Below are 57671 nucleotides of genomic sequence, written 5' to 3'. Positions count from 1 at the left end.
AAATTAATTACGTTCACGATGTTCTTCGGTGGGGGTATGATTCCGACTTTTCTGCTGATTCAGAATCTGGGCATGGTGGATACCCGTTTTGCGCTTATTATTCCGGGTGCCATCAGCACGTTTTATTTCCTCATTATGAAAACAAACTTTGAGGGCATTCCGATCAGTCTGATCGAATCGGCGAAGCTTGATGGTGCCAATGACTTTCTGATTTTGTTCCGAATTGTACTGCCTTTGTCAAAACCGATCCTGGCGGTCATGATGCTGTATTATGCGGTTGACCATTGGAATGATTATGTCGGACCTATGCTCTACCTGCGCAGTCAGGAGTTATATCCAATACAGATTATTATGCGTGATATTCTGATCAGCAGCAGTACAGAGGCCATGGGCGCTGGCGCCGATACCGGCTTTGCCATTGGGGAGAACATCAAATATGCGACTATTATTATCTCCACACTGCCGATCATGCTGGTATATCCGTTCATCCAACGTTATTTTGTTCAGGGCGCTCTAATCGGTGCTGTGAAACAATAAAAAATGTATCCTATGGAGGCGAATTACGTGAAAAAAAGAATGGGGTCCATCCTGTTGTCATCGCTACTTACCATATCTTTACTGGCGGGCTGTACGGGTGATAATGAACCAGGTAACGCAGAGCCAGCAGAAGGAACAGAACCTGCGGTTCAGGCGTTGACCGAGATTCCGCTACCGATTACAAGTGAGCCATTTACCATTGACTATTGGCGCGCCAATGATGCCAAACTGACAGCTTCCTTGAACAATTTTGGCGATATGGCGGCTTATAAGGAAAAGGAGAAGCTGACAGGCATAAAAGTGAAGTTCACACATCCTCCGCTTGGACAACAGCGTGACCAGTTCAATCTGCTGATCTCCACGAAGGAGCTGCCGGATGTCATTTATTATAACTGGGCGGATGCCGTTGGCGGACCGGAAAAAATGATCAAGGACGGCCGGATCATCCGGTTGAATGAATTGATCGACAGTTATGCACCAAACTTAAAGCGGATTATTGAATCCGATCCGGATGTGAAAAAGCAGATTGCACTCGACGATGGAACGATCTATATGTTCCCGCTGCTGAAGCTGGATGCATTGAAGCTGAATGCCACTTCAGGTTTAATTATGCGCCAGGACTGGCTTGATAAATTAAATCTCAAAGTACCTACCAACATTGATGAGTGGTATACGGTGCTTAAGGCATTTAAGGAACAGGACCCTAACGGCAACGGCAAGCCAGATGAGCTACCATTCACCGGAAACTGGGGACCGGGTAACCTGACCAAGCTCCATGATTTTGCCGCGGCATTTGGCGTCATTGGTGGCTTCCAGATGAATGGAGACAAGGTGGAGTTTGGACCGATTCAGCCGGGCTACCGTGATTTCTTGGAGACCATGGCCAAGTGGTACAAAGAAGGGCTGATTGATCCCGAGATCATGACCAATGACGGTAAAGCTTTCGATTACAAGGTCACCAGCAATCTGGCAGGCGCATATCAGGGTGGTGTGTTCAGCGGCATGGGGAAATACTTCAATCTGATGAGAGATACGGATCCGAACTTTAACGTGACTGGTGTACCGTGGCCTGTATCTCCGGATGGAACTTCGTATGCAACATTTAATCTGGACGCTAAAGTGTTGACTTATGGTGAGGCTATTACAGCTTCCGCAGACGAAGACAAATTGAAATACATTGTACAGTGGATGGACTACAACTATAGCGAAGAGGGTAGTGATCTGTTCAACTTTGGTATCGAAAATGACAGCTATGTTCGTGACGGGGAAGGTGTCAAATTCACAGATACCATCATTGATAATCCGAACGGTCTGACGTATGATCAGGCACTGGCTTCCTATGCCTTATCCATTATGGACGGTCCGATCAATCAGGATAGCCGTTATCTGGATGCACTATTATTTGACGACGGACAGCGTGCGGCGAACGCGGAATGGATGAAAGCAAGCTCAGCATTAACGCTTCCTCCAATTCGTTTGTCAACAGATGAGGTGACCACAAGTACATCCATCATGAGTCAGGTGAATACGTATTTGAATGAAACGATGACTGCCATTATTAGCGGACAGAAGCCGATCACCGAATTTGACAAGATGGTCGAAACAATCAAGAGCATGGATATTGACCGGGCGATTGAGGTTCATCAGGCTGCGTATGATCGATATCAGTCTAAATAATACGTGAGAAATCGAGCGCTAAAACTTTGGGGAAACCTTCCTGTATGTGATATACCTAGTAGTATCACGTGGTTCAAAGGAGCGCTTTGGTCATGACAGCCTACCGCAAACTCAGCATCAAAATGAAAATGTTTCTGATGATTATGTTCATGATGGCGTTTGTCATCATCCTCGCGTTTGGGTCCTTGTATTATACGTACTCGGAGTATGACAAACAGCTGTTTGATAAGTCGTCCCGACTTCTGAACCTTTCTTCGTCTACAGTGGATGTTGAACTTCAGAAGTTGGAAGCGTTATCATTAAACATGATCTCCGATACGCAGATTCAAAGAGCCTTGAAGTCGTTGCTGGATGACGATAGCGCATATTCAAGCTTTATTGAACGAAAAAAGATCACGGATCGGCTATGGGAGCATATTAGTGGGGCTGCACGATATGTGCAGTCCGTTCATCTGATTGATTCCAGGGGAAGAGTCAATAAATATGGCGAGACACTAACCGTATCTCAGGAAAAATATGATCGGATGATTGCGGCTGCGGAGCAGGCCAATGGTGCAGTGCGCTGGTTATACCCGGATGACGATGACCCGATGCTGGTTATGGTGCGTCAAGTGCGAGCCTATGAACCGATGACCCTGGAACCGGTAGGCATACTGTTTCTGCGTATTAATATCGAGCGACTCGTCGAGGAGTATGCGGGCATCGATAGCCAGGACAGTGACATTATTTTAAAAGCAGGTAGTGATGTGGTGTATCCTTATCGCCAGCTTCCAGAAGCGGTGTCCGCCGGACTGAATCCACTTCCAGGCAGTGGGGGATATGAGATCAAGAATCTGGATGGGAGGGAGATATTTCTTTCCCAGAAGAAATCCGCATACACCGACTGGGTGTATTATAATATGGCCTCTTATGATGAAATTTTTGAACGCATTATATGGTTGAAAAATATACTGATCGTCGTTTATCTTATCGCCATTCTGGTTGTTCTCGCGCTTGGTATGGTGTTCGCACGAAGTCTGACAAGGCCGATCAGGCAGCTCATCAGTCAGATGAAGGAGGTTCAGTATGGGGATCTGGAGAATATAGACGCCAATCTGTCCATTCCAACGCACCAGCACATGGATGAACTGGGGTTACTACAGCGTACGTATCGACTGATGATTACACATATTAATACATTGATTAAAGAAAATTATGCAAGCCAGTTGGTCATTAAAGAAACGGAGTTCAAGGCGCTACAGGCGCAGATCAATCCCCACTTTCTGTATAATGCGCTGGATTCGATCCATTGGCTCGCCAAAAAGAACAGGCAGGAGCAAATCTCCAGTATGGTGCTATCACTCGGATATTTGCTGCGTTCCTCCATCAGCTTCAAACAAAATATCATTACCATTGCGGAAGAGCTGGAGATCGTCAATCATTACATCACCATTCAGACCTACCGTTTCCGGCAACGGCTGGATTTCCGTATGGATGTGCCCGCTCCTTATCTGGGGTGTGCCATTCCAAAGTTGACCCTACAGCCACTCCTGGAGAATGCCATTCAATACGGTTTGGAACCACAGGTTGGATCATGTCTGATTCGAGTGTATGCCGAGATATCAGGTGGCAAGCTGGCTCTTATCGTGGAGGATCACGGCCCCGGCATGGAACCCGAATATGTGGAACAGGTGCTACGCGGTGAAGTGAAGACCAGAGGCACAGGTATTGGTCTACTGAATATCAGGGAGCGGGTACGTCTGGCTTTTGGCGAAGAATATGATGTTCTGCTGGAAAGTAAGCCGGGGCTTGGAACGAGAGTAACAGTGCTGCTGCCACCCCCATCACCAGGTAAGGAGGAGAAGTTATGGGAAGATGGATGCGAATGATAGGCATGCTCTGCCTTATGCTGACTCTTCCTGGCTGCGTGAACCAGTTGGATCAAAGGCCAGGCATGATTGTGGAAGAAGAGCCGATAACGCTACGAATCGCTTGGTGGGGTGGAGAGTTCCGCAACAATGCAACGATTGCCGTTATCGACCTGTATGAGAAGTTGAATCCACATGTGAACATCGAATACGAATATAGCAGTTTCAATGAGTACTGGAGAAAACTTGCCCCACATGCAGCAGGCAATGCGTTGCCCGACATTATCCAGATGGACATCTCTTATCTGTCCCAGTACAGTTCGCTGCAACTATTGGAGGACATGACGCCGTACATGCAGAGCGGGCTGATTGACACGACAGATATTGAGAAGGAACAGCTGGAGAGTGGTAGCCTGAATGGAAAAACCTACGGTCTCAGCTTGGGGGTTAACGCCATGCTCAGCATCTATGATCCGGAAGTGTTAAAGGCCAATGACATTGAATTGCCAACGGATACGTGGACATGGGCGGATTTTGACCGGATGGGCGAACAATTGCTCGGGAAAGGCATCTATCTGGGAACCTATTTCACGCCGGAACAGTTTTTCGCGTATTACTTGAGACAGTATGGTTCCAAGCTATACGCCGAGGATGGCAAGAGATTGGGATATGAGGATGATGGGCTGTTTATTGAGTACTTTGGCAGGATGCAGAAGCTCGCGGAAAAGAAACTTATTTTTGCACCGGATATCTGGACATCAGACATTGGCCAGCCTGATAACGACCCGTTTTATCTGGGAGAGGCTTTGTTTAGCTGGGGGTATTCCAACCAATTTATCAGCACCGCTCAGCGTTATGGCAAACCCTTAACCATCTCCCCAATGCCTGGGCCAAACAGCCAGGATGGATTGTTCTTGAAGCCAGGCATGTTTTTCTCCATGGCGGGTAATTCCAGACATAAGGAGGAAGCTGCCAAGTTCATCAGCTTTTTTGTGAATGATTTGGATGCCAATCTGCTACTCAAAGGGGAGCGGGGTGTGCCCGTCTCATCCAGTGTCAAAGCGCGGATGAAGCTGGTGGTTGAACCGGAGCTGGCGCAGGTGTTTGATTATATCGATTGGGTTGCGGATAACAGCACTCAGATGGACCCGCCTGATCCCGTAGGTGCGCCAGAGGTCACTGCGGTATTACGTGAGTTGTATGATCTGCTGCTGTTTGGCAAAATTACGCCTGAGCAGGCGGCGAAGGATTTCCGTGAGCGGGCGAATGCCATTCTGGGTGGGAAGTTATAAGAATGGACTAGATCATATATGTATTTAATGGACTTGGGGCTGTTGTCGTTCACAAGCTCAACCTTCATTCTACTCGGGTGAGGGTTTTTGTTATGGAATGGTGTATATTTCCTCTAGTATAATGAAAATGGGTAGTTGTCCTATCTGTAGATTAGATAGATTCTATCCATATATTAATGGATGAGGAGTGTCAGGACATGTCCATACATCAGATAGGTCACAAGGTGTCTTTTGCCGATATGAAAACGAAGTTGCCTCAGGAGAGCTGGATGTACACTCAGAATGAAGCGCACAACGGTGAATTTGAAGCCGAGGAAGTATGGTTACATTCTGGTGATCTTCATATCAGTGAACTGTTGTTGGATGAAGGACCCTTTTTGATCTTGGTTGAAGGAAATCTGACAGTGGATCGTTATATTGGAAATACAAGTTCCGACGCTGCCAGTTCAAATCTGGTTGTACTTGGGAATCTCATAACGCCCTATATGATCGTGGGTGGGCAGGAAATATATATTACAGGTAATCTCTATGTGGAGGATATGTTCTGGGGGGATTATAACCATGGAGAATTGACAGTGAGAGGGAATGTAGAAGGTGGATTGCTGGTAAGTACCGATCAATATACGATTCAGGTTCAAGGACAGCGTAATGTGAAGCGTCAGCTTGAAGAATGGGAGGATCTCGGACCATGGCGGGGCTTTGACATGTTGGCGTTATTGGTTCCTGAATGTGTGATTGATGAAGATACAGAGCCGTTTCCTTGGCGAGAAGAAATGTTAAAGAGGCTGCAACAAGGACAACCTGTAATCAACCGAAAGTACATTCATGCTGATGAATCAGAGCCAGATGCGCCGGATTGGTTCGAAGATCATCGGATTACCGCTGAGAACGTAGAGCGTCTTACTCATCCATCTTTGTTACCTGTAAGAGAGGAGGATGAGTTACTGAACAGCTATGAATTTTGGTTGGACGAGCAATTTTGCCGAGTATCGGTCTATGGAGATGAGCATACGGAGGGATATTTCCGTAGTCTGTATTTTCAGGATGACCACAATTGTGCATTGTTGCTTAAGATGGAGCCATCAGATCAAGGTTCCAACTCTCCTGATAAACATATCGTACAACCGGGTGAACCTGTCTGGATGATCTCAGGAGCATATCGTTATCTAAACAATGAGAAGTCGGAATGGAACGTATTTTCGGAGAACTCACCTGCTGATATTCAGCAGTTAAGCGAGCAAGGATGGAGCACCTTGTTGCAGTCTGTATCGAATTATCAGTATGCCCGTTCCTTAATTTCGCACCAACTGATCCACGATTTATTAGCACTGCCTGTCGTGGAGCCATATGACGATTATTATGATGATGATCGGCACGGGCTGTGGATTGGAGAGTTATATTATGCATTTCGACAAGCAGGTCAGATGTCTGATGGTGTTCCCCAGCCAGCTATGCTACGTATTGGAAGAGAGTATGTGGATGCTCAAGGGGAGACGCAGGTGGAGAAATACTATTATACCCTGCACCAACATGCGGACGGCTCGGAAAGTGTGTTGATCGAATACTCGGCTCAGGATGACGAGGAAGAAGATCCATTGTTGCTTGAACTTCATTACATCGGCGGCTCTCAGTTACTGCATGCCGTTCACTTGCTGGAACATGGACGCAAAGTGCTCATTCAAGCGAATGAGGATTTACTGAATGGGGAGCTGCCTTACGCTGCTGAATCATTTGCAAAACGATTTTGGAAATCCAAAGGATACCTGAAATGAACAAAACAACCTTCACCTCTATTACAAGAGGGAGGGTTGTTCTGTCATTACATTTAACCAAACTGGGCTTGATGCAGTCGGCTGTACGAGCCTTGACGCGCGAGAAGTTCTTCATGACTTCCTTGTTCAGCAACGGTGCCGTTCTCCACGACTACGATGCGATCGGCGTGTCTGATGGTCGCCAGTCGATGGGCGATCACCAATGTCGTACGTCCCTGCGCCAGCTCGGATAAGGCCAGCTGAATGGCGGCTTCCGTCTCGGTATCGAGTGCGGATGTTGCTTCATCCAGAATGAGAATTGGCGGGTTTTTCAGGATCATTCTTGCGATGGATAAACGTTGCTTCTGTCCGCCGGACAATTTCACGCCACGTTCACCGATCATGGTGTCCAGTCCATCTGGCTGGGATTGTACCAGCTCTTCCAATTGGGCCCGGCGAATGGCTTGCCAGATTTCCTCATCGGAAGCATTCAGTTTGCCGTATGCAATATTTTCTCGAATCGTTCCATCAAACAGGAAAATATCCTGCTGCACAATCCCGATATGGGAGCGCAGTGATTCCAGCGTCATGTCCTTCACCGGAATGCCATCGATGGAGATATGTCCTGCATCCACATCGTAGAAACGTGGGATCAGACTGCATAACGTCGTTTTACCTCCGCCCGAAGGTCCAACCAGAGCAACCGTCTGGCCTGTCTGGATATCCAGATTGACCTGAGAAAGCGTAGGTTTGTGTTCTCCATAAGAAAAGGTAACGTTATGGAAAGCAATATCTCCTTTGACATCCGGAATCGGTTTCGCTTGTGGTGTATCTTCTACATCCGGTACAGCTTCAAGAAGCTCCAGGTAACGTCTGAATCCGGCGATGCCTTTGGGATACGTCTCGATGACAGAGTTAATCTTCTCGATCGGTCCGAGGAATACATTGGAGAGCATCACAAAAGCGATGAATTCCCCGTAGGTCATACTGCCTTGAATGACAAACCAGGTTCCACATACCAGTACAAACAGCGATACAAATTTCATCAGGATAAAACTGAGTGAAGAGTTCCAGGCCATAATACGGTAGGTGATTAGTTTTGTAAGCCGGAAACGTTCGTTATTCTCAACGAAACGTCCTACTTCATGTTTTTCATTGGCAAAAGCTTGTACCACACGGATGCCGCTCACATTGTTCTCAACCCGTGCATTATAATCGGCGATATCCGCAAACATGCGCTTGAACGCCTTGGACATTTTACGACTGAAGTACAGTGACAGGTAGATCATCAGCGGCACAATGATGAACGTCATCACAGCGAGCTGCCAGTTGATCCCCAGCATAATCCCGAAAGCTCCAGCGAGTGTCATGAGGGCAATGAATAGATCCTCGGGTCCATGATGCGCGATCTCACCAATATCCATCAGATCGTTGGTCATGCGGGAGACCAGATGCCCGGTCTTATTGTTATCGAAGAAGCGGAAGGACTGTTTCTGTACACGCTGGAACAGTTCACGCCGCATATCGGATTCGATGTTAATACCAAGCTTGTGGCCCCAATAGGTCACTGCATAATGGAAAAAGGAACTGAGCAGGTAGATGCCGAGCAACCCGACACACGCCGCTAAGATCATGGACCAATTGCCAGCCGGAAGCAGTTGATCGACAACCCTGTTAACGGCGAGTGGAAAGGCCAGCTCCAGCAGCGCGGCAGCGATGGCACAGGAGAAGTCCAAGATAAAGAGTCTTTTGTAAGGACGATAATAAGACATAAAACGGCGAAGCATATGTAAGTCCTCCTCAATATGACATAAATGCCCGAGCAGGATGATTAGCCTGTCCGGACACCTGTATTCATGCTTATGTTATTTACGGTTTTGCTCGGCACGTTCTACGATCATATTGGCGAATTCCTCAGCCTGACCTTGAATCGCAATTGGGTCGAAGTACCAGTAACGGTCTTCCAGCAACTCATACACCTGATTGTTTTTCACAGCCGGCAGGGATTGCCAGATGGAATCACCTTGGTAATTTTTGGTGTTCTCTCCAACGGTTAAGAAGATATGATCCCCTGCATAATCACCAACAACTTCACGCGAAATCTCTTTCCATTGGGTATCACCCATCAGTTCTTTTTTGGTGATTTCGAGTGGGGCAAGTTGCAAAGCACTGTAGACCGCTTGTCCTCCTCGACCAAAATTGTCTCCATATCCATAGTAACTTTTGTCGGATACTTCAAGGATGGAGAAGGTTTCCTCCGGTTTAATGACTGTTTTCACCTTGGCGCGAGCGGCTTCAATCCGTTCATCGTACGTTTTCAGCCAAGCTTCGGCTGCTTCGGATTTGTTCATCAGCTCTCCGAATCCCCGGATTTCGTCGTGTACATTGGTGAAAGTACCATACGGAATGACCACGGTCGGTGCGATTTTTTGATAACTCTCAATTTCGCTGGCCTGATCGGAGTAGGTAATGATCAGATCCGGGTTCATGGCAATAACCTTCTCCATGGATACCGCCGCCCGATCACCGATACTCTCTATGCCCGCTACCTGATCTGCATAGAACGGGTTTTCCAAATAATATTGAACAGCACCAACGGGTTTCACACCCAGTGCGAGCAGATCACTTACGTACATATCGGTAACGATTCGTTTCGGTTCAGCCGGAATTTCAACATCTCCGCTTAATGACTTGTAGATCCGTGTAGCATTTGAATTGTCTGAACCGGACGACGTGTCTGTGTTCGTCTCGGAAGAGGCTGTTGTTGTTTCGGTTCCCGCTGCCGAAGTCTGTTCAGTGGCAGTCGAGCCTGTTCCGCTACTACATGCAGCCAGAATCATAATGATGGCGAGCATAAGAAGCAAGCCGGAAAAGCGTTTTTTTGCAGCAAACATATTTTTGTTCCCCCTGTGTATAATCAATAATGATTATTATTCTCATTAATAACATAGAGGAAGATGTGATATTTGTACATGGACAACTATGATCACTACTGCATGGACAATTATGATGTGAGGTGACGCATGATATGTTGCAACTGCTCCATAACGGACAAGGGATCAAATCCATAGAACATGTCGGCATCAATCTCGTATACACGTCCTTCACGAACGGCGGATAGGGTGCCCCAGGATTCCAGACTCAGCAGGTTAGCCAGCATTTCTCGTTTGGCAGGTTCCTCAGGGAAGGCGACAAACATGTGATCTGCGGCATACAAGTGAATCTCGGACAACGGAACATGAACGTACCCCGTAAGTAACTGTCCATCCTGCTCCATACGTGAGGGTGGAGTGAAGCCCAGCGATTGATACAGCACATGAGAGGCTCTGCCCCAGCCATGACCGTAGATATAAGCCCCGTCTTCTCCAATCATAAACATGCAAACGGCGGACCCTCGTGTTCCTTCCATCTGTTGGTCTAACTTATGATTGGCTTCTTGCTCCAGTTGATGATATTGATCTAACAACGCTTGTGCATTGGACTCAAGCCCGGTAATTCTGCCCAAAAGAAGAAGCTGCTCCTGCCAATCGATTTCCTCAAAAGGCATCAGAATGGTCGGTGCAATCAGACGTAGTTCATCGGAAGCGGGATGCGGCGCATACCCGACAATGACATCGGGCTGAGCGTTTGCAATCAGATCCGTATGTTTAACCAGCTCATATTCGGAATGTCGCTCAAATTGCTCATGACCATCATGATCATGCGCACACATTTTTTCTTCCATCCAGCTTGCTACGGCGCCCATGTGGGGAGTGTGGCCCAGTGCCAGAAGTGAGGCCGTATAATTGTAAGTCAAAGATACAATCTTTTTGGGCATTTTCCGGTAGTGTGTTGGTGCTGATCCAACCATCTGTTTGAATTTGCGGCTCAGATAAAAGGTGTCCCTGTAGCCTGTCAGTTGTGCAATCTCCTGTAGCGTAGGGTTCGCGAACAACAGATGCTCCTGAGCCATCCGGATCCTGAGACGGGTCACATATTCAACAAACGTAAGACCTGTATGTTTCTTGAACTCCCGTGAAAAATGCTCAGGACTCACATTTGCATCCCTAGCCAATTGTTCGCGGGTCAGCGGATGGGTATACATCTGATGGATATGTCTAAGCACGGCATCAAGCCAAGAGTGATCTTCATGAGCAGAATGAGCCACATGATCCCGTAAAATATCCAGTAACTCATAGAAAAGCATATGTGGCCTGAAGGGGCTGGAATCACGGCCTGCCGTACTGGCTTGAACCAGCTCTACTGCCCTGTCGGTGAGAGTGCGACTCGCAATGGGAACTGGTATCCCGAACGGCCAGAACAGCTGTTCATTTTCAGTGGAATCAAAAGCAATAGCAATGCCCTGTACTGGCGACAGGGAGCCGCGCTTGTTCTCGTGCTGAAGCAGGTTTCCAGCTTGCCGAACGACTGCACAGCCTGCATTTAATGTCAGTTTCCCCTCTGTACTAATCAGCCTGGCCTGGCCAGCAGTAATGACGTATAGCACATGAAGAGTGCTCCACATTTCATCTATGCGGGAGAATGCCTCGCGGTCGTGAAGCTGCACCAGATGGCACGGCTTGAAGTGGGTAACAGGTACGGACTGAATCTTCTGCAAGGAAATGGGACGGGACAGCGATTTTTTATGATAAATAGGCTTGGAAATATTCATTAGATAACTGTCTCCTTACATAAGTCAGCAGGGACAGTATTCGTCTCATGCCCCTGGTGTACTGGCGTAATTCTCGGATCTCGACTATTATGCAGTATATACTATAAACGGAGTGACGTGGATGGACAGATTGAACAAATCAACTTTTTATTTGAAAAATAGATAAAGTGGTTGAAATCGCTATCAACACCGACTATAATGAAAATGTCGAAACGTTTCAATCTGGCGTTTACTGCCAGTTTCATTGTATTAGGCACGAACTGTTTATAGAGCGCCAGATTGAAAGACGTGTCATGACCATCACTAGTGGTATGGAGTGGAACGGGACGCATTCAACCGTGGCCCCATAAGGATGGGAACGAGGATTTTTTTTGAGAACACCTCGAAACGTTTCGATTGACATCCATCGCTATGATATGTATAAAGATTAATAAACGATAATGAAGGATTTAGTGGTTGTTCTAACCATGTACCGTATAAAATGTGGGTAACCTTGAATTTGTTTTAGTTTAGAAGGAGCGAACGTGGAATGGCAACGATTAAGGATGTGGCAAAGCTGGCAGGTGTAGCACTCTCGACTGCTTCCTATGCGCTGAGCGGGGATAGCAAGGTTAGTGCCAAGACCAAGGCTAAAGTGCTTGAGGCAGCACGAGAACTGAATTACCGCAAGAACGGCTTTGCCATGGACCTGAAACGGAGCCGGACAAACACGATCGCTTTGATCCTGACCGATCTGTCGGGCCCATATTACTCGGAATTGATCCGTAGTGTACAGGATGTAGCCCTCGCGAACGGGTATGACCTGATTGCTTGCAGCTCCATGGGTGGACGGGATTCAACGGCAGTGCGATTTTTGCGTGAAAAAAGAGTAGATGGAGCCATCATTCTGGCACATAACATTCATGATGATATTCTGGTAGAATCTGCCGGTCATCGTTTTCCCATCATTGTGATGGATCGTCAGCTGTCGAGTGACCATCTGGTCAACGTGCTGGTGGATGGAGAGCAGGGCGGTTACCTTGCTACCCGCCACCTCATCCAGGCTGGACATCAGAAGATTGCTTATATCAGCGGTCCATCCAACTCGTATGACAACGCGCTCCGTTACCAAGGGTATCTGCGAGCGATGCGGGAAGCGGGACTTGAAGAAAAGTCCAAATGGCGTCTGAGCGGTAATTTTGTACGTGAGGGCGGATACAGTGCAACCAAAATGATGATCATGCAGGGCGATCTTCCCTCAGCTGTATTTTACGGTAACGATGAGATGGCGATTGGTGGCCTGAAGGCATTGGAAGAGCGTGGTGTATCGGTGCCAAATGATATTTCAGTGATCGGTTTTGATGATATTCAGTTGTCCGAATATGTGCATCCACCGCTGACAACGATACGCCAGCCGAAGCATGAAGCCGGGTCGCTCGCCGGACATCTGTTATTCCAGATGCTCAATGGCGAAGCGGTTGACCCTTCATATACGTTAACGATTAATATGATCGAGCGCAGCTCTGTACGTTTGGTTTAGACCGAGTCTGAACAACAAAGAACTGCCTGCATGCTGAAGTAAAAGTTTAATGATGGGGTTATCGTCCGGACGGGCTGTAAAAAGCCGGTTTGAAGAGGCCCCTATTCTTTTTCAAATTTATCGAAACGTTTCGATTTTAACTAATTCAAGGAGTGAACCTTATGACAACGATGATTAATGAACCGATCCGGTTAAGTGCCGGAGAGTTATCCTTTACCTTTTTGAACAGTGGCGACCTATACCAGGCTACATCCGGTACAACGATGTTAAACCAGTTGCTCAGCAACCAGATTGATGGATCATTGAACAACCTGTACCTGCGTGTACATGAGGGAGAGCATATCAGCTCGTTCCCGTTGCTCGGTGTACGTTCGAACAGCAAGGTGATTACAAGCAAGGCACAATCCAGCAACCAGTTGATCTGGGAGGGCACAGTCCAGCTGGAAGGTAGCGAAAAAGGCATTGGCTATCAGGTCGTATTTACAGCTACACCTCAAGGTGTATGGTTCTGGGATGTGAAGCTCACAGGACAACAACATAACGTAGATGTGGTATACGGACAGGATGTTGGGCTTGCAGATCCAGGTGCGGTACGTAGTAATGAGGCTTATCTGTCACAATACATTGACCATACGGTGTTTGAAGATGAGGCGAAAGGTTATGTCGTTTGTTCCCGTCAAAACCAGCCTCAGGGCGGTGCATTTCCATATATGCAACAAGGTTCCCTGACCAAAGCAGTTGGTTACTCTACAGACGGATTCCAATTCTTCGGTCTGTCGTACAAGGATACGAATCAACCAGAGAGCTTGAATCGCCCAACGCTGGCAAATGAGACATATCAGTATGAATTTGCCTATACGGCATTGCAATCTGAACTGCTGAATCTGAACGGAGAAGCTCAGGTGGTCTTCTATGGACTGGCGAAGCCTAATCATGCCGAAGGAATCTCTGCACTGGAGTTCGGAGATGAAGTTACCGCAGCATGGAATGAAGTACAGGCTCTGACTGTGGAAAACGGCGATACGTTGGAACAGGTGAAACTGTCCTCCTTCCTGGGTGAACCGCTGGTAACACTCGATCTGACACAAGATGAGATTTATGATCTGTTCCCTGATCGTCATCAGGAAGAGCACAGCGGTGAGGAACTGTTGTCCTTCTTCACAGGCAGCTATGAGCATATCGTTCTGAAAGCAAAAGAATTGCTTGTAGAGCGTCCGCACGGTCACATTCTGATGAGTGGTGGCAACGTGCAACTTGGAGCACAGGTTATTACGACAACATCGTATATGTACGGTATTTTCAACTCACAACTCGTTATTGGTAACACCAATTTTAATAAAATGATCAGTAATGCTCGCAATGCATTAAACGTGCCGAAAACGGCGGGACAACGCATCTATGTGGAAATGGACGGACAATATCGTCTGCTGACGATGCCTTCCCTGTTCGAAATTGGCTTCAACTATGTACGTTGGATCTACAAAACGGCATCCGATACGATCATCGTAACGAACTATACAGGGGCACACACCACCGAAGTGAGCATGAACGTACGCTCCACAAGTGGCACAGCATACCGTTACCTGGTAACAAACCAGATTACGATGAATGTGAATGAATACGAGTATCCACTGCATATGACGCAGGACGGCGATACATTGATCTTCAAGGCTGATCCACAAGCGATTAGTGCAGGAACGTACCCAGATCTGCAATACCGCATGTCGGTGGATGGCGCAGCTGTGAATGTAGGGGACGAAACGTTGCTGGCAAGTGGTATCCGCAGTGGTTCCGCATCTCTGGTAACGCTTAGTCTGGAAGCGAGTGCTGAATGGACGCTGAAGGTACAAGGAGTATTGGAAGGTCAAGCGGATAGCGGAGTGGTAGCAGGCTCAAGCCTTACGTTTGAAGAGGAAGTGCAGGCATACCGCGAGTTCTTCGCAGGTGTGATGAACGGGTTCCGTTTGTCCCGTGGAGAAGGTCAGAGTGCTGAGGATTTGTTCAAAGTAAATGCGCTGGCTTGGTGGTACACCCACAACATGCTGGTTCACTACTCCGTGCCTCACGGTTTGGAGCAATACGGTGGTGCGGCTTGGGGTACACGAGATGTGTGCCAAGGTCCGGTGGAGTACTTTATGGCAACGCAAAAATATGAGCAAGTTCGCGATATCATCAAAATGGTTTATACCCACCAATATGAAGATGATGGCAACTGGCCGCAATGGTTCATGTTTGATAAATACTTTGCGATTCAACAGGAAGAGAGCCATGGCGATATCATCGTATGGCCGTTGAAAGTATTGGCGGACTACCTGACAGCGACTCGCGACTATGCAATCCTGGATGAGAAAGTACCTTATACCGTCAAGCATAGCTTCGGGTTCACGGAAGAGACGGCAACGGTACTGGATCACGCGAAAAAAGAGATTGAATATATCCGTTCGCACTTCCTGCACGATACGTTCCTGTCTTCCTACGGAGATGGCGACTGGGATGATACGCTCCAACCAGCCAATGCACAGCTGAAGCAATACATGGTAAGCAGTTGGACGGTGGCATTGACGTATCAGTCCGTGAATGTGCTCTCGCAAGCGCTGAAATTCAAGGATGCGGACTTTGCACAGGAGCTTGATGTGCTGGCTCAAGGCATTCGTGAGGACTTTAACCGTTACATGCTGGGCACAGATGTGATTCCAGGTTTTGTATACATGGAAGAAGCGGACCAAGCGAAGCTGATGCTTCATCCAACAGACACAGAGACAGGCATTCAATACCGCTTGTTGCCAATGACGCGCAGCATGATTGGTGAATTGCTGAATGCGGAGCAAGCAGAATCACATTATGCCTTGATCCGTGAGCAGTTCCTATGCCCGGATGGCGTGCGTCTGATGAATCGTCCGGCTCAATATGCTGGTGGTGTAAGCACACACTTCAAACGTGCAGAGCAAGCGTCCAACTTCGGACGTGAGATTGGTTTGCAATATGTACACGCCCATATCCGTTACGTGGAAGCGATGGCGAAGCTGGGTAAGACAGATCAGGTGTGGAATGGTCTTGCGATGATCAACCCGGTTGGTATCGGCGAGGTTGTACCTAACGCGGAGATTCGCCAAGCGAACTCATACTTCAGTAGTTCGGACGGCAAGTTTAATACGCGTTACGAGGCACAGGAGCATTTTGACCAGCTTCGTAAGGGGACTGTACAAGTGAAAGGCGGATGGAGAATCTACTCCAGCGGCCCTGGAATCTACATGAACCAGCTGATCTCCAATGCACTTGGCATTCGTCAAGAGGGCGGCGATCTGGTCATTGACCCGGTATTGCCAGCTGAGCTGAACGGCATGCAATTCGAATTTGAGTATGCGGGTGAGCCGGTGACGTTTATCTATCACTTGAACGAAGGTGCTGTGAGCCGTGTAGCGGTGAATGGCAAAGACATTCGTACTGAGCGTACAGCGAACCGTTACCGTCAAGGCGGAGTAAGCATCTCACTGGATGAGTTCAGACAAGCACGCAGTGCAACTGAGCGTACGGTTGTTGATATCTATATGTAATTTCATAACATGATGTACACCAAGGTCATCCTCCTTTAATCAAGGCGGGATGGCCTTTTTGGCATATGCTCATAATCCACTAGCGCAGCGGGACCGCCAGCAACGTGTACAACAGCTCATTATGCCGCACATGTTTTGTTACGTAGCCCTGTTGCTCCAGCCAGCCGCATAGCTCATCCAGCAGAGGGAAGTGACGCTCGCGTAAGGCGCGTAGTTGTTCCTCGTGTCCTGTGGTTTCTGCCTGCCGAATATAGGAATCACGGTGAGTCGCATCAACAAACATCAGATCCGTTAGACCGATACGTCCACGCGAGGTTAATACTCGCTGCATCTCCTGTAAAGCCAATAGTTGCTGATCTGGACTTAGATGATGGAAAGCAAAGCTGGATACAACAAAGTCGAAGGAATGATCGGTAAAAGGCAACGCCAGAAAATTACCAAGTTTCACATGCATCTCAGGATATTTGGTACGACATCTGCGTAGCATCTCCCGGGATTGGTCGATTGCAGTCATGTCTGCGCCGTGCTGTAGCAGTTTCCCAGCCAGATTACCTGTGCCTGTACCAATATCAAGTCCTTTCTCACCAAGGGCGGGAGAGATCCAATGAGCTGTCTGTTCGAGCGCTTCGTCATAGTTGTGATACAGATAAAAGGAAGACTGTACCGTATCATTGGAGTCGCTCTGCGTGGAATGATCTGCATCCTGGTTTGGATGTGAAACTTCATTCTCATCGCTTATAGGCGAGGCGTTGGCCGAATGATGCCTGTCCTCTGAATTGGGGTGTTCAGTACTGACTCTGCCTTCTGCCTGCACTCGCTGATCATGGATGGCTGCCTGCATGTCATAATTCCACCGATCATGCCAGTTCTGCCGTGCTTCACGCAGGCGACGGGCACTGTCTGCGAGATCGTGCAGATGGCTGACATCCAGCGGACCGTCCTGACGATTCAGGTCAATCATGCGCTGGGTTGTATCCATCATACGTTTGAGCTCAATCCACTGGGCATACATGACGGCCTGTTGCAGTTCCAGATATTCTTCCAGCCGTTGCTGATTCCCTTGATCAATCTCTCCGAGCGCATGTGTAATATCCTGTAGCGACATGCCAATCTCACGCAGCGCAGCAATGGTCTGAAGCCGCCAGATATCATTCTCCGTATAGGTACGATACCCGTTACTGGACTGTTTGGCGGGGAGAATTAATCCTTTTTCCTCATAAAAACGAATGGCTCTCGCCGATATACCAAGCCTGCTTGTTGCCTCTTTGATGTTCATCATGCATCCCCCTCCTTATCGAATCAGTATAAACCATGACGTTACGGCAAGGTTAAGTGTTTATTTCATTTTGCGAAAAGGTTCAATACCGAGTGGAATTTTAGTCAAAGCTGAGGCTATGCTACAATATATAGAACAAAAAACTTAAATAGTGGAGTAAACGAACAATGTCTTCCTATTCCTAAGTTTCTCAACGTTCTTAACTCTCTTAACTTTCCCGACGTTGTAACGCACAGCGTTGTCGACTATAGCACGAAAGGTTGAATCATTATGCTTACCAGCCATACATTTACGATTCGTCCATCCGAGATTAAAGATGCAGCCCAGCTAATGGAGTTGGATGCCCTGGTATGGGACAAATACACCTCTCCTGCACCGATGCAATGGCGTTCCAGACAACAATATTTGCAACATTGCCCGCCAGGCAGTCAATTGATTGCGGTGCAGGGAGAGCGGGTATGTGGTTATGTGGGCTTTAATCCAGCCACAGGTATGCCCGTCAACCGTCATGTCTACGAGATTCATATTGCGGTTCATCCTCATGATCGGCGTTGTGGCATTGCCACAGCTTTGATGGATGCCATTAAGCAGCATGCGGCCCAACAAGGCGTTCGCAAGCTCAGGTTGCGCGTACTTTCCAGCAATCCGGGAGCCATCACGTTTTATACACAGTGTGGATTTGTGACGGAAGGCAGGTTGGTTTCCGAGTTTTATATCGGAGGCAAATATGTGGACGATATTCTTATGGGTTATTTTATCCAGACCAAATAGAAACATAGCTGAGGAGGAGGAACAACGATGGATATGGGACTTAGGGGTAAAAAAGCATTGGTGCTGGCTTCCAGTCGCGGGCTAGGCAAAGCGGTGGCTGCTCAATTGGCAGCAGAAGGTGCTGACGTCATGCTTGCCAGCCGGAGCGAAGAAAAGCTCGCAGCAGTGAAGCAGGAGCTTCTGGCGCTTGGTGGTGGCGGACGTGTGGAATATTGTGCAACCGATGTGACACGCAAGGAAGATATTGAGGCTCTGATTCACAAGACAGCAGAAATGTTTGGACAGATTGATATTCTGGTGAACAATTCGGGTGGCCCGCCATCGGGTTCATTTGAGTCACTGACGGATGAAGATTGGGAACGTGCATTTGAATTAAATGTGCTCAGTTATGTAAGGCTGATTCGTGGCGCTCTTCCTTATATGAAAGAAAGCGGAGGACACATTGTCAATATCGCTTCAACTTCGGTGAAACAGCCGATTCCGGGTCTGGTGCTGTCCAATACGTTCCGTACTGGCGTGTTTGGATTGGCGAAGACGTTATCCCAGGAGCTGGCTCCATACGGAATATTGATCAACACGGTGGCGCCGGGACGTATTGCAACAGACCGTATACGTGAGCTTGATGCAGCACGGGCTGAGCAGAACGGAATCAGTGAGGAAGAGGTATCTGACCAATTCCGTAAAGAGATTCCACTGGGCCGTTATGGTCAACCAGAGGAGTTTGCCAAAGCGGTGGTATTCCTGTTATCCGGAGCCAATACGTACATTACCGGAACCTCATTGATCGTGGATGGTGGTATGGTCCGAGCACTATAAAAGTCATGGATACAATAAAATACCCTCTGTCACCACATTACGTGGAGATCGAGGGTATTCGTGTTGATCCATTATGTTGGGAGAGATCACTTCGATTTATTATGTAGGCGAATTAGCGCAAGAGTTCCCATTCATGCTGAAGCATGCCGTACACCGCATGGTTCACGTAACCTTTAGGCAGTTTCTCTGCCTGACGAATGACACCCTCGAGAACAAATCCAAGTCTTTCAGGGATAGCGCGACTCCGTTTGTTATTCGTTGCCGAGCGAATCTCGACGCGATTCAGGTCCAGGGTCACCAGAGCATAATCAACCAGAACGCGACAAGCGCTTGTCATCAAGCCTTGACCCTCAAAGCCTTTGCCAAGCCAATATCCGATGCTTACCGAGCGATTGGTCCAGTTAATTTCGTGGAATCCAATGACGCCGGCTAGATCCCCTTTTGACCATACTCCGGCGGTGAATCCGCCATTCTCGGCACCTTGTTTTAACGCGTTGGTAATAAAGTTCGAGGTGTGTTCCACTTCTGTCACATGATCCACCCACGGCAACCAATGTCTCAGTTGATCCCGCGAGCGATCCGTCAGTTCGAACAGTGGTTTGGTATGTTCCATGGCCAGTGGCCGGAGTTCGGTATATTCATCCAATGAATAGGTAAACATGAATGCAACCTTCTTTCTTTGTATAGTGTTGTTCAAAAAAGTCCACTTTTGATTACGAATTATGCCTAATGGCATTATCAGCATCGAATATGAAAACCAGATTTTTTGAACACGTATTTGTAGTGGACTAACGTGAGGTCTTGGGCAACTTTTGCTCCAGTGCAAACAGGTCTTCTTCCATTGAGGCCATGCGTTGATTAACCGTTGTGCGTGCGTCACGGAGTGCCTGATTATATATGTAGGGAGCGAGCTGTGTCATGAACAGGTCGAGGACACCCCAAGCGGCCAGATCGCCGAGTTCTTCGCCACGTTCCTCTTCGAAATACGACTGGATGGTGCGAATGGCTTCATCCTGCTGTTCTTTGGTCAGTTTAAGCGAGTTCGATGGAATGGGAAACCCTCCCTTTAATTTGTTTTTACTATCATGCTACATGATTCGAGCGAACCCGTCAAAATGGTTTAGGGCCTATTTATGCACGGCTAATCCTGACTTTGGTGCCGTTCTTTATTGAACTCCTCCCCCGTTAAAGGTATATTTAAATGAAACGCGTACGAAACTTTCCAAGAAAATAGTTTTTTTCAGGAAATGACTTCGTTATTAAGGAATTATAGCCGGAATTGCTGCAATTCCCTAAGGCTCCAATCCATTCATGAAAGGTTTGATACCTGTGGACAATCGTACAACCCCACCTAACTTTATCAAAAATATTATTACCGAAGATCTCCGGTCTGGGAAAGTCCAGGAAGTTATTACCCGTTTTCCTCCGGAACCGAACGGTTATCTGCATATCGGCCATGCCAAGGCGATCTGGATTAACTTTACGCTGGGCGGCGAATTTGGCGGCAAAACGAATCTGCGCTTTGATGACACGAATCCGGTCAAGGAAGATGTAGAGTACGTTCAATCGATTCAGGAAGACGTGAAATGGCTCGGATACGAGTGGAATGAGAAACGTTTTGCCTCGGATTATTTTGACGAGATGTACAACCGTGCTGTCTTGTTGATTAAAAAAGGTAAAGCTTACATCGACGACCAAAGCGCCGACGAAATCCGTGAAATGCGCGGAACGCTGACGGAGCCGGGTAAGAACAGCCCGTACCGTGATCGTTCGGTGGAAGAGAATCTCGACCTGTTCACACGTATGCGTGCAGGCGAATTCAAGAACGGAGAGAAAGTGCTGCGTGCCAAGATCGATATGTCTGCACCAAATATCAATCTGCGCGATCCGGTTATTTACCGGATTTCTCATGCACATCATCATAACACGGGCGACAAATGGTGTATCTATCCAATGTACGCCTTTGCTCACCCGCTCGAAGATGCAATTGAAGGTGTAACGCATTCCCTCTGTTCCCTGGAGTTCGAGGATCAACGTCCATTCTACGATTGGGTTATTGCCGAGTGTGAGATGGAGAACCAACCACGTCAATATGAATTTGGTCGGCTGAATCTGTCCCAGATGGTGACAAGTAAGCGGAAGCTGAAACTGCTCGTAGATGAAGGACATGTGGATGGATGGGATGATCCACGTATGCCAACGATTTCGGGTCTGCGCCGCCGGGGTTATACACCGGAAGCTATTCGTGATTTTGTATATGAGACAGGCATTTCCAAAAACTATGGAGTTATCGACCTGCAAACGCTGGAGCACTTTGTACGTGAAGACTTGAAACTGAAAGCTCCGCGCACGATGGCTGTGCTGCATCCGCTCAAAGTGGTCATCACTAACTATCCTGAAGGACAAGTGGAATGGCTTGAAGCAGAGAACAATGTGGAGAACCCAGAGATGGGTAATCGCCAAATTCCGTTCTCCCGTGAGATTTATATCGAACAAGACGATTTCATGGAAAATCCGCCGAACAAATATTTCCGTTTGTTCCCTGGCAACGAAGTTCGTCTGAAACATGCATACTTCATCAAATGTAACGATGTGATCAAAGATGCAGAAGGTAATGTAACCGAGATTCATTGTACCTATGATGTGGAGACAAAGAGCGGCAGTGGATTCACTGGCCGTAAAGTCAAAGGAACAATCCACTGGGTAGAAGCGACTCAAGCGGTACCTGCTGAATTCCGTCTGTACGAGCCGTTGATCCTGGATGAAGCACCGGAAGCAGAGGTGGAAGTGGCAGTAGCTGGGGCTGAAGCTGAGGTTGTGGAAGAGCAACCGGAGAAAACGTTCCTGGATCAATTGAACCCGAACTCCCTTGAGATTGTTAATGGGTATGTGGAACAAGAGATGAAAGAAGCGAATGCTCAGGATAAATTCCAATTCTTCCGTCACGGTTACTTTAGTGTAGATCCGAAACATTCCGAACCAGGACGTCCGGTATTTAACCGGGTCGTATCCCTGAAGAGCTCATTCCAACTGCCAAAGGCATAATGCCGTTGAGAGAACTTAAGGTCTGTTCATCAGAGTGCTGGTAAGCAGCCAATTTATAAGTAAAAGTAAGGGCATCCTTCGTCATAATCATGGCGAAGGGTGCCCTTTTTGTTTTTCTGGATCTAGCCAGATCCAGTTTTAGAATGAGCATACAATTCGGCATGAACATGAACATGAACATGAACATGAACATGAACATGAACATGAACATGAACTAAGGCCATAGATGTGCGTATGAGGCAAGAATCTAACGAACCGAAGACACGTTATTTAAGTGTATTTGGACATTCCAGCAACGTAATGAATCGTAGACACCTTATTTCCTCGTTCGGTCTGTCTTTTTTGGATTTTTAACATCTTTTATGCAAAATAAGGTGGCTGAGATTCCTTAGCTTTAGAATTTCGTGAAATTTCTGCAAATAAGGCGTCTAAGGTTCGTTAGGAGCAACAAACCTTAGACGCCTTCCTCTTTACTGCACCTATTCTTAATCTTTTGTTTCGGTTTTTTGTACGCTGATGTTACACCCTAACGTAGAGGACAGAAATAACCTGAAGAAGCGGAGCGTTCGCCTTTATCTCCGGATTTTACCCTTTAAAAAGGGAATTAAGAAAATCCGGGGATAACAGCGATCAGAAGGTTGTTCTGGCATCGGAGTGCTCAAGTAGTAACTTTAATCGTGCAAATATCCCCCTGCAACAAAAGATTATCTGTCCTCATCCATATTGCCCATCTCCGTCAACACAACCGGCTGATAGCCGTTACGTCGATTCGATAACCACATGATGCTAAATCCAACAGCGCCGATGAGCGAGAAGAATACGCCAATGCTATACATGATTTCTGCACCGAAGCTCTGGAACAACCAGCCGCCGAACAGACCGGCAATCACGCCGGAGAGACCTCCCCAGGCCATCGTATAGACCGCTTGACCGGAAGAACGATAAGGTCTTGGAATGAACAGCATGGTCAGTTGCGTACCCACATAGAAGTACCCACCAAACGTAATGGAGTGCATCAACTGAATGAATACAATCTCCAGTGGGTTGTTAGCCATTGCCATGAGCTGCCAGCGAAGTGCAAACAGCACACTGATCAGAATGAGAGATGCCAGGAGCATGCTCATTTTGCGTTTGAGTAAACGGTCGAGCAGCAGGAATACGCCGACTTCGAGAATGGATGAGGTGAAGATGGCCCAGCCGACCATCTGTTTATCGCCACCCATCTCTACTATGTATAGTGACATAAAAGTACTGTTCATGGCATTAGGCACCGATACGAGTACACCCAGGCCGATAAATGCCATAAAATACGGATTGAACATGACTTTGCCAAACCGCCGAAAAGTAACCACCGGTGTATCCGAAGCGATCGGCTGTCTGGGTAGAAATACGGATAATACAAAGGCGGTGGCAATCATGCACGCAAATATAATAGATACACTGCCGATGCCAAAACGGTCAATGAGCGGTCCGGCTGCGACGGCAGTCAGCGCCCAACCGAGTGAACCCCAGAGCCGGAATGATCCGAATTTTTGGGTTGTACCATCGATATATCCGAGAATCAGACTGTTCGTTTGAGCAAATAATGGGCTTTGAAAAAAATAAAAGAAAATCATGGCTACATAGATCCACGTATACGTGGGCGCATAGAATACACCTTGGGCGAGCACAAATGTGCCTCCCATCATAATCATCAGAATGATGCGAATGTTGCGAGATTTATCGCTCCAGAAACCCCAGAACGGGTTGGCAAACAAGGATACAAAGGGTCCAATCGCCATCAGACTGCCAATCTCCAGTTTGGTCATACCAATCTCTTGCAGGTAAAGCTGCAGGAATCCGGCGAAGATGGAGATGGCTCCATATATGAAAAAGTTATATAGTTTCAGAGAAACCAATGAGGGATTGCCTCTTGAAGGTGCAGGTCTGTCCAATTAAGCCATTCCTTTCAAATGCATATTGTTCAATGTATCATTTGTTGAAAGGGGATTCAATGCATAGCGAACGTTTTGAAATTGATGCAGTCAAACACATATCGTTACCAGGAGGGAGGATAACAACATGAACACGCGTGAATGGACAGGCATCATATTGGCAGGAGGATTATCCAGTCGCATGGGGACCAACAAGGCCATGCTGGAACTGAACGGTTCCGTTGTACTGCAACATGTCACAAAGGCCATGAGACCCGCCGTATCCCGTATCATCGTGGCTGCCGGACCCAATGTGACAACCTACGGTGCAATAGGCTACGACTGCGTTCAGGATCACTATCCGGGGAAGGGGCCACTCGCCGGTCTTCACGCGGCGCTGGAAGCTTCCGATACAGACTGGAATCTGGTATGCGCCTGCGATATGCCGCTCCTGCAAACGTCCTTTTTTGATGGGATAAAAAAGCTGGCCGAGTCGCATGACTCTTATTCTGCTATCGTTCCACGCGTGGATGGACATGTCCACCCTCTTGCAGGGGCTTACCACATACGAGTGCTCCCTGATCTGGAGCAGCGTCTGATACAGGATCATCTTCGAGTCATGCGATGGCTTGAAGAGATCGGATGCTGTTATGTCGAAGCGGAAGAGCTTGAGAGAGCTGGCGTTCATCAAGTAGCGATGCAAATGAGTAATATGAACACGCCGGAAGAGTACGAGCGTATCCGTAATCAAGATTCTGGACTCGATTCCGATCTGTAGGATACAGGATCACCTGATGCTTCTGCATGATGATTGCGATATTGAAGCGGGCTTTGGCCTGTCCAACGTTTGAATTGTCTGCTGAAATGGGACAGATGGGTGTAACCGAGCTTCCATGCAATTTCCCCGAGCGACAGCTCTGGTTGTTCGATCAGTACTTTGGCCTCCTGCAACTTCAAGCTGGACAAGTAAGCCCTGGGCGATCGCCCGTACACCTTGCGAAAGACCTGTAGACCATATCCCGAGCTGATGCCAAACGAGGATATAATCTGCTCTACTTTGACCGTGGATACACTGCTTTCCTTGGTTCGAAGCTGGGCATGGAATGCCTGCTTGATTGCCTCCGCTATAGCTCCCGCATAATGCATGGCTGTTGGAGCTGGTGCATGTGAAGCAGCAACGGAAGTGGTGGACTCCGGTTCATTGTCAGCGGCTTGGGACAACAGGGCAAACAATTCAAACATGCGGGCCTGCATGATCATTTTGTCAGTGGACGTGTAGGCTTCAGATACGTTAATCATCCCCATCCAACTCTCCAGCACAACGCGCATTTTCCTATTATCAGCCGTACCTGCTGCGTAGATTCGGCTGTGCTGTGACATCAGCTTCAGGGTGAAGACCGGATCATCCACATTAAAGTGAGCGCTAAAATAAGTCATGCCTTCCGAGGATACACATTGATTTGTATGTTTGAACCCGGGAGGAATGAGAAGAATGGAACCTTCCTCCACGGTATAGGTATACCCGTGAATCACACTCTCCTGCGTACCTTCGATGATCAACATAATCTCAAAGCCCGGATGTGATTCCTCCGGCATCGCCCATCCACAGGGTACTTGTTGGCTGTGAGCACCATAGAATTTGATGTTACTGTCGATAATAGGCAGCCAGTGGGCCAGCGTATGGTGAGGCATTTCTCGGAGCTGTGATCGGATATCCATAACATTCACCTCGGAAAAGGGTAAAAACAACTTGCCTTATACAATCGGCACCCGTAGTATACTTCATTATAATCAGTTTAACGTGGGCATGGTTAATCCATGGAACGCATCAACGTTTGAAGTGGTTGCTGAACAATCCAAGTTCTTCAACCGACATTAATGTAAACGCTACCATTATAGATTGGAATATGTCAACTCTTGCACACGTCAAGATCATTATATTTTCCACCTAAAAAGGAGATTAAATCATGGACAAATTATTATATGGCGTAGCTTACTATGATGAATATATGCCTTACGAAAGATTGGACAAAGACATTCAGATGATGAAGGATGCAGGGATCAACGTGGTCCGCATTGCAGAATCAACCTGGAGTACCCATGAACCACAAAATGGCGTATTTGACTTCTCTTCCGTAGACCGTGTGCTGGATGCCATGCATGAGGCGGGGATTCAGGTTATCGTAGGAACACCAACGTATGCAGTTCCTACATGGATGGTCAAGGAACATCCGGACGTGCTGGCTACCACCTCACAGGGGCCTGGTAAATACGGCGCAAGACAGATCATGGACATTACACATCCAACCTATCTATTCTATGCCGAGCGGATCATCCGCAAGCTGATCTCTCGGGTAAGCACACATCCAGCAGTAATCGGTTATCAGACAGATAACGAGACGAAGCATTACAATACGGCCGGAGATAATGTACAACTGCAATTCGTCAAATATATGCGGAACAAGTTCAGTTCCCTGGATGAGCTCAACAAGGAATTTGGCCTCGACTACTGGAGCAATCGAATCAATAGCTGGGAAGACTTCCCGTCTGTTGTAGGAACGATCAACGGCAGTCTGGGTGCTGAGTTTGCCAAGTTCCAGCGTCTGCTGGTAACCAACTTTTTGGCTTGGCAAGTGGGAATCGTGAATGAATACAAACAGGAAGGACAGTTTGTTACCCAGAACTTTGACTTCGATTGGCGTGGATATTCTTACGGCATTCAAGGGGATGTGGACCATTTTGCCGCATCGAAACCTTTTGACATCACCAGTGTGGACATCTACCATCCTTCCCAGGATGATCTGACCGGCATTGAGATTTCATTCGGCGGGGATGTGGCGCGTTCGACCAAACAATCGAATTATCTGGTACTGGAGACCGAAGCGCAGGCGTTCTGGCATTGGGTTCCTTATCCGGGACAGCTGCGTTTGCAGGCATTCAGTCATCTGGCTTCAGGGGCGAACATGGTCGCTTACTGGCACTGGCATTCGTTGCACAATTCCTTTGAGACGTATTGGAAAGGATTGCTCAGTCATGATTTCGAACCGAATCCGGTGTACAACGAAGCGAAGACCATTGGTAGGGATTTTGCAAGACTGAGTCCTAAGCTTGTGAATCTGAAGAAAAAGAATCGGGTGGCCGTGCTGTTCAGCAATGAGGCCCTGACTTCCATCAAGTGGTTTGGGTTTAACTTCACCAGTGACAAGAACTACAATGACGTGGTGCGCTGGATGTACGATGAATTGTACAAGATGAACATTGGCTGTGACCTGATCGATCCATCGGTTGAGAGTTATGCGGAATATGATGTGCTCGTTGTACCTGCTCTGTATGCTGCTTCGGATGCATTGCTGGAAAAATTGAATCAATTCGTAGAGGATGGCGGACATATCGTCTACTCGTTCAAAAGTGGATTTGCAAATGAGCATATCAAGGTACGCTCTACCCGCCAGCCCGGGCTAATTAGTGAGGCATGCGGGATCAGTTATAACCTTTTTGTAGAGCCAAAACATGTTTCGCTGCGCGATGATCCATTTGTAGTTGGTGAGGAGCAGAACCGAGTTCACACCTGGATGGAACTGATTACACCAACAACGGCTGAAGTACTCGCTTGGTATGATCATCCACATTGGGGTGAATATGCGGCAATTACCCAGAATGCCTATGGAAAAGGCAAAGCAACCTATGTCGGCTGTTACACCAGTTCTGCGGTGATCCGTAAGGTGTTGGAACGTGTCATGAAGGAAGCGGGCGTATGGGGAGCTGATCAGGAGCTGGCTTTTCCGATCATTGTGAAGACAGGTGTGAACGATCAAGGGAACACGATTCGCTATTATTTCAATTATGCAGATGAGGCAACATCCTTCGTGAATGCTTATGGAGAAGGGACTGAACTTCTGGCAGGAACCCCGATTGCTGCGGGAGAGAAGATCGAACTGGAGCCATGGGGCATACGGATTATCGAACAATAATAGAAAATAATAAATATAGGTATATAAGTTGAATTCAACAAGTACACGTTAACGGAGAGGGCAGAAGAAACCTGAGGAAGCGGAGCGTTCGCCTTTATCAACGGATTTTCCCCTTAGAAAAGGGAATCAAAAAAATCCGGTGATAACAGCGATCAGAGGGTTGTTCTGACCACGTAGTGATCTCGTGTAACCATTCATTCTATTGTATAACGTGATATTTTAACATTTCCAAACGAATATAAAGACCAAAGCGCCCTCAGCTTCCATGCTGGGGCGTTTGTCTATTTTAGCTCAGGAGTGGATGCGCTGTGTTTACCGAATGTTATCGGAAGCTGATAGATCCTTTCAAACGCAGCATTCGCAATAAATTGATTCTTACCATGACGCTTCTGGCTGTTCTGCCCGTCATTGCCATGACCGCTATGGCAGCCGAGAATACCCGCTTTTCCATGGAAAAGGAGATTATGGAGACCAACCGAGCCAATATGAACTGGGCCTCCATCTATCTGGGTGAACAGTTCGCGCGCATGAACAATATTATTTATTCCATTCAGATCAGTGACGAATTGCATCAATATCTGGCGTTGAACGAGGAAGCGCCGGCAGCCAGTCGGTTCGATGAACAGAAGGCCATGTTCAATATGCTGAACAGTGTATACTATTCGGCTGGCAATTATGTATTTGGCGTTGAACTCTATCTGAAGGAATTGGACACCCTGTTCACCTTTAACTCGATGGATTCTCGCATCAAGGCGGTATCGGAAATACCGGAAGGATATCATGAGCTTTTTGCACAACATAAAGATTTTACGATTATCAATGATCCGGACGATCCGCAAAAGTTTCACATGACCCGCAGCATGAACCGCTTCGAGGATCAGGCACAGATCGGGGCCATCAGTCTGGAGGTCAAGTGGGCTGAGTTCAACCAGACCCTGGAGCTGCTGGATAGCCGGGGAGACTATGCGGTATACATTGCTGATAGCGCGGGCAGTCCGGTCTATCAGCCAAACCAAGAGATTCAGCCGTCTGCGGAAGCACTGGAGAAATTGGCAGGCACAAAAGAAAGCTCGGGTTTCATTCGTACAGCCAAGGAATACGTATTTTTTCATTCCATTGAGCCGTCAGGACTGCGTGTGATCAAGATTGTACCTGCCCACGTCATTAACGAAAGTGCCTTGGAAACGATGAAATACGGATTGGTTGTGGGTGGCCTGGCAACCGTCATTTCTGTAGGACTAGCTGCGCTCGTAGCCTGGCGTACATCGAAACCCATTGTCAGACTGGCGAATTCCATGAAGGGTATTCAACTGATCAAGGACAGGGAAGTGGTGCGAAGTGGCCGGGTAGATGAGATTGGTCTGCTGGAGAAAAATCTGCACGGCATGGCTAGTCGTATCCGGGAACATATTCGCGACAACTATCTAATGAATCTGGAGAAGCAGACGGCCGAGCTCAAAGCACTGCAATCCCAGATCCATCCGCATTTCCTGCAAAACACACTGCAGATGATTGGCGGCATGGTCTACTCGCAAAAACCGGCAGACAGTTACAAGGTCATTCGAGCCTTAAGCGAGATGTTTCGTTATATTGTGCGAGCGCCGGATGGACTGGTGCCCCTGCAGTCTGAACTCGATCAGTTGGAGCATTATATGCTGATTCAGAAGCAACGTTTTGCCGGCAGGCTTGAATATACACTGGAGATTACGGGAGAATTTCGGGCGTGTTATATCCCCAAGTTGTCTTTGCAACCCATTGTGGAGAATGCATTTTTGCATGGTCTGGAGAAGAAACAGGGCGAATGGAAGCTGGGCATTGAGGTCGTCTATGAACCTAAAGATGTAACCATTCGAATTTGTGATAACGGTGTGGGTATGGATGCTGAGAAACTAACGGAGATGAAATCCAGACTGGAGCGGCTTACCCGGCAGGCAGATCGGGTGTGGAGTTCAGGTACAAGTATTGGACTGGTCAATGCGGCCTCACGAATTGTAATGCATTTTGGACCTGAATACGGGATGAGCATGGAAAGTGAATATGGACAGGGGACGAGCGTTACGGTACGAATCCCCTGCAATACAGGAGGCGAAGCCTTGTGACAAAGGAACTGTACAGAGTGCTACTGGTGGACGATGAACCGTGGAACCGGGATATTTTGCGCAATCTCGGAGATTGGAATGAACTCGGCATGACCGTTGCAGGTGAGGCAGAGGATGGCGAGCAGGCCATACAACTGGTCAAGCAGCATCAGCCTCACATTATCATTACGGACATGCGCATGCCCGGTACAGACGGTGTGGAACTGTTACAGACGCTGAGCGGACAGTACCCACAGATCAAGGTGATCGTGGTGAGCGGGTATGATGACTTCAATTATGCAAAACATGCGCTCCGCCATCGGGCTGCTGATTATCTGCTCAAACCGGTGAATCCGGATGAACTGAATGGTGTACTTGCTAAATGTGCAAGGGAGTTGGAAAAGGTTGAATCAGCACCTGAATCGTGGGAATCGTACCCATCTTCGTTCGCAGGTGAGTTCTCCCTGTTTCAGCAGCAGGCCCGCCTGCGGTTTAATGACCTAAACGTTCAGAGTCTGCGGGAGTGGTTCCAGCAATTACAGCAGAAGCTGGAACGATGTGAGATTAACAGACCTCGGCAGCTTGGAAGGGTGGCTCATGAATTACAGGCTTTGCTGGACGAACTGTGCGTCTCCAATGGCTTGTACGAGCGGCCCGAAGCAACGGCGCTACCTCCTGCGTCTGCGCTGGCTTCCATCGAATCCACGATCACATGGATTTCGACTCCGTACTATCAGGCTTTGGAGCAACTGATTGCGCAGCGTAAGTTCAAGAATAAGCTGAACCTGGACGAGGTGAAACAATACATTGAGCAGCACTGTATGGAGATGATTACGCTGGAGCAGCTCGCCCAGATCTTTTTTGTCAGCAAGGAATATCTCAGCAAGGTATTCAAGAAAGAGTATGAGGTGAATGTGACCGACTATGTTGTCCAATTACGTATGACGAGAGCGAAAGAATGGGTGATGGATGAACAGATTCCGTTCAAGCATATTGCCGAGATGGCGGGTTATGAGGATGTGTCCTACTTCTATCGAGTGTTTAAGAAGCATTTCGGAATATCTCCAGGGGAGATGCGGAAGGGACAGGCTCGTATATCAGGTAAATCAGGCAATAGTACGGAATGAGACATTCGAGAGAGCATTTGCGGCAGGATTAAGGTTTAAAATAATCCAATACACAAGTCTAATTTTGTCCAATGAAGCGCTTTCATTTACTGATATATAATGATCCTATGAAAGACAAACCAGTTACACACCGGGAGGTCATAAGAGATGAAAGTATGGAAAAGCGTAGCAAGTGCGGTACTGGTCAGTGTTCTGCTCGCAGGTTGCGGTTCCAATGCAGGAACGGACAATGGGCAGGAGGAATCCGCATCAGGCAGCACGGTATCACTCAAAGTATTCGTTGCACAACCTCGGCTGAAAGAACATTACGACAAATATATAGAACAGTTCAAAGCTAAGGAGAAAGCAGAGAAAAACATTGAAGTGAACGTGCAACTGGAGATGCCGCCTGCGGACAATGCACCTCAGATTCTGAAGACTCGTCTCGCCTCCAATGATGCACCGGATGTGTTCGCCCTGCATGCAGTCAATGAGATTCCACCATTCAGCAAAGCTGGTTATCTGGAAGACCTGTCGGGCCAACCTTTTGTCGATAAGCTACTGGATTCGGTTAAACCTTCCATAACGGATGCGGAGGGTAAAATCGTAGCTATTCCATTGGAAACAGTATCATGGGGCTATCTGTACAATAAAGATATTTTTGAAGAGCAAGGGCTGGAAGTGCCAACGACGTTAACAGAAATGAAAGCGGTCGTGGAGAAACTCAAAGCAGCCAACATTACACCGTTTGAACTGTCCTACAAAGAAGCCTGGATTCCGCAATTATTCCTGCCACTTACCGTGGGTGCATTAACTCAGTCTGAGCACAAAGACTTCGTGGAGAAGATGAATCAGGATCAGGGCTCCTTCTCCGATATGAAAGCATTGTTTGATATCTTCGATCTCGTCAATGCCAATGGAACGGACAAAGCGCTGGAAGTGGGCGGAGATGATGGTTCAGCAGCCTTCGCATCAGGAAGCGCCGCGATGTGGATTCAGGGACCCTGGTTTGCCGAAACCATTCTGAAGTCCAACCCGGACTTGAACTTTGGTGTAGCACCAATGCCGATCAATGACAATCCGGATGATACCAAAATCAATCTGAGCACCTCCACTTCGCTGGCAGTATCGTCATCTAGCAAAAACAAAGAAGTGGCACTCGATTTCGTGAACTACATTCTCGATGACAAGGATTCAAGTGCATTCTTCGAAGCACTCAAGTTCAATCCGATTGCCAAGATCCATGACTTCAAGAGCTTCCCGTGGGTAGACGATGCCCAGAAATATGTGAGTGAAGGTAAAGCTTATGAGGACCCATCTCTTCCTCAAGCGGTGAAAGACGAGTCAGGCAAAGCGTTGCAAGGCTACTACTCTGGGCAATTAAATCAACAGCAGGTTATCGATGCGCTCGACAAGGCGTGGAAATCCTACAACAAAGTCAACAAGTAAGGAGCTGTGAGGAATGGAGTATCCGCTTTTGTTGGCAAATCTCTACGGTTTGAGAGTTTTGTCAACAAATGAGCGGTACTTTGTTTCGTCAGAGTCTCCAAGCAGATGATACGGCAGGCAGAACGTTCTTCGTTCCCTCGTTTACAATCATCCGCTTCGAGTGAAAAGGGGGAGAACCAATGGCTACGAATGTGTTCAAGAAGTATCTGTCACTGCTCGCGTTCACTGCGCCTGCCTTTGTCATCTATGCGATTTTCCTGCTGTATCCCACGTTTAGTGGCATGTTCTATAGTCTGACGGATTGGAACGGACTCAATCAGGATTACAGCTTTATCGGTCTGGGCAACTTCGTGGAATTGTTCAAAGAAGATCCAGACTTTCTGAACTCTCTGTGGTTCACGATGAAATATGTAATATTTATGCTGATTCTGCAAAATGGAATTGCCTTGCTGCTCGCTGTGTTGATTGAGTCACGAACGCGCAGCAAAGGGCTTTTCCGGACGTTGTTCTTCATGCCTAACATGATCAGTACAATCATCAGTGCTTTCATGTGGACCTTCATCTTCTCTCAGGTGCTGCCACAGCTCGCAGAGAAACTGGCTTTTTCGTTCCTCGACCAGCAATGGTTGGGTGATCCGAAGTTTTCATTTTACTCCATTCTGATCGTATCGCTCTGGAACGGTGTAGGGTATATGATGATCATCTATCTGGCTGCTCTCCAGGGTGTGCCGAAAAGTCTCAAAGAAGCGGCTGTTATTGATGGGGCCAACGCATTCCAGGTACTGCGTAATGTAGTGTTGCCGATGATAACTCATGCCGTGACCATCTGTTTCTTCCTGACGCTGAACGGAGCATTCAAAGTGTTTGAAGTGGTATATGGACTGACTGGTGGCGGACCGGGTCGGGCCACGCAGGTGATCACGATGAACATCTATGAAGAAGCATTCTCCAACAACTTCAGATACGGCTATGCGAGTGCCAAATCGGTTGTGCTGTTCATCATCGTACTCATCTTTACACTCATCCAGATCACCGTCATGAAGAAGAAAGAGGTGGAAGCATGAGGATGCAACGACTGAACAGTTATCTGATTCGACTGCTGCTGATTCTGGGCTCTCTCGTCGCCATGCTGCCGATCTACATGGCGGTTGTGAACTCTTTCAAAACACAGGGTGAGATGTTCCAATCTTTTCTCGCGCTGCCAACAACGTTGCACTGGGAGAATTATTCGGACGCGTTTAACAAAATCAATCTGTTGGGCAGTTCCATGAACTCGGCAATTGTATCCTTTCTGGGGATCGGGGGAATCGTCTTCTGTGCCTCACTTGCGGGATACAAGTTGTCACGTACCTCCGGCCGTTTGAGTAACCTGATCTTCTTCCTGTTTGTTGCATCCATGCTGGTGCCGTTCCACTCGATCATGATTCCGCTGACACGGGTAGCCAAAGGCATGGGGGTGCAAGGAAGCACGTACGGATTGGCCCTGATCTATATCGGACTTGGCGTGAACATGGCAATCTTCCTCTATCACGGGTTTGTGAAGTCCATTCCGCGTGAATTGGAAGAATCAGCTCAGATGGACGGATGTAATGAGTTCCAGACATTCTTCCAGATTATCTTCCCACTCTTGCTGCCGATCACAGTCACCATCGCGATTCTGGACTTCCTGTGGATCTGGAATGACTTCTTGTTGCCACTGCTCATGCTGACCGATGTGAATCGTTATACGCTGATTCTGTCCACAAACATGCTGTTTGGTGAATATAATAAGGAATGGCCATTGATTCTGTCCTCCCTGGTACTGACTGCGATTCCGGTTATTCTGATCTATGCGTTCTTCCAGAAGTTCATCATGGAGGGTATTGCAGAGGGTGCGGTCAAAGGATAGAACGTTCAAAGGAATCCCGCAGCGCATCTGGTGTTTGCCCGTTCTGTTATTCGGCCAAACTTTCGAAACTTACGCAAATAGCCTTGATCTGAAGGACGTGGTCCTTCAAGGTCAAGGCTGTTTTTTTTTGATTGTGAAATCAGGAAAAAGCATTCGTCGAAGTCAGGAGCCAGAATCCATAAGCCTGTGGACAGCCTCTGCCAGGCATTGTAATCCACGCTCCATCTCATCGGGGGATGCATAAGCGTAAGACAGCCGAATATGACTCGCATCTAACCGGTCATACAGATAACCCGGGTGGATAAGTACATTTTGCTCCAGACAGGTATGGAACAATTGGCGGATAGAGAGCGGAGAGACAGTGAATTGCAGCCAGATGTAAAACCCGCCAGCGGGTATTTCCCACTCCGCAATCCCATGGAAGCGACGTTGAAGCAGCTCCAGCATGAAGTCTCTGCGTCTGCGTAGTTCAGGGCGAAGGCGTTCCATATGTCCAGCGTGATGTCCTTCGGCGAACCATAGGGCAGCAGCTTCTTGGGCGAGTGAACTGGTGCCGTAATCGGTCTGCATCTTGATATCTGCGAGACGGCGAATGACCGGCTCTGGCCCAACCAGCCATCCGAGGCGCAGTCCAGGACTGACTGCCTTTGACAGGGTGCCCATATGCAGCACCCGTCCTTCCTGGTCACGCGCCTTCAGCGATGAGGGAGGAGGAGTATCCATCCACAGATCACTGTAGGCGGCATCCTCCAGTATGGAGATGCCTAGTGTTCGAGCCGTGGTCATCAGTTCTTCCCGGCGGTGATCACTCATGACATAGCCGGTGGGATTGTGAAAGCTCGGGATCGTGTAGAGAAGCGAGATGTGGTCTTGATCTTTGACATGCTGCGCAGCATCCTCCAGACGTGCAATATGCAATCCTTCGTCATCCATAGGGATGCCACTCATTTTCAACCCTGCCGATTGAAAGGCGTGAATCGAATAGAGATACGACGGTTTTTCCAGGAGAACCGCTGATCCGCGAGGGAGCAGTCCGACCGAAATCAAATGCAGTGCCTGAAGAGAGCCCGATACGATCAGTATGGAATCTGGAGAGGCTTGAATGCCATTCGTCTGCAAATGGACGGATAAAGCCTCACGAAGCGCCAGGCTTCCTTGAGGTTCCAGGTAGTTGAGTGTACGAGAACGATGGGACAGGGAGTGCAGAATGTCGTTAAAAGCATCCTGAGGCATCAGTTCCGGGGCAAGCTCCCCTGTACCAAGACGTATGATGCCAGGCCGGAATTCAGCCTGATTAATCTGCTGGATCTCGGGCAGGTTGGGATAATACCAGCCCTCCTCGATGGCTTCGTTCCAGTTGGGCATCGCTCCGTGAGCCATGCCATGCCAACCGGAGCCGGAAATATATGTTCCACCGCCATGCCTGCCTTCAATCAGACCAGCGGCGGCCAGATTATCCAGGGCGGTGACCAATGTACTGCGGTTTACGCCCATGGACTTAGCCCATAATCGCTGTGAGGGGAGACGATATCCTGCGGACCATTCGCCCGTTGTGATTTTCTGCCGGATATAGGCTTCAATCTGGCGATATAAGGGCAAGTCGAGAGAAGGGTTCGGCTTCCACCCCATGCTTAGCCGAGAATCAGAACGTTCCATAACTGGCAGAATCACCTCCGGTTTTCTTTGTAACAAACAATATATCATTTGGTTGGGTCTGATGCCATCCAAGTGGTTGGTTACGTCAGCCATCATCTGCCCTACTATGGAATACAGAGATAAGGGGGAAGCGCGATGGAGGTTGTTATTCACGCAGTGGTTCTGGCGTTTGGCCTGATCTTGCCACTGGGTGTGCAGAATGTATTTATTTTTAACCAAGGCATGAGCCAGAGGCGTTATATACATGCCCTGCCTGCTGTAATAACGGCAGGGGTCAGTGATACGTTGTTGATCGGGGCAGCCGTTGGAGGGGTGTCGCTCATTTTGTTGCAATGGCCATTGCTAGCGAATGTGATGTATGCAGTAGGAAGCTTGTTTCTGCTATATATGGCATGGAGTATTTGGAGGTCGTCCGAATCTGTGGAAGGTTCGCAAACGGTAATGTCAGCAGGGCGACAGATTGCGTTCGCAACATCGGTATCTTTACTCAATCCCCATGCTCTGCTGGACACGGTTGCCGTGATTGGCACCAGTTCACTTCAGTATGAAGGGGTGGAGCGCATTTATTTTGCCCTAACAGCCGCGGCTGTATCGTGGATATGGTTCTTGGGACTTGCAGGCGCAGGCAGGGTGATTGGCAGAACGGATCGAACTGGACTCATCAGTCTGGTGTTTAATCGGTTGTCCGCTGTGGTCATGGTTGGTTTGGCGGTTATGATGCTGTGGAAGCTCATCTATTCCTAAAAAGGACCGTGATGTGGCTCGTCTTGTTTAAAATAAAAAAACTCCCCGTGACGTTAATCGCACGGAGAGTTCAATGTGGATGCTGAATGTGATTATCAGCATGCCTGGTGATCAAGTTATTGAGTTGGAACTGTAGTGCTCGATAACGCTTTGGTGTTGTGTCTCTTATATATGGTTGGTCATTTGAATTAGGGTCATCGTAATCGGATCTATTCTGCCTTCAGCAGCATGGATTCAATAAACACTTTCAGATCACGGCTTACACTGTTCAACTGATCAATGACCTCGCTGAACTCGGTTACCAGCACCGCTTGTTGGTTGCTAGACTGTGAGATGGATGTGATCTCCTGCTCCATCTGCTGAATGGAATGCTGAACATCTTTCAAGGAACGTTCGATATTCACCGTAGCTTCTTTGGTACCTGTAGAAAGTTTACGCACTTCAGATGCAACGACGCTGAATCCGGCGCCTGCTTCACCTGCTCGGGCCGCTTCGATGGCTGCATTCAGGCCTAGTAGATTGGTTTGTTCTGAGATTTCACGGATGAATGCGGCGACCTTGTTCACTTCACCTGAGTTCTGCACAGCCATGCGGGTATTATCCAAAATCTGCGTGGAAGATGCCGTCAATTGCTCGGATTGGGCGGCTACCGTCTGCACCATATCTGTTAATTTTCCGCTGATACCGCCGATCAATTCAGTGAAGTACTCCAGTTTTTCCTCGTTCTGAAGAGAGAAACCAATGGCAAGTGTGCCCACGATATTTCCTTGTTCATCCCGAAGTGGGGTGGCCGCCGAGTTGATTGATGTGCCATAGAATTTCGCATCAATACGGTTCGCTGAAGTTTCCCCATGTATAAGTGCCCGGCGTAGTGTAGGGTCATCGAGGGAAACGGGGTCTCCAGCCTTGATGCCCAGATCGAGTTCATTGCTCGGTACATAATACCAGAACTTCTCGGTATCGGTTACTGCAATCATGATATCGTGTTCTTTCAGCATAATTTTAAAATATGGACTTGCTGCAACGAGTGCTTTAACGATGTTCAATAAGGTTCAGCTCCTATAATGTATGTGTATCATCTAGATGTATTGTATACATCGTCAGAATGAGGTTGATCTTGAAGGCCTGATAAGGGCATAACGTATATTAATTAAATTTTCAACAAATGAAACAGGAGAATTGATGATTTTCAGAAATTTATGAAAATATAACGAAAAAGCAGACAAGAACATCATGTTCTTGTCTGCTTTGGGTATTCGCCTATTCCTTGTGACACGCTCCACTTCACGTTATGAATGCTGATTCACGTAAGGGGTCACCGCGCCAGCGTTACCTCATCCGTTGCGTGAAGAGGTCATCCTGACGGTAAAGATATATATCCATATGCAGGAATACGCGGTTGAGTTATATTGCGTACTGTTGTTATCCGCCAATCTGGGACATGCGGCGTACCGTCGGCGTGTGCGATTGCATTTTTTGTTCCAAAGCCAGAGCCATCTCATGATTCTTTGGTTTCGTACCCAGCGCTTTGAGGAAAAGTGCCGCCATGGCATTCGGATCATCCACGAAGCGGCGAACATTATACTCATCTGACCAGTAGAGGCAAGCTTTGATATGTCCATCAGCGGTCAACCGAAGTCGGTTGCAATTGTCACAGAAATGATCGCTCACGGGATGAATCAATCCAAATGTGCCTTCGGAGCCCGCAATTTTCATATTGCGTGATGGGCCATTGCCCGCAGGGCCTGTTGTATTCTCTACCGTCCAGCCTGCTTCAGCACATACATCTGTCACGGCTTCCAGCGGCAAATAAGATTTGCGCCATGAATCCGAAGCCTGTCCAATCGGCATATATTCAATAAAACGCACATGAAGAGGTTGATCAATCGTCATAGCAATAAAATCCTTGATCTCATCATCGTTGATACCCTTCATCAGCACAACATTCAGCTTGATTGGAGCAAGGCCAGCGGCAGTTGCAGCTTCAATGCCTTTCAGCACCTTGTTCACATCTCCGCCGCGGGTAATCATGGAGAAGCGATCAGCGCGCAGGGAATCCAGACTGATGTTAATCCGGTTCAACCCAGCATCTTTCAACGCCTGGGCTTGTTTGTCCAGCAGAAGAGCGTTGGTAGTCAGGGCAATATCGTCAATCCCGTCAATTGCCGAGATCATGCTGACGAGCTTATGCAGATCCTTGCGTACCAACGGTTCGCCCCCGGTGAGTCGGACTTTGCGCATGCCCATCGGGGCAAGTACCTTCAGCACCTGTGCTATTTCTTCGTAGCTCATAATCTCATCATGTGGAGCAAACTCCATACCCTCTGCGGGCATGCAATACACACAGCGTAAATTACAGCGGTCCGTAACAGAAATACGGATGTAGTCATGTATCCGGCCAAATGAATCCTGAAGCAGTTCCATGCAGACCACCCTTTCATCGGTTCAGATTGGAAATCTTCTATTATAAATGATACGACAATTTCAAAAGGAACAGTTGCATCAAATTTTAGCTATTTCTCCAATCCGCGTCAACGATGACGTCAGATGACAGCATTTTTGGCGGGGTGATTCAGATGGAATTGTCCCACGAGTTGTTGCAGAAAAACCGTAATGGCTTCCACATTATGCGAAGAATGCTGAACCTGCAACATATCACGGATCAGCTCCATCATTTCTGCTTCTACCTCGGCAGAAGTCGCCCGATTTTGATGGCTGATTGCAGCAATATTCTCCATCAGCATGACCACTTGATCCACGACTTGAGTGCGCTCAGGTTCTTCAGCAGTAGCATTTTGCAGAAGTTGCGAAGCGGCCTGAACCAGTGTTGTTCCTTCAGCCAGTACCTGATCACCCTCTGTGATCAATTGAGATGTAGCTCCTGCTGCCGTTGAGATTCGGTCCAGAATCTGATGAATATTTTCAGTTGAAGAGCGGGATAACTCGGCTAGCTTGCGGATTTCCCCTGCCACGACCGAGAACCCTTGGCCATGTTCGCCCACGCGTGCGGCTTCAATTGTAGCATTCAGAGCCAGCAGGTTGGTCTGAGCTGAAATTTCATCAATGACAGCCAGTGCACGGTAAATCTCTTTCATGGTATCCATGAAGGACAGGATGGTACGGTTAGTATCGGATACCGCTCCTGAGATTTGGGTCATTTTATCGCCGATTCGTTCCACTTCCTGCTGGGCCACGCTGATCTGTTCGGTAGCAGAGGTCTCCAGTTGTTGCAGCGTTATGCGCATGTGATCAGCAGCGATCTTGGCCTGGTCGAGATCTTCCAGTTGGGTGCGAATGGCCTGAATCATCGAACCAAGCTTGTGGTTCACACGTTCAGTCGTGCCTTGGGTTGTCTCTGTTGAGGTTCGCATCTGATACTGGTTGTCCATAACGTCTACCGTGGCAAGTTGTACCTTCAGCATAATGCCTTCGAGAGAATCAATCATGTTGTTGATCCACTTCGCCAGTTCACCTGATTCATCTTGGGCAAAAGCAGACGTGTTCAGGCGCTGGGTCAGATCACCTCTGCCTTCGGCGTTAATTCGAATAAATCGGCTGATGCGACGCAAGTCTTCATGAACTCGTTGATATTGGCTACGATGCAGCTGTAGTGCAGTGAAGAATCCAAATAACACGTTAAAAGCGGCCATTGCTGCCGCGCTCCAACCACTACCAGTGAAGGTATAGACAAGAGCTGCTCCTGCAACGCCTGACAAAAGCGTGAAGAGACTGTGTTGCTTGAACTGGCGCCAGCCGATGCTTCGTATCCGATACACTTCCTCCAGATCCCCTTCACACATCATGCCCCAGCGATCAGGACAGTGTGGCAGCTGGAAGGTGATGCCTTTGCCGATCACAGAAATATGGCGGTAATCCGAGTAGCCGGGAAAGGCTACGAACAGATTGGAACCATTCTGAATGGTGTTTGCTACTCCGGGGTGTAGTTCTCCGGTCGATGGATCAGTGAACATGAGTTCCAGCTCGGTATGCTCCTTAACGGAAACGATACCCCATTCGGTGGTGACACCATCTTTGAGATTTTCCCCATGTGTAAAGGTACGGTCTTCGAATCGACTTCGGGATAAGGCGGTGCCGGGTTGCAGATGGGGCCGTAATATCGACTCAGCCATAAAGAGGTAATTGTCACCGGAATCGGGATAGATATGACCTGATTCTCGTTGGATCAGGTCACCGAGTACATCCCCGGGAACACGGCTGCATAATGAACCGACATATCGACCTTCCTGCAGGATTGGGGAGATAAACAGCAAGGTGACATCATCGTGAAAAGCGGACGAACGGGGACCAATATCCAACGTCAGTGGATCAGAATATGGACCATACAAGCATTTTTTGCCATGACGATCTGCTCTGGAGTATTTCAATCCTGGTCCAATTAAAGCTTCGTAATCTTCATAGATCTGTCCAATATGTTTCTTATATGTAGAGAATACCACCTGATTCTGTTCGTTCAGCATAAATAGCTCCGTACTGTCTACGGCTCGAATATAACTGGATTGAAACCATGTATCTAGTTTACTTCGTTGCTGTGAACCTTGTAATACATCTTGTAATCGGACCGACTGTATCTGTTGAAGCAAACGATCCAGGTGATTCCATTGTTCATCTGCCCAGTCCATCATAAGCTGTCGTCTCGTTTCGGCAATCCCCTCAAAAATCTGTTCCACATCTTCCTTTATATGTGCGTTCAACCGATAGGATCGCCACAGCGGCAATCCTTTTCTCCATCCCAGCCAATCAAACATCATGACCACCCCGATTTCTGGATTCTATATTCAATCTTTATACAAGAAAACGAACAAGAATACGAGGGGATATGTCATATTTTCCGAATATTTAATCAATAAATACAAATGATTGTGCGCTTGTTGTTAGGTGAAATGAATGTTAGCTATCTACGAAGAAAACTCACATGTATGTATCTGAGAATCCGTCTCATTTTACATTGTGTAACATGAACAGGTCCATACTCAAAACACACTGTATAATGTAATCCCCGCCCAAAGCGATATAGTATTATCTAACAAGCAAAACCTGTTACGTTTGTGTATATAAACCTCCCATTCAGCCTTGGTGTGTAATGAAAACAACTTCCCACAAAGGAGAATGCCCATGTCCTCCATATCCTCAGCCACAGTCCCCGAAGCCTGCCATATTGATGTAGATCATGTGTCCGTTGTTTTTGGTACAGGTACACAACAAGTGACTGCCTTGTCGGATGTTACATTCCAGATCCAGTCTAATGAGTTTGTCTCTCTGCTGGGCCCTTCCGGCTGTGGCAAGTCGACCTTGCTCCGGCTGGTGGGTGATCTACTTCAACCTACCTCAGGCACCGTTCGCATCGCAGGTCAGGAGCCTGAGCGGGCTCGACTACAGCGACAGTTCGGCATTGTCTTTCAGACACCCGCCTTGTTCGATTGGCGCACCGTTCGACACAATGTGGAATTGCCCTTGGAACTGCTGGGTACCCGCCGTAAGGAGTGCCGCCGCATTAGCAGTGAACTGCTTGAAATGGTAGGGTTAACCCGCTTCGCAGACCATTATCCATGGCAGCTCAGTGGCGGAATGCAGCAACGTGTATCCATTGCACGTGCGCTTGCACTTGATCCACCATTGCTGCTCATGGATGAACCCTTCTCTGCCTTGGACGAATTCACGAAAGAAAAACTTCAATTGGAGCTGCTTGAGATCAAGCGCTCAACAGGCAAGACCTTCCTCTTTGTCACACACAGCATCCCCGAAGCCGTATTTCTGTCCGACCGGATCATCGTGCTCTCGGCACATCCGGGGCAAGTACATTCCATTCATTCCGTCAATCTGCCTTCCGAACGTCATAGTGAACTGAGAGAAACGGAAGCCTTCTACCACATGATCACAACCATTCGCAACTGCTTCTACGAGGAGCGTGATGAATCTCATGTCCCTGCGGTTCTTTAAACCGGGATATCGATCCTGGGTTGTCATCTGGATTATGACCATATTGGTGCTATGGGAAGGAATCGCCTGGATACTCCAACTGTTCTTGTCACCCCAGCAGGCGGCGTCTCGCCTTCCTTATCTGCACGAAGTCCTTGCAGCCTTGTTTCGTTACTCGAGTACGCTCGCAGAGCAGGGGGCTGTCACGTTTGGCAATGCAGCCATTGGTTTTGGAGGGGGAACGTTGCTTGGTCTGGGTCTGGCTCTACTCATGAGCGGGGCTGTCTGGCTAGAGCGCACGTTATCTCCATATGTTGTCTCCTCACAGATGGTTCCGGTTATTGGTCTCGCACCAATTGTGTACGGGATCATCCACAATGCGGAGTGGGCCCGAATTGTTATGGCCGCGTATGTCACTTTCTTCCCGATCATCATCCATACATTAAAAGGATTGAAAAGTGCAGCACCAGAGCACCTGGAACTGATGCGTTCCTGTGGAGCTTCACTGACTGCACGATATATCAAATGCCTGCTGCCCTCAGCACTGCCGGGACTATTTTCCGGTATGAAAATAGCTGCTCCGCTCGCGGTGACTTCCTCCATCGTTGTGGAATTGATGGGCGCTCCCGATGGACTCGGCGTCCTGATGGTCAGTTCGTTATATTACGGTCATGCCCAAGTTGGCATGTTCTGGGCCACCATCATGCTTAGCATTGGCATTGGCCTGATCTCGTATCTGGCCATCAGTCTGGCTGAACGTTGGCTAACCCCTTGGCAGCCTGAATTCAGGGCCAAAGGAGGCGATGCCACATGAGTGAAGGTAGAGTTTTGCAACGGAAGCGTGATGAAGGTGTGGCTATTGCTGCTGTAACTGGCGCGGCTACGCCCCTCACGGGTTCACAGATAACATCTGCTCCAGGATCAGAAATTCACGGACAACAGGGACAAGCCGAAAAGGCCAGATTGGGTACCAGCGTTCGCAGGCGCTCAATTGTACTGAGCATGCTTCCTTGGGGTGCGGGTGTGTTGTTTCTCACCCTCTGGCAGCTCAGGTTGTTTCATTGGATATTCTCGCTGGAAAGCTACCAACTGCCTGTGCCTTCCGCGATTGCGGCATCCATTCAGGAAAATGCCAATATGCTCTTTCGATACGCGATGTATAGCGGAACCGAAATGCTGGGAGGTTTTTTGCTCGGTTCATTGTTGGGTGCTCTGGCAGCGGCAGGTGCATCGTTCTTTCCAACAAGCGGCAGGGCGGCGGTTACGGTTTTGTCGGCACTGAACGCAGTTCCGATTGTGGCCCTTGCCCCGATTATGAACAATTGGTTCGGAGACGGGATCTGGTCGCGTATTGCTGTCGTCACGGTGATTACGATGGCAGCGATGGCTGTTAGCCTGTTCAAAGGGCTGACTTCCATTCAGCCGCAGTACAGTGATCTGCTGAGTGGCCTTGCCGCGAGCAGGATGCAGTTTTTTTGGAAGCTGAGACTGCCTCATGCGCTGCCTTCCCTCTTCGCCGGTCTGAAGATCAACATGTCGACCAGTATTATCGGGGCCATTGTGGGTGAATTTTTCATCGCCTCCCAGGGGCTGGGGTACTTGCTCTCGGATCAGATTCGACTGGCAAACATGCCCTTGGCCTGGTCCTGCATTGTCATCGCCGCCGCGCTCGGCATTGTGTTGTATGAAGCGGTTGTCCTGGCAGAAAAACGACTCATTCCGTGGAATCGTGCACGCACAGATCACTAACATACATCAGGGTATCAACCATCCATAGATCGTAATACCTGATAGAGGTTGTTCAAAAAGTCCACGGTACTGAAAAGTAGACTTTTTGAACACGGACTGATGCTTGATAAATCGTATATAAACAGGGGGTTGTTCTGTACATGTACAAAACGTTGAAGCCGGGTTTGCTGGTATTGGTCCTGTTGGTTGTTACGATGCTGGGTGCATGTTCTACGAAGTCCGAGCCGGCTATTGAGCCTGTCGTTGCAAGTTCAGGAGGGTCAGGAGAGGCGGATCAACCGTTAACCAAAGTGAAAATTCAGCTGAAATGGGTGCCGCAGGCACAATTTGCCGGGATCTATGCAGCGAAGGAAAAAGGTTTTTTTGCAGATGAAGGCATTGATGCCGAGATTATTCCGGGTGGTCCGGATATCGTGATAGAGCAGCAGGTGGTCAATGGTGCGGCCGATGTGGGCATTACGGGTGTAGACAGTTTGCTGGTCAGCCGGGATAACGGTCTGCCACTCGTCTCACTCGCCCAGATCTCACAGAAGAGTAGCTATCGCTTGATTGCCAAGAAGTCCCTAGGTATTACTGATCCGGCTCAGATGAAAGGCAAGAAGGTCAGTACCTGGTTTGGCAGTCAGCAGTTTCAGGTGCTCGCGTTCATGGAGAAGAATGGTCTGGATCCGAAGAAGGATATTGAACTGGTGAAGCAGGGGTTCACGATGGATCAGTTTTTCAACGATCAGGTAGATGTGGCGACGGCAACGATCTATAACGAATTTCACGTGGTGCTGGAAAGTGGGATGAAAGAATCCGATCTGGATGTATTCAATATTGAAGATGCCGGTGTTGGGATGCTGGAGGATACGCTGATTGCCAAAAAGGATTGGGTAGACAGCAACCGTGAGCTTGCGGTCAAAGTGACCCGTGCCATTTTGAAAGGCTGGAACTACGCCATTGATCAACAGGATGAAACGGTGGATATCGTGATGAGTAATGTGACGGATGGTAGTACCACTCGTGAGCATCAGGTAACAATGCTGGAAGAGATTGCAAAGCTAATTCGCCCGGAAGGGTTTACGGAGCAGCAAGTCGGCAGCTTTGTAGATGAGTCGTTTACCCGAACTGCGGATATTGCACTGAACTATGGTTTGATCAAAAAAGCCGCCAACCTGGATGAAGCGCTGGAGAAGAGTATCTATGAAGAAGCTGTGAAATAAGCGCGTGGAGGAGGATGACGAATGAGTTCTGTAGATCAGCAGCCCCAGCCGCTTGGCGGTACGAAGGAAGAATGGCTGGAGAAGGATCGCAAATACGTATGGCATCACATCTCGCCTCATAACGATCATCCAATGATTGCAGTAAGCGGGGAGGGCAGTTGGATCACCGATCAGGATGGTACGCGTTATTTGGATGCGATGTCTGGACTGTGGTGTGTGAATGTGGGGCATGGCCGTGAGGAGATTGCGAGAAGTGCCTATGAACAGATGAAAGCAATTGCTTATGTACCGATGACACAGAGTCACGAACCAGCGATTTTGCTGGCGGAGAAGCTGAATGAATGGCTGGAGGGGGAGTATCGAATATTCTTCTCCAACTCAGGTTCAGATGCAAATGAGGTGGCTTTCAAAATAGCCCGTCAGTATCACCATCAGAATGGTGAGCCTACACGGCATAAATTCATCTCCCGTCACCGTGCGTATCACGGCAACTCCATGGGCGCACTGGGCGCCACCGGGCAAGCCGCTCGCAAGATCAAATACGAGCCACTCGGCGTAGGTTTCTCTCATGTTCCACCACCGTATTGTTACCGCTGTCCGTTTGGACGAAACAAGGATGGATGCGGACTCGAATGTGCAACCATCTATGAAGAGGTGATTCGTTGGGAAGGTCCTGAGACGGTTGCCGCAGTAATTATGGAGCCAGTGATTACAGGAGGCGGCATGATTGTGCCCCCGCCGGATTATATGCGTACCGTGCAAGAGATCTGTCAGCGCTATGGCGTGCTGCTCATTGTGGATGAGGTAATCTGCGGTTTTGGTCGCTCTGGGCAGAAGTTTGGTCATCAGAACTATGGTGTACAGCCAGATATTGTGACGATGGCAAAAGGCATGACCAGTGCCTATTCGCCGCTATCGGCAACGGCCGTGCGAGCCGATCTGTATGACACGTTCCGCGAACCCGGACCGGATGCCCATTTTCGCCATGTGAATACATTTGGCGGAAATCCGGTGTCCTGCCGGGTGGCACTGGCAAATCTGGAGATTCTGGAACGAGAGAATCTGGTCAGCCGGGCGGAAGAACTGGGATACCTGCTTCGTGAGAAGCTGGAGCCACTACTGGAGCTGTCCATTGTGGGGGATATCCGTTCATTCGGATTCGCCTGTGGCATTGAATTGATTGAAGCAGACGGATCTCCTGCGGAGGCGGATAAAGTAATGAAGGTACTCGCCAGTTGTAAAAGGGATGGCATCCTGATTGGCAAGAACGGCGATACCGTGCCGGGGTTTGCAAACATTTTGACGATCTCTCCGCCGTTTGTCACCACCGAGGATGAGCTGGATCTGATCGCTGGAAGTTTGCTCGTTGCGCTACGTAGTCTGGACGCAGGTTAGTTGCCATACACAGGTACGACAGACGTTTACGGTTTAGCAAGCAAAATGAAAATTTTCATATCATTACGCGATAAATAAGCGCAAGGAGGCGAGGGAGGATGCAGACGACAACAGGCAAAGTCATTAATCAGCTTCGGCTGAATGAGCGCATTGAGCAGTTGTCACAGATTGGCCGAATCGCGGAGACGGGTGTTTGCCGACTTGCCCTGACCCCGGAAGATATGGATGGCATCATACAAGTTCGTCTCTGGATGGAAAATGCCGGTTTGACGACACGACTTGATGCCTTCGGTAATCTGATAGGTCGTCTGGAAGGTGCGGATCAGGCACTGCCGATCCTCATGATTGGTTCCCACATCGACTCTCAGCCTTATGGCGGTCGATATGATGGAGCGATTGGTGTGCTAGGCGCGCTCGAAGCCGTGCAATGCCTGATCGAAAATGGTATTCAGCCCCTGATGCCAATTGAGATAATTGCCTTTTGCGATGAAGAGGGTTCCCGTTTTAACAAAGGCCTGTTCGGCTCACGTGGTATAACCGGTCAGTTGGAAGAAGGCGAACTGGAGCGGCAGGATAAAAACGGAGTGACCCGTCGGGAGGCGCTGGAAGCCTTCGGCTGTTCTCCTTCGGATTTTGATGAGGCGATCTATCCGCCAGGTTCCATAGGGAGTTATCTGGAGCTACACATTGAGCAGGGGCCGGTGCTGGAAGCGATGAATGCTCCAGTAGGTCTGGTGACGGGCATCTCGGGTCCGTTGTGGCTTACGGTGACGATGAAAGGCATGGCGGGTCATGCCGGCTCCGTTCCGATGGGGATGCGGCATGATGCTCTGGTAGGCAGCGCCAAAGTCATTGCGGCTTTTGACGATATGGTGAGAGAAGACCCGGAAGCCCCAACCGTAGGTACGGTGGGAAGTTTGAGGGTGTTTCCAGACTCACGGAACATCATTCCAGAGGAAGTCAGCTTCACGGTTGATTTACGAGACATGGAGATGGAGCGCAGGAACCGGCTTGAAGCCCGATTGATGAACATTTTGGATGACGTGAGTTTCCGATATGGTCTAACCTACTCGCTGACAGAGGATACGAATAGTGAGCCGCGGTATTGTGCAGAGCCAATCAAGTCGGTGATTCGTTCATCCGCGGAAGAGATCGGGGTTACTTTGCCAGAACTGATGAGTGGTCCGTTCCATGATGCGTTGGCCCTTTCGCTTGTGTGTGATTATGGCATGATTTTTGTCCGCAGCAAGGACGGCATCAGTCATCATCCCAGCGAATATTCCTCCCCGGAGGATATTGGACTCGGCACGGAAGTGTTATATCGCACCATTCGGAGGATGTGTAGTGGAGTGAACCAACCAATCATTTTACCCGAGGAGGCGTTGTGACGTTATGAGCAAAATCAGCATCGGATTAATCCAGGCTTCTCATGAAATTGAAGGTTCGGCTCCCGTTGAGGTACACAAAGAAGCTGCGGTTCAGAAACACATTACGCTGGTCCGTGAAGCTGCTGCAAGAGGCGCCAAGATCATCGGGTTGCAGGAAGTATTCTATGGGCCGTACTTTTGCACAGAGCAGAATCCCAAATGGTATGCATCCGCTGAACCGGTGCCGGAAGGACCGACGACCAGACGTTTTCAGGAGCTGGCAAAGGAGCTTGCGGTGGTGATTATTTTACCTGTATACGAGGTGGAGGGTATTGCTTCGTATTACAATACGGCAGCCGTTATAGATGCGGATGGTTCGTATCTGGGCAAATACCGCAAACATCATATCCCGCATGTGGAAGCAGGTGAGGGCACGAATGGGTTCTGGGAAAAGTATTATTTCAAACCAGGTAACCTTGGGTTTCCGGTATTTGATACGGCCTACGCCAGAGTCGGCGTGTACATCTGTTATGATCGTCATTTTCCGGAAGGCGCACGATTGCTCGGGTTGGCGGGGGCAGAGATTGTTTTCAATCCGTCCGCTACGGTTGCGGGTACATCGGAATATCTGTGGAAACTGGAACAGCCTGCTCACGCGGTAGCTAACGGCTATTATGTAGCGGCCATCAACCGGGTTGGCGTGGAAGCGCCGTGGAATATGGGTGAATTTTATGGACAGTCGTACTTGGTGGACCCGCGAGGCAGAATGGTAGCGATAGGCAGCCGGGATCAGGATGAGGTCGTCATTGGCGAGATGGATACGGAGATGATTCGTGAGGTGCGTAATGTGTGGCAGTTCTACCGCGATCGCAGGCCGGAAACGTACGAACATCTGGTTAGTCTGTAAAAGTAGCTGGAAGCTGTGCGGATCAAACTTCAGGAGGTGCATGACATTGATGAACAGCTCAGGAACAACGTTATCCGATTATGGGTGGGAGAGTCGTTTTGCCGAGATGAAACCCGCCATGACAGGCAAGGAAGCGATGGAGGAATCAAACCGCTGTCTGTACTGTTACGATGCACCTTGTATCAAAGCCTGTCCAACCGACATTAATATCCCTTCTTTTATTAGCAAAATATCCACAGGGCACCTGAAAGGATCGGCCCGCACCATCATGGATGCAAATCCGGTTGGAGCCAGCTGCGCACGTGTCTGTCCCACAGAGGAATTGTGTGAAGGTGCATGTGTTCTGAACGAATCGTCGAAGCCGATTCGCATTGGTGACTTGCAGCGTTACGCCACCGACTGGGCGCGGGCGAAGAATGAGCCGTTATTCCAGGCAGCACCTGCCAATGGGAGAACCGTTGCTGTTGTGGGAGCGGGGCCAGCAGGACTGTCGGCAACACGTGAACTGGGGCGTGCAGGATATGAGGTGACGATCTATGAAGCCAAACCCAAAGGCGGGGGGCTGAACACGTACGGCATCGTATCCTTCCGTTTGCCCGAATCGGTTGCGCTATGGGAAGTGGAGCAGGTGGAGGCACTTGGTGTACAGATCCGCTATGGGGTGCGTATTGGTGTGGATATCCCTGCTTCGCAGTTGCTGGAGCAGCATGAAGCGGTCATTCTGGCCTGTGGCATGGGTTCAGTACCTATGCTGGGCATTGAAGGGGAGACATTGGAAGGTGTCTATGATGCGATTGAACTGGTGGAGTCTACCAAGCAAGGTGTTCCGCCCGCATTGAATGGTCTGAAGGTTGCCGTTATTGGCGCGGGCAATACGGCGGTAGATGCAGCGACCTGTTCGGTACGTCTTGGTGCCGAGCGGGTGCAGATGTTATATCGGCGCGGGGAAAGCCAGATGACGGCGTATGCGTTTGAATATACGTTTGCCAAGCAGGAGGGTGTGGAGTTCCGCTGGTTTACGATGCCGCAGCGTATCATTGGAGACGAGAACGGTCGGGTTCAGGCTGTGGAATGCGTGAAAATGGAGCTAATTACCCCGTCTGGTGGTGGGCGCGCGTTGCCTGCGCCTGTCGAGGGATCGGAGTTCATGATTGAATGTGATACGGTCATCCGGGCGATTGGGCAGCATCGGTTATTACCATTAATCGAAGCATTTGGGCTGCGTCACCAATGGGGCGTCGTTGAGATCGAACCGCATACGTACCGTACCTCGCATCCTCAGATCTATGCGGCAGGAGATGTCATTTTTGGTCAGGGCCAGGGTGAGGCGATGGTTGTCTCGGCTGCACAGCAGGGTAAGCTGGCTGCCGCCGCAGTCATGAAGGCGTTGCCTGGACAGGTGGAAGAGACGGCGTGAGTTGTGAGGGAGACAAGGGAAAGTGGAGAGTACACGGAAACCGTGCAATGAAAGGGTGTAAGGAGAGAGTACAAGGAGAGGCGAGGGTGGGAGGGCGCAAGGGACTGCTAGAGTGATATAGGTGTAGATCAGATCTGAGCAAGAAGTGTGGGTACATCAAATTCTCGTGTACCTGACACGCTAACGAACCCTACACACCTTATAGTGGCAATTACCGAGGATTGGAAAATTTAACGAATCTCACACGTCTTATGTTGACGAACACCTGTTGAAATGAAGCCGAAATGAGCTACTACAGCCAAATAAGACTTTTACGATTCGTTAGATTTTGAAATTGCCGCAAATGAGTCCAATAAGAGGTGTACGGTTCGTTAGAATTTAGGTGCGTGCTATCCAGAACTAATTACTACGCATAAATCCTGAGCGCGACCAAATGTCCAGTGTAACTAATATGTTCAAACAACACCAAGGAGGGATCGTTATGGCTGACTTATCCATTAATCTGGCAGGTATTCGATCACCCAATCCATTCTGGCTGGCTTCTGCACCACCGACCAATACGGGATATCAGGTCCAGCGTGCGTTCGAGGCGGGCTGGGGTGGTGCGGTGTGGAAGACACTGGGTGAGCCAATTATCAATACATCCTCGCGTTTCGCGGCGGTCCATTTTGGTGGGCAACGGGTGGCGGGGTTTAATAATATTGAATTGATATCCGATCGTCCGCTGGAAGTGAATCTGCGGGAGATCGCCGAGACCAAGAAACACTTCCCGGACCGTGCGGTTATAGCTTCACTGATGGTGGAACCTACGCGGGAGAAGTGGCATGAGATTGTCAAAAAGGTGGAGGCTGTCGGCGTCGATGGCCTGGAGCTGAACTTTGGTTGCCCGCATGGCATGGCCGAACGTGGTATGGGAGCCGCCTCTGGTCAGCAACCTGACCTGGTCGAACTCCAGACGATGTGGGTGAAGGAAGTGGCGACCACACCGGTGATCGTGAAACTCACGCCGAATATCACGGATATTACGGCGACTGCCCGGGCAGCTGTACGAGGTGGCGCGGATGCGATCTCCCTTATCAATACAATTAACTCCCTGGCAGGTGTGGATCTGGATTCGTGGAATACCGTGCCCCATGTGGGCGGCAAAGGAGCGCATGGTGGATACTGTGGCCCAGCTGTGAAGCCAATTGCACTGAACATGGTTGCGGAGTGTGCACGTAATCCGGAGGTGGGTGTGCCGATCTCTGGCATAGGCGGCATATCTGATTGGCGGGATACCGCAGAGTTTCTGCTCATGGGCGCTACAGGGGTTCAGGTATGTACCGCAGCGATGCATCATGGATTCCGCATTGTGGAAGACATGATTGATGGGCTGAACGATTATCTGGATGAAAAGGGTCTGAGCAGTGTAGCAGACCTGGTAGGTCAGACGGTTCCACGTTACTCGGATTGGGGCAATCTCGATCTGAACTACAAAGTGGTCGCCCGCATCAACCGCGATGTCTGCATCAATTGCAACAAATGCCATATTGCTTGTGAGGACACCTCGCATCAGTGTATTGATATGTTGACCGACCCGTCCGGCTCCTATCTGGAAGTGGTGGAAGAGGACTGTGTTGGCTGTAATCTGTGTTCGATTGTTTGCCCGGTGGATGGGGCGATTGAGATGGTTGAGCTTGTGCCTGAGCAGGAACCTGTAACCTGGAATGAACGGCAGTCTGCGATTGCGATGTTGCAATCGGTTAGAGATCAATCAACCAAGGAGGCGATATCATGAGTACCCGCAAATTGATTCGTAACGGTGTGTTGGTCACAGCGTCAGATACCTTTGAAGCAGATATGCTGATCGAAAAGGGTAAAATCACACAGATTGGCATCGGGCTGGTGCCAGATGAACGAACGGAAGTTGTGGATGCAGCGGGCTGTTACGTCATTCCGGGCGGGATCGATCCGCATACGCATCTGGATATGCCCTTCGGTGGAACGGTAACGGCGGATGATTTTGCGACGGGAACGACAGCGGCAGCTTTTGGCGGTACAACGACGATCATTGATTTTTGTCTGACACAAAAAGGCCGTCCATTAATCGAATCTCTCCAGGAGTGGCATGCCAAAGCCGGGGGTAAAGCTGCCATCGACTACGGTTTCCATCTCATGATTGGCGAGATGAATGATCAGGTGCTAGAAGAGCTGCCGCAGATCATTGAAGAAGAGGGTGTGTCATCCTTCAAGGTGTTCATGGCGTATAAAAACCAGTTTCAGGCGGATGACGGGATTCTCTTCCAGACGTTGCAAAAGGCAAAAGAGTACGGCGCACTCGTCATGGTTCATGCCGAGAACGGGGATGTCATTGACCTGCTGGTTCGACAGGCGCTCGCCGAAGGGCGCACGGAGCCGATTCATCATGCGCTGACTCGTCCATCCATGCTGGAGGGAGAAGCAACAGGGCGTGCGGCGCGTCTGGCTGCACTTGCGGATTCACAGCTGTATGTGGTGCACGTGACCTGTGCGGAAGCAGTGGAGCAAATTGCGCGTATGCGTGAAATGGGCTACCGGATCTGGGGGGAGACCTGTCCTCAGTATTTGGCACTGGATCAATCGATCATGGATCAGCCGGACTTTGAGGGTGCAAAGTATGTTTGGTCACCTCCGCTGCGGGAAGTAGCGCATCAGGAAGTGTTGTGGAATGCATTGAAAAGTGGTCAACTGCAAACGATTGGCTCCGATCATTGCTCGTTTAATTTCAAGGGGCAGAAGGACTTGGGCAAAGATGATTTTAGCAAAATTCCTAACGGGGGGCCTGTCATCGAAGATCGTCTCAGCATTCTGTATTCCGAAGGTGTAGTCAAAGGAAGGATCACACTGAATCAGTGGGTTGATCTATGTTCGACAAGAGCGAGCAAGTTATTTGGACTATTTCCGCAGAAAGGGACTCTCGCTGTCGGGACAGACGCGGATATCGTTATTTTTGACCCCTCTGTAAACAGGGTGATATCGGCAGATACGCATCATATGAACGTGGATTACAGTGCCTTTGAAGGTATGCAGGTACAGGGATGTCCGGTGACGGTGTTGTGCCGCGGGGAGTATGTCATTCGAGATCGGCAGTATACCGGAACAGCAGGGGCAGGCCAATATGTGAAGCGCAACAAGTATGATGCAGGCGCGCCCATACCGATGAAACATCCTGTGACGGCAGTGAATGGAGGGAGAAGCTGATGTCGGATCATGATGTGTTTGAGGCCGAGAGGATCGCCATAGAGCGAATGGTTGCACAGGGTTATCGGATCTATGCGGTACGGGAACATCTGGAGGGTGCTCACGTCATATGGGGGCACCCGGATCTTCCCGAAGAGAAACAAGAGCAATACGTAGGCACGGCGTCTGGACGGAAGTGGTTCAGTCACATCCTGATTCGCCAGCTTCAGGAGCAACGGGGAGCGTAGATCATACTGAAGCTCTTCATGCGATCGGGCCGTGTACGTACTCATAAGCGTAGATGGCAAGTTCGATCGCGACCCTTTTCTCGGGGAGGATATAGTCTTCTCCCAAAAGGGCTTCGATTTTGTCCAAACGGTGATACAGTGTCTGTCTGACGATATATAGAGCGGTGGCCGTCTCTTGCTTGGAGCAGCACAGGACCAAATATTGCTTGAGGGTCCGCAGCAGCTGACCTCCTTTCTCCACATCGTAACGAATGAGCGGCCCCAAATATTCTTCGATGAAATCATCCAGATTGCCACTCTGCTTCATACTAGCGATGATGCGGTAACAATGAAGATTACTGTAAAAGGGCTGCTGCATCACACCGATGTCCTTCTGAATTCGCAGTGTCTCCTTCGCGGATTCCAGACTATCCTTGAGACGGGAGAGGTCTGTGCAGTTATGACTGATACCGATCAAGCCTGAGAAGAGGCAGTGGGTCTGTTCCTGCTCGTGCTGCTGTAGCTGTTTGATGCAGCGCCAGAGACTGCTTTTGCGCTGAGATCCAGGTAGTGGGTCGAGAATGATAAGAATGATCTGGTGGTTCAGAACGGTGCTGTAGAGGGTGAAGTTCTCCCGAGCAAATACCGACCGGGCGACGATGTTACGTTGGATCAACAACTTCTGAAGTCTGATGCTATCTGTGTATGCTGGATTGCTGTCGAATAAAATAATAGTGGCTTTGCTCGTTGCGAGAAGGGGATTAACGGTAGATATATATTCATGGACTTCCTTCGTGGAGTGGTATCCGTTAAGCCAATCAATGACCCACATATCTTCTTTGTAGCGGCGTTTCTCTTCCATGTATTTGGTTCGCATCCAGTCCTGAGCAATCGCGGCCGCGCATCGTTCCAGTGCCTGAATGACGAATTCATCCGAAGGTTTGATCGGTATGCTTGAATCTTGATCCGTCAGCTTTTGATGCATCAGCACAAGGTCGGCAAAGGTGTAGTCCAACGCCTGAACAGGCATGCTGATCACATCCAATGTGTTATCTGACAGCTGCATTAAATTCGGAATATCCTCCTCCGCCAAATGTTCCCGCTGCAAAAACCAATCCTGCCGACGAGTCTCCAGCTGCTCTGGAGGGCAGTAGGGAACGGCACTTGCTTCCCCTTCAAGTGGATATAACGCCACGGCAAATCCGGTTGTTCGTGACAATAATCGAAGAAGGGGTTGTACCCCGTCTCCATTCAGAAGAAGTTGGTTAAAGGAGGTGGTGAGACTATCGAGTTCAGCGATCATCCGCTGATGACTGCGAATCAAGGTGAAATGCAAGTCTTGCGTAATATCGATATAACGGACTTGTTCGTGAAACCAGATCAACGGAAAATCAGCTGCTACTGCAATTTCTTTCATAGCCCCGAGCTGTAACTTGGTGTGATCCCCCAGTTCCATACAGAGTCCGGCAGCCCCACGTGCAATTAACTGACGCAAAAAAGACAGGCCTTGCTGCTCACCCTCCTGCCAGCCAATGCCTGTTGTCAGCACCAATTCCCCGCCATTGAGCAAGTCCCCCACCTCGGGAACCTCCATGATATGAACCCAGCGAACATACCGCTCCAGCGCACGATCACTGGCCAGGACTTCTGCCTTGCGAAACACAGGACGTTTTAACATGTCTCTGACTTGAATATGAAGCGTTGTCTCCCCCACACAACCACCATCCTTCCCCAATCACATGTGATCTATCTGGAGTCTGGAATCCGTCAACTTACATAATTAATCCATATTATAAGTCTATTTACAGCCAATGGGCTGAAATCTAACGTTCATTTGTTTCAAATGACAAATGGGACTGTTCTTTTTGTGATTTTGATTAAAATAAAGAATTTATATGTCAGTCTATGTCTCGTGTGAATTTTCATCAGCATTTTGCATAATTCGATTCCAATCGTTCACGGGTACAAAATATAGACGAATAGAATCATTTCGATCTATATCTTGCTGATTGGAAGACGCTCATGGGATTTATGCAAAATGCTTAAATAAAAAAAGCCCCTTAACATCACATCGGAATTCAATCATTCCAATATGCGCTAAGGGGCGAGAAGCTAATATTATAGTCTGTATTTAAGTTGTACTCGAACCGTTACATGAGTACAATCAACGACTTCTTAATCTTCGATTCTTTTCTTTTTAAATTTCATCAGGAACTCATACACAATCGGTACGATAACCAGCGTGAGCAGCGTGGAGCTGATCAGACCGCCGATTACAGTGATTCCGAGTCCTTTGGAGATGATACCCGCACTCTCTTCGAGACCCGTTACCAGCGGCAACAGGGCACCAATGGTCGCGAGAGCGGTCATCAGGATTGGACGCAGACGAGTTGCACCGGCTTCCAGCAAGGCTTCACGGGTAGGCATACCCTCTTTTTCCTTGTGAATAACACGGTCGATCAACACGATAGCGTTGGTGACCACGATACCGATGAGCATCAGTCCACCCATCATGGCGGAGACGTCGAGCGTACCACCAGCGATGAACAGACCTACCATAATACCAATGACCGTAAATGGCAGGGAGAACAGGATTGCGAATGGTGCCAATCCGCCGCCGAATGTAACAACGAGCACGAAGTATACAATGGCGATGGCCGCCAGCATGGCGAGACCCAGTTGAGTAAAGGTATCATTAATCTGTTCGGTTGTACCGCCGAACTTCACT

At 48.8% G+C, this 57671-nt stretch carries 43 protein-coding genes (2 of these 43 cut by a window edge); 29 read left to right on the top strand and 14 right to left on the bottom strand.

The window, feature by feature from the left end; genetic code table 11:
• The 5 genes from AC1DE7_RS21805 to AC1DE7_RS21785 form a co-directional block, all read left to right on the top strand.
• Positions 1-537 carry the 3' portion of a carbohydrate ABC transporter permease gene (locus AC1DE7_RS21805; protein WP_036667808.1) on the top strand. Its footprint begins 333 nt before the window's first position, so 537 of the gene's 870 nt are visible here — the last part of the coding sequence; its start codon lies off the left edge, out of view; it ends in the stop codon at positions 535-537.
• Between the two features lie 27 nt (positions 538-564).
• Positions 565-2214 carry a type 2 periplasmic-binding domain-containing protein gene (locus AC1DE7_RS21800; RefSeq protein ID WP_477535148.1) on the top strand — a complete coding sequence of 550 codons (1650 nt, stop codon included), beginning with the start codon at positions 565-567 and terminating at the stop codon, positions 2212-2214.
• Between the two features lie 92 nt (positions 2215-2306).
• Positions 2307-4082, top strand: coding sequence for a sensor histidine kinase (locus AC1DE7_RS21795; RefSeq protein WP_477535147.1), 1776 nt, complete (start codon positions 2307-2309; stop codon positions 4080-4082).
• Complete coding sequence (locus AC1DE7_RS21790) at positions 4061-5353, top strand: ABC transporter substrate-binding protein (RefSeq protein WP_315371731.1); 1293 nt, start codon at positions 4061-4063, stop codon at positions 5351-5353. Before AC1DE7_RS21795 ends, AC1DE7_RS21790 begins: the two co-directional genes overlap by 22 nt.
• 197 nt (positions 5354-5550) lie before the next feature.
• Entirely contained in the window at positions 5551-7125 is a 1575-nt protein-coding gene (locus AC1DE7_RS21785) for a hypothetical protein (protein ID WP_477535146.1), read from the top strand.
• Positions 7126-7178: 53 nt separating this feature from the next.
• On the opposite strand, the gene AC1DE7_RS21780 is transcribed toward AC1DE7_RS21785, so the two are convergent.
• The 3 genes from AC1DE7_RS21780 to AC1DE7_RS21770 form a co-directional block, all read right to left on the bottom strand.
• On the bottom strand, positions 7179-8891 hold the full coding sequence (locus tag AC1DE7_RS21780; RefSeq protein ID WP_477535145.1) for an ABC transporter ATP-binding protein: 1713 nt from the start codon (positions 8889-8891) through the stop codon (positions 7179-7181).
• A gap of 78 nt (positions 8892-8969) precedes the next feature.
• Positions 8970-9998 (bottom strand): iron-hydroxamate ABC transporter substrate-binding protein, encoded by a 1029-nt coding sequence (locus AC1DE7_RS21775; RefSeq protein WP_477535144.1) that lies wholly within the window; start codon positions 9996-9998, stop codon positions 8970-8972.
• Between the two features lie 110 nt (positions 9999-10108).
• Entirely contained in the window at positions 10109-11755 is a 1647-nt protein-coding gene (locus tag AC1DE7_RS21770; protein ID WP_477535143.1) for an ABC transporter substrate-binding protein, read from the bottom strand.
• Between the two features lie 529 nt (positions 11756-12284).
• On the opposite strand from AC1DE7_RS21770, the gene AC1DE7_RS21765 reads away from it, so the two are divergent.
• Together AC1DE7_RS21765 and AC1DE7_RS21760 are read left to right on the top strand one after the other, a co-directional pair.
• Positions 12285-13274 (top strand): LacI family DNA-binding transcriptional regulator, encoded by a 990-nt coding sequence (locus AC1DE7_RS21765; protein ID WP_477535142.1) that lies wholly within the window; start codon positions 12285-12287, stop codon positions 13272-13274.
• Between the two features lie 161 nt (positions 13275-13435).
• A complete protein-coding gene (locus AC1DE7_RS21760) occupies positions 13436-16828 on the top strand; it encodes a GH36-type glycosyl hydrolase domain-containing protein (protein ID WP_477535141.1) in 3393 nt (1130 codons plus the stop codon).
• 79 nt (positions 16829-16907) lie between these two features.
• On the opposite strand, the gene AC1DE7_RS21755 is transcribed toward AC1DE7_RS21760, so the two are convergent.
• Positions 16908-18107, bottom strand: coding sequence for a methyltransferase domain-containing protein (locus AC1DE7_RS21755; RefSeq protein WP_477535140.1), 1200 nt, complete (start codon positions 18105-18107; stop codon positions 16908-16910).
• 267 nt (positions 18108-18374) lie between these two features.
• Between AC1DE7_RS21755 and AC1DE7_RS21750 the strand changes: the two genes are divergently transcribed.
• Together AC1DE7_RS21750 and AC1DE7_RS21745 are read left to right on the top strand one after the other, a co-directional pair.
• A complete protein-coding gene (locus AC1DE7_RS21750) occupies positions 18375-18875 on the top strand; it encodes a GNAT family N-acetyltransferase (protein ID WP_127548957.1) in 501 nt (166 codons plus the stop codon).
• A gap of 27 nt (positions 18876-18902) precedes the next feature.
• Positions 18903-19691, top strand: a complete 789-nt coding sequence (locus AC1DE7_RS21745; RefSeq protein ID WP_076209748.1) for an SDR family oxidoreductase — start codon at positions 18903-18905, stop codon at positions 19689-19691.
• Positions 19692-19803: 112 nt separating this feature from the next.
• Here AC1DE7_RS21745 and AC1DE7_RS21740 read toward each other — a convergent pair whose 3' ends face one another.
• Together AC1DE7_RS21740 and AC1DE7_RS21735 are read right to left on the bottom strand one after the other, a co-directional pair.
• Positions 19804-20352, bottom strand: a complete 549-nt coding sequence (locus AC1DE7_RS21740) for a GNAT family N-acetyltransferase (RefSeq protein ID WP_036612698.1) — start codon at positions 20350-20352, stop codon at positions 19804-19806.
• A gap of 127 nt (positions 20353-20479) precedes the next feature.
• Entirely contained in the window at positions 20480-20722 is a 243-nt protein-coding gene (locus AC1DE7_RS21735; RefSeq protein ID WP_244988428.1) for a DUF2164 domain-containing protein, read from the bottom strand.
• 280 nt (positions 20723-21002) lie between these two features.
• Here AC1DE7_RS21735 and AC1DE7_RS21730 point away from each other — a divergent pair, with 280 nt between their 5' ends.
• Positions 21003-22736 (top strand): glutamine--tRNA ligase/YqeY domain fusion protein, encoded by a 1734-nt coding sequence (locus AC1DE7_RS21730; protein WP_127548964.1) that lies wholly within the window; start codon positions 21003-21005, stop codon positions 22734-22736.
• A 704-nt stretch (positions 22737-23440) separates the two neighbouring features.
• Here the strand turns inward: AC1DE7_RS21730 and AC1DE7_RS21725 are convergent.
• A complete protein-coding gene (locus AC1DE7_RS21725; protein ID WP_036612688.1) occupies positions 23441-24634 on the bottom strand; it encodes an MFS transporter in 1194 nt (397 codons plus the stop codon).
• Between the two features lie 163 nt (positions 24635-24797).
• Here AC1DE7_RS21725 and mobA point away from each other — a divergent pair, with 163 nt between their 5' ends.
• Complete coding sequence (gene mobA, locus AC1DE7_RS21720) at positions 24798-25427, top strand: molybdenum cofactor guanylyltransferase (protein ID WP_405158054.1); 630 nt, start codon at positions 24798-24800, stop codon at positions 25425-25427.
• On the opposite strand, the gene AC1DE7_RS21715 is transcribed toward mobA, so the two are convergent.
• Positions 25397-26368, bottom strand: coding sequence for an AraC family transcriptional regulator (locus AC1DE7_RS21715; RefSeq protein WP_477535139.1), 972 nt, complete (start codon positions 26366-26368; stop codon positions 25397-25399). The two genes, mobA and AC1DE7_RS21715, sit on opposite strands and share 31 nt — an antisense overlap.
• Positions 26369-26616: 248 nt before the next feature.
• Between AC1DE7_RS21715 and AC1DE7_RS21710 the strand changes: the two genes are divergently transcribed.
• The 6 genes from AC1DE7_RS21710 to AC1DE7_RS21685 all read left to right on the top strand — a co-directional run bounded on the left by AC1DE7_RS21710 (position 26617) and on the right by AC1DE7_RS21685 (position 35141).
• Positions 26617-28620 (top strand): beta-galactosidase, encoded by a 2004-nt coding sequence (locus AC1DE7_RS21710; protein WP_477535138.1) that lies wholly within the window; start codon positions 26617-26619, stop codon positions 28618-28620.
• 308 nt (positions 28621-28928) lie between these two features.
• Entirely contained in the window at positions 28929-30719 is a 1791-nt protein-coding gene (locus AC1DE7_RS21705) for a sensor histidine kinase (RefSeq protein WP_477535137.1), read from the top strand.
• Positions 30716-31825: a response regulator gene (locus AC1DE7_RS21700; RefSeq protein ID WP_340984069.1), complete on the top strand. Its 1110-nt coding sequence runs from the start codon at positions 30716-30718 to the stop codon at positions 31823-31825. Before AC1DE7_RS21705 ends, AC1DE7_RS21700 begins: the two co-directional genes overlap by 4 nt.
• A gap of 147 nt (positions 31826-31972) precedes the next feature.
• The gene (locus AC1DE7_RS21695) at positions 31973-33253 is read left to right on the top strand and encodes an ABC transporter substrate-binding protein (protein WP_047840742.1); all 1281 of its coding nucleotides are present in this window, start codon (positions 31973-31975) and stop codon (positions 33251-33253) included.
• Positions 33254-33432: 179 nt separating this feature from the next.
• Positions 33433-34317 carry a carbohydrate ABC transporter permease gene (locus AC1DE7_RS21690; RefSeq protein WP_047840741.1) on the top strand — a complete coding sequence of 295 codons (885 nt, stop codon included), beginning with the start codon at positions 33433-33435 and terminating at the stop codon, positions 34315-34317.
• A complete protein-coding gene (locus tag AC1DE7_RS21685; RefSeq protein ID WP_047840740.1) occupies positions 34314-35141 on the top strand; it encodes a carbohydrate ABC transporter permease in 828 nt (275 codons plus the stop codon). The genes AC1DE7_RS21690 and AC1DE7_RS21685 overlap by 4 nt, the downstream gene beginning before the upstream one ends.
• 162 nt (positions 35142-35303) lie before the next feature.
• Here AC1DE7_RS21685 and AC1DE7_RS21680 read toward each other — a convergent pair whose 3' ends face one another.
• Complete coding sequence (locus AC1DE7_RS21680; protein WP_477535136.1) at positions 35304-36797, bottom strand: aminotransferase-like domain-containing protein; 1494 nt, start codon at positions 36795-36797, stop codon at positions 35304-35306.
• Between the two features lie 135 nt (positions 36798-36932).
• On the opposite strand from AC1DE7_RS21680, the gene AC1DE7_RS21675 reads away from it, so the two are divergent.
• Entirely contained in the window at positions 36933-37541 is a 609-nt protein-coding gene (locus AC1DE7_RS21675) for a LysE/ArgO family amino acid transporter (RefSeq protein WP_340984070.1), read from the top strand.
• A 209-nt stretch (positions 37542-37750) separates the two neighbouring features.
• Here AC1DE7_RS21675 and AC1DE7_RS21670 read toward each other — a convergent pair whose 3' ends face one another.
• From AC1DE7_RS21670 to AC1DE7_RS21660, 3 genes are all read right to left on the bottom strand, one after another.
• On the bottom strand, positions 37751-38587 hold the full coding sequence (locus AC1DE7_RS21670; RefSeq protein ID WP_477535135.1) for a methyl-accepting chemotaxis protein: 837 nt from the start codon (positions 38585-38587) through the stop codon (positions 37751-37753).
• A 376-nt stretch (positions 38588-38963) separates the two neighbouring features.
• Complete coding sequence (gene moaA, locus AC1DE7_RS21665) at positions 38964-39965, bottom strand: GTP 3',8-cyclase MoaA (RefSeq protein WP_100528370.1); 1002 nt, start codon at positions 39963-39965, stop codon at positions 38964-38966.
• Positions 39966-40084: 119 nt separating this feature from the next.
• Complete coding sequence (locus AC1DE7_RS21660; protein ID WP_477535134.1) at positions 40085-42307, bottom strand: methyl-accepting chemotaxis protein; 2223 nt, start codon at positions 42305-42307, stop codon at positions 40085-40087.
• Between the two features lie 367 nt (positions 42308-42674).
• Between AC1DE7_RS21660 and AC1DE7_RS21655 the strand changes: the two genes are divergently transcribed.
• The 11 genes from AC1DE7_RS21655 to AC1DE7_RS21605 all read left to right on the top strand — a co-directional run bounded on the left by AC1DE7_RS21655 (position 42675) and on the right by AC1DE7_RS21605 (position 54964).
• Complete coding sequence (locus AC1DE7_RS21655; RefSeq protein ID WP_340984072.1) at positions 42675-43499, top strand: ABC transporter ATP-binding protein; 825 nt, start codon at positions 42675-42677, stop codon at positions 43497-43499.
• Positions 43480-44292, top strand: a complete 813-nt coding sequence (locus AC1DE7_RS21650) for an ABC transporter permease (RefSeq protein WP_100528373.1) — start codon at positions 43480-43482, stop codon at positions 44290-44292. The genes AC1DE7_RS21655 and AC1DE7_RS21650 overlap by 20 nt, the downstream gene beginning before the upstream one ends.
• Positions 44289-45227: an ABC transporter permease gene (locus AC1DE7_RS21645; RefSeq protein WP_340984073.1), complete on the top strand. Its 939-nt coding sequence runs from the start codon at positions 44289-44291 to the stop codon at positions 45225-45227. The genes AC1DE7_RS21650 and AC1DE7_RS21645 overlap by 4 nt, the downstream gene beginning before the upstream one ends.
• Before the next feature lie 140 nt (positions 45228-45367).
• Complete coding sequence (locus tag AC1DE7_RS21640) at positions 45368-46432, top strand: ABC transporter substrate-binding protein (protein ID WP_445744907.1); 1065 nt, start codon at positions 45368-45370, stop codon at positions 46430-46432.
• 21 nt (positions 46433-46453) lie between these two features.
• Entirely contained in the window at positions 46454-47827 is a 1374-nt protein-coding gene (locus tag AC1DE7_RS21635; protein ID WP_477535133.1) for an aminotransferase, read from the top strand.
• A 98-nt stretch (positions 47828-47925) separates the two neighbouring features.
• Positions 47926-49215, top strand: a complete 1290-nt coding sequence (locus AC1DE7_RS21630; protein WP_477535132.1) for a M20 family metallo-hydrolase — start codon at positions 47926-47928, stop codon at positions 49213-49215.
• A gap of 4 nt (positions 49216-49219) precedes the next feature.
• Positions 49220-50101 carry a nitrilase-related carbon-nitrogen hydrolase gene (locus tag AC1DE7_RS21625; protein ID WP_477535131.1) on the top strand — a complete coding sequence of 294 codons (882 nt, stop codon included), beginning with the start codon at positions 49220-49222 and terminating at the stop codon, positions 50099-50101.
• Between the two features lie 49 nt (positions 50102-50150).
• Entirely contained in the window at positions 50151-51518 is a 1368-nt protein-coding gene (locus tag AC1DE7_RS21620) for an NAD(P)-dependent oxidoreductase (protein ID WP_477535153.1), read from the top strand.
• 481 nt (positions 51519-51999) lie between these two features.
• On the top strand, positions 52000-53295 hold the full coding sequence (gene preA / locus AC1DE7_RS21615; protein ID WP_477535130.1) for an NAD-dependent dihydropyrimidine dehydrogenase subunit PreA: 1296 nt from the start codon (positions 52000-52002) through the stop codon (positions 53293-53295).
• Positions 53292-54737 (top strand): dihydropyrimidinase, encoded by a 1446-nt coding sequence (gene hydA, locus AC1DE7_RS21610; protein ID WP_477535129.1) that lies wholly within the window; start codon positions 53292-53294, stop codon positions 54735-54737. The genes preA and hydA overlap by 4 nt, the downstream gene beginning before the upstream one ends.
• The gene (locus AC1DE7_RS21605; RefSeq protein ID WP_062836929.1) at positions 54737-54964 is read left to right on the top strand and encodes a hypothetical protein; all 228 of its coding nucleotides are present in this window, start codon (positions 54737-54739) and stop codon (positions 54962-54964) included. The genes hydA and AC1DE7_RS21605 overlap by 1 nt, the downstream gene beginning before the upstream one ends.
• A gap of 16 nt (positions 54965-54980) precedes the next feature.
• Here the strand turns inward: AC1DE7_RS21605 and AC1DE7_RS21600 are convergent, their stop codons facing one another.
• Together AC1DE7_RS21600 and AC1DE7_RS21595 are read right to left on the bottom strand one after the other, a co-directional pair.
• Positions 54981-56621, bottom strand: a complete 1641-nt coding sequence (locus AC1DE7_RS21600) for a PucR family transcriptional regulator (RefSeq protein WP_477535128.1) — start codon at positions 56619-56621, stop codon at positions 54981-54983.
• 497 nt (positions 56622-57118) lie between these two features.
• Positions 57119-57671 carry the 3' end of an efflux RND transporter permease subunit gene (locus AC1DE7_RS21595; RefSeq protein WP_339284507.1) on the bottom strand. It continues 2672 nt past the right edge of the window, so 553 of the gene's 3225 nt are visible here — the last part of the coding sequence; the start codon falls outside the window, past its right edge — the gene reads right to left on this strand; the stop codon is at positions 57119-57121.

The sequence above is a fragment of the Paenibacillus sp. 10L310 genome (genome assembly GCF_056395745.1).
Note: the sequence above shows the minus strand (reverse complement) of the source record. Positions and strands in the feature narration are given on the sequence as shown.

Coding starts and splice junctions, on each gene's coding strand:
- AC1DE7_RS21635 (WP_477535133.1), top strand. CDS start 46,454: ATGAGTTCTGTAGATCAGCAGCCCCAGCCGCTTGGCGGTACGAAGGAA.
- AC1DE7_RS21605 (WP_062836929.1), top strand. CDS start 54,737: ATGTCGGATCATGATGTGTTTGAGGCCGAGAGGATCGCCATAGAGCGA.
- AC1DE7_RS21780 (WP_477535145.1), bottom strand. CDS start 8,891: ATGCTTCGCCGTTTTATGTCTTATTATCGTCCTTACAAAAGACTCTTT.
- AC1DE7_RS21685 (WP_047840740.1), top strand. CDS start 34,314: ATGAGGATGCAACGACTGAACAGTTATCTGATTCGACTGCTGCTGATT.
- AC1DE7_RS21730 (WP_127548964.1), top strand. CDS start 21,003: ATGAAAGGTTTGATACCTGTGGACAATCGTACAACCCCACCTAACTTT.
- AC1DE7_RS21715 (WP_477535139.1), bottom strand. CDS start 26,368: ATGGATATCCGATCACAGCTCCGAGAAATGCCTCACCATACGCTGGCC.
- AC1DE7_RS21675 (WP_340984070.1), top strand. CDS start 36,933: ATGGAGGTTGTTATTCACGCAGTGGTTCTGGCGTTTGGCCTGATCTTG.
- AC1DE7_RS21655 (WP_340984072.1), top strand. CDS start 42,675: ATGTCCTCCATATCCTCAGCCACAGTCCCCGAAGCCTGCCATATTGAT.
- mobA (WP_405158054.1), top strand. CDS start 24,798: ATGAACACGCGTGAATGGACAGGCATCATATTGGCAGGAGGATTATCC.
- hydA (WP_477535129.1), top strand. CDS start 53,292: ATGAGTACCCGCAAATTGATTCGTAACGGTGTGTTGGTCACAGCGTCA.
- AC1DE7_RS21740 (WP_036612698.1), bottom strand. CDS start 20,352: ATGTTTACCTATTCATTGGATGAATATACCGAACTCCGGCCACTGGCC.
- AC1DE7_RS21750 (WP_127548957.1), top strand. CDS start 18,375: ATGCTTACCAGCCATACATTTACGATTCGTCCATCCGAGATTAAAGAT.
- AC1DE7_RS21760 (WP_477535141.1), top strand. CDS start 13,436: ATGACAACGATGATTAATGAACCGATCCGGTTAAGTGCCGGAGAGTTA.
- AC1DE7_RS21755 (WP_477535140.1), bottom strand. CDS start 18,107: ATGATGAACATCAAAGAGGCAACAAGCAGGCTTGGTATATCGGCGAGA.
- AC1DE7_RS21710 (WP_477535138.1), top strand. CDS start 26,617: ATGGACAAATTATTATATGGCGTAGCTTACTATGATGAATATATGCCT.
- preA (WP_477535130.1), top strand. CDS start 52,000: ATGGCTGACTTATCCATTAATCTGGCAGGTATTCGATCACCCAATCCA.
- AC1DE7_RS21690 (WP_047840741.1), top strand. CDS start 33,433: ATGGCTACGAATGTGTTCAAGAAGTATCTGTCACTGCTCGCGTTCACT.
- AC1DE7_RS21745 (WP_076209748.1), top strand. CDS start 18,903: ATGGATATGGGACTTAGGGGTAAAAAAGCATTGGTGCTGGCTTCCAGT.
- AC1DE7_RS21625 (WP_477535131.1), top strand. CDS start 49,220: ATGAGCAAAATCAGCATCGGATTAATCCAGGCTTCTCATGAAATTGAA.
- moaA (WP_100528370.1), bottom strand. CDS start 39,965: ATGGAACTGCTTCAGGATTCATTTGGCCGGATACATGACTACATCCGT.
- AC1DE7_RS21695 (WP_047840742.1), top strand. CDS start 31,973: ATGAAAGTATGGAAAAGCGTAGCAAGTGCGGTACTGGTCAGTGTTCTG.
- AC1DE7_RS21680 (WP_477535136.1), bottom strand. CDS start 36,797: ATGGAACGTTCTGATTCTCGGCTAAGCATGGGGTGGAAGCCGAACCCT.
- AC1DE7_RS21785 (WP_477535146.1), top strand. CDS start 5,551: ATGTCCATACATCAGATAGGTCACAAGGTGTCTTTTGCCGATATGAAA.
- AC1DE7_RS21660 (WP_477535134.1), bottom strand. CDS start 42,307: ATGTTTGATTGGCTGGGATGGAGAAAAGGATTGCCGCTGTGGCGATCC.
- AC1DE7_RS21770 (WP_477535143.1), bottom strand. CDS start 11,755: ATGAATATTTCCAAGCCTATTTATCATAAAAAATCGCTGTCCCGTCCC.
- AC1DE7_RS21765 (WP_477535142.1), top strand. CDS start 12,285: ATGGCAACGATTAAGGATGTGGCAAAGCTGGCAGGTGTAGCACTCTCG.
- AC1DE7_RS21650 (WP_100528373.1), top strand. CDS start 43,480: ATGTCCCTGCGGTTCTTTAAACCGGGATATCGATCCTGGGTTGTCATC.
- AC1DE7_RS21775 (WP_477535144.1), bottom strand. CDS start 9,998: ATGTTTGCTGCAAAAAAACGCTTTTCCGGCTTGCTTCTTATGCTCGCC.
- AC1DE7_RS21790 (WP_315371731.1), top strand. CDS start 4,061: ATGGGAAGATGGATGCGAATGATAGGCATGCTCTGCCTTATGCTGACT.
- AC1DE7_RS21795 (WP_477535147.1), top strand. CDS start 2,307: ATGACAGCCTACCGCAAACTCAGCATCAAAATGAAAATGTTTCTGATG.
- AC1DE7_RS21630 (WP_477535132.1), top strand. CDS start 47,926: ATGCAGACGACAACAGGCAAAGTCATTAATCAGCTTCGGCTGAATGAG.
- AC1DE7_RS21645 (WP_340984073.1), top strand. CDS start 44,289: ATGAGTGAAGGTAGAGTTTTGCAACGGAAGCGTGATGAAGGTGTGGCT.
- AC1DE7_RS21620 (WP_477535153.1), top strand. CDS start 50,151: ATGAACAGCTCAGGAACAACGTTATCCGATTATGGGTGGGAGAGTCGT.
- AC1DE7_RS21600 (WP_477535128.1), bottom strand. CDS start 56,621: ATGTTAAAACGTCCTGTGTTTCGCAAGGCAGAAGTCCTGGCCAGTGAT.
- AC1DE7_RS21640 (WP_445744907.1), top strand. CDS start 45,368: ATGTACAAAACGTTGAAGCCGGGTTTGCTGGTATTGGTCCTGTTGGTT.